Raw genomic sequence first — 57671 nt, forward strand, 5'->3', positions numbered from 1 at the left:
TTAGTTTACGCCAGATCCTGTCCAAAAGATGGGGAGTAGCTCACCCCCTTGGGTGGGGTCTCAAACTTACGGTCTATGTTAATGACTCGGAGAAGCGCTTCCATCATTGCACATGTTGTAAATCATTCGATAATTTCAATGGGTTGCGTTCTAGTTCACATGATTTAGGGGTGTGCACGGAGCTTGGCTCAGTCTCGACTCAAGCTTTTAACGTCACGCAACAATTCGAACGCAGGTTTGCCGAGAGCTACGGCAATACGGTGTACATTGTCCAAGGAAATATTCTGCTCGGATCGCTCAACTGCGCTCAGGTAAGTTCGGTTAAGTCCGGCCTCAAGCGCCAACCCTTCCTGCGATAGGCCGAGTTCAGCTCTGGCCAACCGAACATTCTTGGCGAATACGTCGCGTAGTGGGCTTCTCGGCGTTCTCTTCACAAGCGCCACGAACGCGTTCGAGTGTTTTAAATCTACCGGTTTTAAGATACATTCGTCCAGCCGTCCAAGCGGGCCACCGATGCTGGCATCGTGCCAAGTCGTTCCTGGTATGCGCGCGTCCTGGGACACCATGAGGAGCGTTTGATGTTCTTGTTATTCAACCTGTTAAAATTGATTGTGGGCTACGGTTACTACATCGCGATCGGTGTTGTTATCTACTATTGGTGGAAGGGTGAAGCTCCGATATGGTGGGTTCCCTTAATCTGGGTTGCCGGTTGGTTGACTGCTATGATTTTCGGTTGGTTGGACCGTATACTGGGCTACAGCTTGACCGGAGATTCCCGGGACTGAACTGGTCAACGCACAATTCCATGATGCTGATTCCAGAATTTTTTCGCGGAGGATTTTCCCGGTGCTCAGCTTGTAGAGCACGTCGACGCGCTTGCGCGATGCGGTCGAGGGCACCGAGACCATCCGTCTTGATGGGGCGAATCCGGCAAATTCTTGTATCCCCAATCACACATTTACTGTGAACGTTGTGAATGTTCTTCATACGTGCTACTTTAGGCACTCAAGAGAAACCCAGGTAAGTCATTCAATTTGTTAAGAGAACTGGTGCCGGTGATAGGACTTGAACCTACGACCCCATCATTACGAATGACGTGCTCTACCAGCTGAGCTACACCGGCGCCGGTCAGGCAATTAGCACCGGCCCAGGCCCCTTGCAAGCCGCGTTTCGCCTCTCGGGCACCCGAGGGAAGCCGTGACACACCGGGGCAGAGGCGATATTCCCCGGTCTCGTGGAAACAGGCTTTTGACCTTGGGTCACATCCGACATATGTAAGCCGCTCTTGTATCTCGGGCCCTTGGCCCTGCCCCTTGGCAAAGGACATCTCCGATGCTCGATCACCTCGACATGCGCAGCACGCTTGCCGAACATTATGATCTCGCCCCCTCGCTCGATCTCGCCGAAGACATGGCCGCGCTCTATGCGCCGATGAAGCCCTCGCTGACCCTGCCCGACTGGGCGATGTACGCGCCCTATGTGGCGGCGATCAACCGCTTGAAAAAAGAGCGGAATGCGGTGATCCTGGCGCATAACTACATGACGCCCGAGATCTTTCACGGCATTTCCGACGTGGTGGGTGATAGCCTGGCTCTGGCGGTCAAGGCCAAGGAGGTCGAGGCCGATGTGATCGTGCAATGCGGCGTGCATTTCATGGCCGAGACCTCGAAGATCCTGAACCCGTCCAAGACCGTCCTGATGCCCGACATGAACGCCGGCTGTTCGCTGGCCGAATCGATCACCGCAGACGGCATCGCCGAGATGCGGGCGAAATACCCCGGCGCGCCGGTGGTGAGCTATGTCAACACCACCGCCGAGGTCAAGGCGGCGTCGGACATCTGCTGCACCTCGGCCAATGCGCTGCAAATCGTCGAGGCGATGGAAAGCGACACCGTCATCATGACGCCCGACCAGTATCTGGCCCAGAACGTTGCGGCGCAGAGCTCGAAGAAGGTCGTCTACTGGCCCGGTTCCTGCGTGGTGCACGAGCTTTATACCGCCGATGAGCTGAACGCCTATCGCGATGCCAATCCCGGCACCAAGATCGTGGCCCACCCCGAATGCAAGCCCGACGTGGTGCAGGCCGCTGATTTCACCGGCTCGACCACCGGCATGGTCGACTGGGTGCGGCAGAACCGCCCCGAAAAGGTGATGCTGGTGACCGAATGTTCGATGGCTGCCAATGTGGCCGAGGAACTGCCCGAGGTCGAGCTGACCAAGCCCTGCAATGCCTGCCCCTACATGAAGATGATCACGCTGGAAAAGGTGCTCTGGTCGCTGCACACGATGACCGAGCCGGTCGCGGTTGATCCGGCCATCGCCGAAAACGCCCGTGTCGCGGTCGAGCGGATGATCGACCTGTCGCGCAAGCTGGGGCTCTGATCCGGGTGCAGGTGGTCGAGACCGGCCGCACTGTCATCATCGGCGCCGGGCTGGGCGCGCTTTACGCGGCGCTGAAACTGGCGCCGCACCCGGTGGTGATGATCTCGCCCGAGCCGCTGGGTGAAGGCGCAAGCTCGGCCTGGGCGCAGGGCGGCGTGGCGGCGGCGATGGACCCGGCTGACAGCCCCGAGGCCCATGCCGGCGATACCGTCAGCGCGGGCGCCGGGATTGTCGATGGCGCGGTGGCCGATCAGGTTGCGCGCGCGGCGCGCGAGCATATCCTAGATTTGACCGAGCTTGGCGCGCCTTTCGACCGTACGGCGGCGGGCGGGTACGTGCTTTCGCGCGAGGCGGCGCATTCCTTTGCTCGGGTGGTGCGGGTCAAGGGCGACCAGGCCGGGGCCGAGATCATGAAGGCGCTGGTGGCGCAGGTGCGGGCGACGCCCTCGGTGCAGGTGATCGAAGGCGTGCTGGCCACCGGGCTCGAGGTCGCCGACGGCCGGGTCACCGGTGTCACGCTGGCGCGCGCCTGCGATCAGGGCTCGGCGCCGCTGACCCTTCGCGGATCGGCGGTCCTGCTGGCCGGGGGCGGCTCGGGCGGGCTCTATGCGCTGACCACCAACCCGCGCCGCATCCGAGGCCAGGTGATCGGCATGGCGGTCCGCGCCGGCGCGGTGATCGCCGACCCTGAGTTCGTCCAGTTCCATCCCACGGCCATCGCCTCGGGCGAGGATCCGGCACCGCTGGCCACCGAGGCGCTGCGCGGCGAAGGCGCGGTGCTGATCAACCGCGACGGGTCACGCTTCATGGTCGCGGCCCATCCCGACGCCGAGCTGGCCCCCCGCGATGTCGTCGCGCGCGCCGTCTATGCCCAGACCCAGGCCGGGCTGGCGCCGGCGCTCGACACGCGCGAGGCCCTGGGCGCACGCATCCTGACACTGTTTCCGGGAGTGGCCGAGGCCTGCCTGCGGGCCGGCATCGACCCGGCGACCCAGCCGATCCCGGTGGCGGCGGCGGCGCATTACCACATGGGTGGCATCGACACCGACGCCGAGGGCCGGGCCAGTCTCGGCAATCTCTGGGCCTGCGGCGAGGCGGCCTCGACCGGGCTGCATGGCGCCAACCGGCTGGCCTCGAACGGGCTGCTCGAGGCGCTGGTCTATGCCCGCAACTGCGCGCTGGGCATCGCCGCGACGCTGGCCCCCGACACGGACCCCGCCCCGGAGGTGACGCTGACCTTCGAGAAGGGCGGGCAAGCGCCCGATGAGCGCGCGGTGGCACGGCTGCGGGCGGCGATGACGAGCCATGTCGGCGTGATCCGTACCGCCGGCGGGCTGCGCCGCGCCCTGACCGAAATCGCCCGGCTGGAGGCCACGTTCGGCACCAGCCCGACATTCAGAAACATGACCGCCACCGCGACGCTGATCGCTGCGGCCGCGCTGTTGCGCGAGGAAAGCCGCGGCGCGCATTTCCGCGAGGATTTTCCGGCCGCCGCCCCGGACGCGCGGCGCAGCCGGATCACCCTGACCGAGGCGCTGGCCCTGCGGCGCAAGGTGGCAGAAGAGGAAATCGCATGACCGCCCATACATCCCTTCCCGATCTGGTGCTGGAACCGATGCTGCGCATGGCGCTGGCCGAGGATCTGGGCAGCTACGGCGATATCACCACCCGCACCGTGATCCCCGCCGGCACCAGCTACACCGCCCGGCTGACCGCGCGCGAGGCGGGGGTCGTTTCGGGCATGCAGGTGGCGGCGCTGGCCTTTCGGCTGGTCGATCCCGCGCTGGCGCCGGTGACCCGCCTGGCGGATGGCAGCCCCTGCGTGCCGGGCGACGTGCTGATGGAGATCGCGGGCGACGCCGCCGCGATCCTGACCGCCGAGCGCGTGGCGCTGAACTTTGCCGGGCGGCTTTCGGGCATCGCCAGCCTGACCGCGGCCTTTGTGGCAGAGACCGCCGGCACCGCGACCCGCATCACCTGCACCCGCAAGACCACGCCTGGACTGCGCATCGTCGAGAAACTGGCCGTGTTGCATGGCGGCGGCTTCAATCACCGCTTCTCGCTGTCGGATGCGATCCTGATCAAGGACAATCACATCGCCGCCGCCGGTGGCGTGCGCCCGGTGCTCGAGGCCTGCAAGGCGCGGGCCAGCCACATGATGCGCGTCGAGATCGAGGTCGATACGCTGGACCAGCTTGCGGAGGTGCTCGAGACCGGCGGCGCCGATGTCGTGCTGCTCGACAATATGGACAGCGCGACCCTGCGCGAAGCCGTGGCGCTGGTGTCGGGGCGGCTGGTGACCGAGGCCTCCGGCAACATGCGGCTCGACCGGATCGCCGAAGTGGCGGCGACCGGAGTGGATTACATCTCTTCCGGCGCGCTCACCCATTCGGCGCAGACCCTGGACCTCGGCCTCGACTTCTGAACCGGCGCCGGACCCGGGACTTGCCCGTCCCGGCCCCTCTCGGCCAGCCAGGGGGCCCCGGATCACGTCCGGGGCGCGGGGTGCGATGGTGCCGCGCGGCTTTGTCCGGTTGAAACGCGGGCGGGGCTGGTCTATGCGACCAGTGATCGAAGTATTTGGCGATACCCCGGTTGCGTCCAGGCGAGGGCCTGGCTTTCCTGCCGACCGGCACACGCCAGAGCCGCAAGCGTTTCCACTGTCAGAAAAAAGGCAATACATCATGGCCGAAACAAAGTCCCCCGAGATACTGTATACCATTGTAGACGAAGCGCCGGAGCTGGCCAGCGCCTCCTTCCTGCCGATCATCCGCAAGTTCGCCTCGGCGGCCGGGATCACGGTTGGCACCAAGGATATTTCGCTGGCAGGCCGGATCATCGCGACCTTCCCGGAGAACCTGACCGAGGCGCAGCGCCAGTCCGACGATCTGGCCGAATTGGGCGAGCTGGTGAAACAGCCCGGCGCCAATGTCATCAAGCTGCCCAACATCTCGGCCTCGGTGCCGCAGCTGGTGGCGGCGGTGAAGGAATTGCAGGCGCAGGGTTATGCGCTGCCGGATTATCCCGAGGATCCGCAGACCGACGCCGAGAAGGACGTGCGCGCGCGTTACGACGGGATCAAGGGCTCGGCGGTGAACCCGGTGCTGCGCGAGGGCAACTCCGACCGGCGCGCCGCCAAGGCAGTCAAGAACGACGCTCAGAAGAACCCGCACCGCATGGGCAAATGGTCGGCCGACAGCAAGACCAAGGTGTCGTCGATGGACGGCAATGATTTCCGCTCGAACGAGGTCTCGACCACGCTGACCGCTGCGCAGGCCGGCACGGCAAAAATCGAATTCGTCGGCAAGGACGGCAGCACCAAGGTGCTGAAGGACGGCTGGCCGCTGGAGGCGGGCGCGGTCGTCGATGCGAGCTTCATGTCGGCCCGGGCGCTTTCGGATTTCCTGGCCAAGCAGATCGAAGAGACCAAGGCCGACGGCACGCTGTTCTCGCTGCACCTGAAGGCGACGATGATGAAGGTCTCGGACCCGATCATCTTTGGCCACGCGGTCAGGGCCTGGCTGGCCCCGGTGTTCGAGAAGCACGGCGATGCGCTGAAGGCGGCGGGTGTGAACCCCAACTCCGGTCTGGGTGACCTGCTCGAGCGGGTCAAGGACAAGCCCGAGATCCTGGCGGCGATCGAAGAGGTGCGCGAGCAACGCCCGCCGATGTACATGGTGAACTCGGACAAGGGCATCACCAACCTGCACGTGCCGTCCGACGTGATCATCGACGCCTCGATGCCGGCGCTGATCCGTGCCGGTGGCAAGGGCTGGGGCCCTGATGGCAACGAGGGCGACAGCAACTGCGTCATCCCCGACAACTCCTATGCTCCGGTCTATGACGAGAGCATCAAGTTCTTCAAGGAAAACGGCGCGCTCGACCCGGCGACCGCAGGCTCGGTGCAGAACGTCGGCCTGATGGCGCAGAAGGCCGAGGAATACGGCTCGCATCCCACCACCTTCGAGGCCGAAGCCGAGGGCACGATGCGCATCGTGCTGGAGAACGGTGATGTGCTGCATTCCCATGACGTCGAGGCCGGCGACATCTGGCGCGCCTGCACCACCAAGAAGGCGCCGATCGAGAACTGGGTGCAACTGGCGATGGACCGCCAGCGGCTCACCGGGGCGCAGGCGATCTTCTGGCTCGACGAGACCCGGGCGCATGATGCCGAGCTGATCAAATACGTGACCCCGATCCTTGAAGCCAAGGGCGTTGCCGACAAGTTCGAGATCCTGGCGCCGCGCGAAGCGACCCGCGCCTCGCTCGAGACCATCACCGCCGGCAAGGACAGCATCGCCATCACCGGCAACGTGCTGCGCGACTATCTGACCGACCTGTTCCCGATCCTCGAGCTCGGCACCTCGGCCAAGATGTTGTCGATCGTCAAGCTGATGAACGGCGGCGGGTTGTTCGAAACCGGTGCCGGCGGCTCAGCGCCGAAGCACGTACAGCAGCTGGTCGAGGAAAACCACCTGCGCTGGGATTCGATGGGTGAGTTCTGCGCCCTGGGCGAAAGCCTGAAGTTCCTCGCCGACAGCCAGGGCAACGACAAGGCCGGTGTTCTGGGCGAAGCCGCCGAGGAAGCCACGCAGGGCATTCTCGACAATGACCGCTCGCCCTCGCGCAAGGTGGGCCAGCCGGACAACCGCGACAGCCACTACTGGTTCGCCCGTTACTGGGCCGAAGCTTTGGCGGCGCAGACCAAGGACGCCGAGCTGGCGGTGCATTTCAAGCCGCTGGCCGAAGAGCTGGGCGCCAAGGAAGCCGAGATCACCGGCGAACTGGCCGCGGCGCAGGGCCAGGCGGCGGAAATCGGCGGCTACTACAAGCCGAGCGACGAGCAGAAAGCCGAGGTGATGCGCCCGAGCAAGACGCTGAACGCGATCATCGGCTGATCAGGGCTCGAAATCCACGAAAGCCGTCCGGGGGGACCCGGGCGGCTTTTTCATGGCGGCGGCACCCGCGCGCGAACGGCCCCGAAGGCGCCCGACGATCGCCATTCCGCAGACCGGCACTCGCGCGGCCTGTGCCGACGTCTTTCAAAAGGCGAGATTTTCGATCGACCTTCGCGGCACCCGTCCCGGGCCTGACCCGGGACCTCGCCGCCCGCCATGAGGCCCCTGATCAGGTCCGGGGCGCGACCTCACGCCACACAAGCCAGCTCGCGCAGCCCGGCCAGCGCGCAGATCGCCTTGAGCACCTCGTCCGGTCCCCGGTCATGGCGCAGCGCGGTAAAGAGAAATGGCCGCCCCTGGCGCATCCGTGTCGCATCCCGCTCCATCACCTCGAGCGAGGCGCCGACATGCGGCGCCAGGTCGGTCTTGTTGATGATCAGCAGGTCCGACTTGGTGATCGCCGGCCCGCCCTTGCGCGGAATCTCCTCGCCGGCGGCGACGTCGATCACGTAGATGGTGAAATCGGCAAGCTCAGGCGAGAAGGTGGCAGAAAGGTTGTCGCCGCCCGATTCCACCAGCACCACTTCGAGATCCGCGTGGCGCTGGCGCATCTCGGCGATGGCGGCGAGGTTGATCGAGGCATCCTCGCGGATTGCGGTATGCGGGCAGCCGCCGGTCTCCACCCCCATCACCCGGTCGCCCGGCAGCACCTGCATGCGCATCAGCGCCTCGGCGTCCTCCTGGGTGTAGATGTCATTGGTGATCACCCCGATCGAATAGCCGGGATGCATCAGCCCTGCCAGTTTGGCGGTCAGCGTGGTCTTGCCGGCGCCGACGGGGCCGCCGATGCCGATGCGGAGGGGTCCGTTCATCCGGGTCATGAGCGAAAGATCCTTGGTTGCAGGGTTTCATGCGCCATCGCCGCCACATCCGACAGGAAGGCATTGGAATAGAGGTCGTCCGCCGTGGCCTCGGCGGTCTCGCCGGCGATCCGGGCGCAGAGCGGGGTGAGCGCGGCCAGCGCCGCCTGGCCCTCGGTCTGGCCCAGCGGCACCAGCCGGATCGCCGCCGAGGCCAGATTGGCGGCAAAGGCGTGCAGATACATGGCGCCGGTCTGCTCCAGCGGCAGACCGGCCAGCCGCGCGGCGCGGCCGAGCGCCACCGGCAGCATCAGGTCGGGCAGGTCATGGCCCCAGACATCGCGCAGCGTCTTGCAGAAGGCCGCGCCTTGCAGGTCTGCTTCCATCAGCCGCTCGGCCGAGGCGGCAAAGGCCCGCGCCGTGGCGTCGACCTGATCGAGCGTGGCCGCATCCTCGGCCTGCCAGCCGAGCGAGACCAGCACCGCGTCAGCCCGGCCGCTGCCGTCCTCGAGCAGCGCCGCCAGCCAGTCGCGCAGGCTGTCGCCGGAGTTTACCCAGCCGCGGGAAATCGCGCTCTCCAGCCCGTGCGAATAGGCGAAGGCGCCCAGCGGGAAGGCGGGCGAGAGCCAGTGTTGCAGGGTCAGAAGGTCAATGGGCATGGGCCGTATGCCCGTGTTCATGCGCATGGGTGCGGCCATGGCCATAGGCGCCGCCTTCCGGGGTGAAAGGCTCGGTGACTTCGGTCAGCGTGGCGCCGAGATGTTCGAGCATATGCCCGATCACCGGGTCGCGCTGGATCAGCAGTCGGCTGTCGTCGATCTGGCAGGGGGTGTGGCGGTTGCCGATATGCCAGGCCAGCCGGGTGAGATCGGGGCCGGTGACGGCATAGAGGTCTTCCGCGGCGGCGATGACCTCGATCCGGATGCCGTCGGGCAGCGCAAAGGCCTGGCCGTGATCGACCGAGGTCGTGTGTTCGAGATCGACGAGAAAGCGCAGGCCGGCCTCCGAGACCAGCACCTTGCGGCGCAGGAACCGGTCGTCATAGGAGAGCTGCACGCGGTCGGTGCAGATGTCGACGTGGGGGATCAGGGTCTGGGTAACGGGGAGGGACATGGTCTAATCCGGTTATAAGGGAAGAAGAGGAACGCGCCGCGCGTGGGGGCAGGCCGGCCGGGAGTGCATCCCGGAAGGCCTCAGAACAGAAAATACCTTTGCGCCATCGGCAGCACCTCGGCCGGCTGGCAGGTCAGCAGCTCGCCGTCGGCGCGCACCTCGTAGGTTTCGGGATGCACCTCGACCTGAGGTGTGGCGGTGTTGAGTTTCAGGTCCGACTTGCCGATCTTGCGGGTGTTTTCCACCGCCACGGTCTGCTTCGCCAGGCCCCAGGTGTCGCGGATGCCTTCGGCCTGGGCGGCGGCCGAGACGAAGGTCACCGCGGAGTTCTCGACCGAACGGCCATAGGCGCCCCACATCGGCCGCGAATAGACCGGCTGCGGCGTCGGGATCGAAGCATTGGGATCGCCCATCTGCGCACAGGCAATGGTGCCGCCGAGCAGGACCATCTCGGGCTTCACCCCGAAGAACGCCGGGTTCCAGAGCACCAGGTCGGCGCGTTTGCCGACCTCGATCGAGCCGATCTCGTGCGACAGCCCATGCGCGATGGCCGGGTTGATGGTGTATTTGGCGATATAGCGGCGGACGCGGAAATTGTCGTTGTCGCCGGTCTCCTCGGAGAGCCGCCCGCGCTGTTTCTTCATCTTGTCGGCGGTCTGCCAGGTGCGGATCAGCACCTCGCCCACCCGGCCCATGGCCTGGCTGTCCGACGCGATGATCGAAAACGCGCCCATGTCGTGCAGGATGTCCTCGGCGGCGATGGTTTCGCGCCGGATGCGGCTCTCGGCAAAGGCCACATCCTCGGGGATCGACTTGTCGAGGTGGTGACAGACCATGAGCATGTCGAGATGTTCTTCGAGCGTGTTCACGGTAAACGGCCGCGTCGGGTTGGTCGAAGACGGCAGAACGTGCTCTTCGCCGCAGATCTTGATGATATCGGGGGCGTGGCCGCCGCCCGCGCCCTCGGTGTGAAAGGCGTGGATGGTGCGGCCTTTCATGGCCTTTACCGTGTGCTCGACAAAGCCGCTCTCGTTGAGCGTATCGGTGTGGATCATCACCTGCACGTCCATGTCATCGGCCACGCTCAGGCAGCAGTCGATGGCGCCGGGGGTGGTGCCCCAATCCTCGTGCAGTTTCAGCGCGCAGGCGCCGCCCTTGACCTGTTCGACCAGCGCTTCGGGCAGTGAGGCATTGCCCTTGCCGGCAAAGGCCAGGTTCATCGGAAAGGCGTCCGCCGCCTGCAACATCCGCCCCATATGCCAGGGGCCGGGGGTGCAGGTGGTGGCCAGCGTTCCATGCGCCGGGCCGGTGCCGCCGCCCAGCATGGTGGTCAGGCCGGAATGCAGCGCATCCTCGATCTGCTGCGGGCAGATGAAATGAATGTGGCTGTCGAAACCGCCGGCGGTCAGGATGCGGCCTTCGCCGGCGATTACCTCGGTGCCGGGCCCGACGATGATGGTCACGCCGGGCTGGGTGTCGGGGTTGCCGGCCTTGCCGATGGCGGCGATCCGGCCGTCTTTCAGGCCGACATCGGCTTTCACGATGCCGGTGTGATCCACGATCAGCGCATTGGTGATGACGGTATCCACCGCACCGCCGGCCTGCGTGACCTGGGCTTGGCCCATGCCATCACGGATCACCTTGCCGCCGCCGAACTTGACCTCTTCACCGTAGGCGAGGGCGTTCCGACCCTCGCCCCCGGTGAGCGCGGCCCCGGCCTGCTCGGCGGTGAGGTCGCGTTCGACTTCGATGATCAGGTCGGTATCGGCCAGCCGCAGGCGGTCGCCGACGGTGGGGCCGAACATGGCGGCGTAATCGGAGCGTTTGATCGTGGCGGGCATCTCAGAGGTCTCCCATCACATGTTGATTGAAACCAAAGATCCGCCGCGCCCCGGAAATCGGGATCAGGCTGACCTCGCGCCGCTGGCCCGGTTCGAACCGGACGGCGGTGCCGGCGGCAATGTCCAGACGTCGCCCGCGCGCGGCGTCACGGTCGAACTCCAGCGCGGGATTGGCCTCGGCAAAGTGGTAGTGCGAGCCGACCTGCACCGGGCGGTCGCCGGTATTGGCGACCATCAGGGTGAGCGCTTCGGCGCCCGGGTTGAGCGTCAGCGTGCCGGCGGCGGGAATGAGCTCGCCCGGGATCATTTGCGCAGCACCATCAGCGCGGCGGCGACGGCGATGAGGCCCAGCGCCATTGCAACGGTCAGCCAGTTGCCGGAGTCATGCGGATGCAGATGGGCGCCGGAATGGGCGAGGGCCGGGGCAGTCGAAAGGGTTAGGGTGAAAAGCGGGGCGAGCAGGCGGGTCATGGGGAATTCTCCTGTTGGGGCGGTGGGTTGCAAACCCACCCTACGGGTCAGCGGATCGGGTTGTGGACGGTGACAAGCTTGGTGCCGTCGGGAAAGGTGGCCTCGACCTGGACCTCGTGGATCATCTCCGGCACGCCTTCCATGCAATGGTCGCGGGTGATCACCTGCGCGCCCGCCTCCATCATGTCGGCGACAGACCGGCCGTCGCGCGCGCCTTCGACCACCGCGTCGGTGATCAGGGCAATCGCCTCGGGGTGGTTCAGCTTGACGCCTCGGTCGAGCCGCTTGCGGGCGATCTCGGCCGCCATGGCGACCAGAAGCTTGTCCTTTTCGCGGGGGGTCAGGTTCATGAGGTCACAATCTCCAGGAAACAGGCAGGGTATCGCCCGACAGACGGTCCAGCACCGGCAGCAGATGCTGCCGCAGCACATGGCTGTCAGGGCATAGAAGACGCAGCACCAGCACATCCGGCGCCAGCAGGCTGGCGCCGCCGCAGGTGGCAAGCTGGGCGCGGACGGCGGCCAGATGCGCCTCGGCGTCTGGCGCGACATAGACCAGCGAGGCCATCGCCCCGGCGCCATCGCCGATCGGGCGCCGGGCCAATTGCCGGCTGATGTCGCCCTCGAGCCGCACCGCATCGCAATAAAGCGGCCGGCCCGCCCGGCGCAGGGTGATCCGGTCGTGAAACCGGGCGTCGGTCAGGGTTTCGCCCATGGCGGCGCGCCCGAAGACCACCGGTTCGACCATCAAGAGCCGTGCATCGGCGGCCAGATCGACGCTCAACCGCCGCCGCAGCGCGCAGCCGTCATAAAGAATGAGTTCCTGCGGCAGCCAATGCAATGTCGCACCGGCAGCCACCTGAAGCGTGCTGTCGACCCGGCCGAATTCGCCGTCGCGGCTGCGATAGGCGCGCTCGGCCGCCTGCGTCGTCAGCCCCAGCGCCGCGCCCGGCCCGGCGCTGGCAGTCAGCGACAGCCGGTCGCCACCGGTCACGCCGCCGGCGGTGTTGATGCAGATCGCCTGCAACATTGCGCCCGCCCGCGGAAACAGCGCCTTCATCGCGCCGGCCTGGCGCAACCCGTCGATCACGCTGCGCCCGCCATGGCGTTTCGCCGACAGCACGATCTGCCCGCGCGCCCGGGGCTGGGCGTCAAGCGGCTGAAACGCTTGGGGTATCGGGGGATGCAGGGTGATGGGCTTGCTCCGCTTGGATGACGTGATCTGCTGCGGATTGAGCATATGGGCGCCGCCAATGGCCAGATTCGCGGCAGTTTGGAAGCAAGTGCCGGGCCATTTCGCCCAATTTTTAGACAAAAGTGGTTAACAGCGCCCGGAAATGAGGCAATTGCCGAGGAACGGCCTGAAATCCCCCCGGCAGAATTGATCCATTCGCCGCAATGCAGAACTCATGTCCTTGCTCACGCAACGGTGACATCCCGCTAGGGCAACCGGCGCAGGGCGTGTGACGGCCAAGAGAACTGGCATTCGTAGCGGCCGCCACACTTTCGCAACATGAACGTTGCAGGGCTTTCTGTAGGCCGCCGCGCCCGCTGGCGCAATGGCCCCACAGCCGCTCTGCGGGGAGAGACAAGATATGACCCGTATCAGCAAGACATTCACCTCTATCGCCGCACTTGGCATGTTCGCCGCCGCGCCCGCGCTGGCGCAACAGGACTGCCCGATCAAGGTCGGCGTGCTGCACTCGCTCAGCGGCACCATGGCTATTTCCGAAACCACGCTGAAAGACACCGTCGAAATGCTGGTCGAACAGCAGAACGACGCCGGCGGCCTGCTGGGCTGCGAGCTTGAAGCGGTCGTCGTCGATCCGGCCTCGGACTGGCCGCTGTTTGCCGAAAAGGCGCGCGAGCTGCTGAGCGTGCATGAGGTCGACGTGATCTTCGGCAACTGGACCTCGGTCAGCCGCAAATCCGTCCTGCCGGTGATCGAAGAGCTGAACGGCCTACTGTTCTACCCGGTGCAATACGAAGGCGAGGAAAGCTCCAAGAACGTCTTCTACACCGGCGCCGCCCCCAACCAGCAGGCGATCCCGGCCACCGATTACTTCCTCGAAGAGCTCGGCGTCGAGAAATTCGCCCTGCTCGGCACCGATTACGTCTATCCCCGCACGACCAACAACATCCTGGAATCCTACCTGAAATCCAAGGGCATCCCCGAGGAGGACATCTTCGTCAACTACACCCCCTTCGGCCATTCGGACTGGGCCACCATCGTGGCGGATGTCGTGGCGCTGGGCGCCGACGGCAAGCAGGTCGGCGTGATCTCGACGATCAACGGCGACGCCAACATCGGCTTCTACAAGGAACTGGCCGCCGCCGGCGTCTCCGCCGACGACATCCCCGTCGTCGCCTTCTCGGTGGGTGAGGAAGAGCTCTCGGGCCTCGACACCTCCAACCTCGTCGGCCACCTCGCCGCCTGGAACTACTTCCAGTCCGCTGAAACCGAGGCCAATGCCGCCTTCATCGACACCTGGAAGGCCCGCATGGGCGCGGAGCGTGTGACCAATGACCCGATGGAGGCCCATTACATCGGCTTCAACATGTGGGTGAACGCGGTCACCGATGCCGAAACCACCGAGGTCGATGCCGTCCGTACCGCGATGTACGGTCAGGAATTCCCGAACCTGACCGGCGGCACCGCGGTCATGCTGCCCAACCATCACCTGGCCAAGCCGGTGCTGATCGGCGAGATCACCGAGGACGGACAATTCGACATCGTCAGCCAGACCGAGGAAGTCCCGGGCGACGCCTGGACCGATTTCCTGCCGGAATCGGCGGTGCTGAAGTCCGATTGGAAAGACCTCGGCTGCGGCATGTACAACACCGAGACCTCGACCTGCGTCCAGATCAAGTCGAACTACTGATCTGACCTCCCGAGGGGCGCGGCCATCGTGCCGCGCCCCCGCTCTCCTCGACAGAACAGGCCCCTGAATATGCACCGCGTTCTTTTCGCGTGCCTGACCCTGCTGTGCCTGCCCCTGATGGCAGCGGCGCAGGACCAGGCCCCGAACTCCTCACAATCGTCCACCACCGACGCCGCCCTGCAAGCGATCCTGCAAGAGCATGCGCCACTTGTCGCCAAACCGTCGCGCCGAACCATTGGCACGGTGCTCGATGCGCTCACGGCCTCCGGCCTGCCGCAGGTGCCGGTCTTCCTGAACCGCTACGCCGAAAAGGAGGTCTTTCAGCGCGAGGCGGATGGGGTGTTCTTCTATGCCGAGGAAACCGGTGACGCCTATGCCCTGACCGACATCGACAGCGGTGACGTCCTGGCCGAGGTGGACGGCGACGGCCTGAAGAACATCAAGCCCAACGGCGGTGTCCGGCGCGAGATCGGCGCGGCATTGGTGCAGTTCCAGCTCTCCGATCCCGACATCACCCGCCGCCGCGACGCGCTCGACGCGATCTCGCGCAATCCCGATCCCTCGCAGCTCGCCGCGCTGACCGCCTCGATCGAGGGCGAGACCGACGCCGGCCTGCGCAGCCGCAAGGCGCGGCTCGCCACCTATCTCACCGCCCGTTTCGGCGACACTTCCGAAGCCCGGATCACGGCCATCCGCGCCCTGTCCGACGACCTGAGCGTCGAAGGCCGCGCGGTGCTCAACCAGATCCTCGCCACGCGTTTCGCCGCGGCGCAATCCCTGCCCGGCGACAGCAATATCGCCCGCGTGCTGACCCCGGGCGAGGGCATCGACCGCGACACCGCCTATGCCGCCCTGGTCGATGCCGATCTCGCCCCGCCGCTGGTTGATGCCGGCGCGGTCCGCGCCGCGCTCGAAGCCAACATCACCGGAGGCCGGGTCGGCGGCATCCCGCTCGGCCAGCTCGGCACTGCCGAGGCCCGCGCCAGGGCCTATGCCGCTCTGGCCGCCGAAGGCACGGTGCCGCAACAGGTCACCGAAGCGGACATCGACGCCGCCCTCGCGGCGCATGTCTTCTTCGACAGCTACGAAGAGACCGACCCGGCGATCACCGGGGCCGCCGAGGACACGCTGGCCGCCGTGCGCACCCGCGTCGGCGTCGGCCAGACCATCGATCTGACAATGGACGCGGTGTCGCTGGCCTCGATCTACTTCCTCGCCGCCATCGGCCTCGCCATCACCTTCGGCGTCATGGGGGTGATCAACATGGCGCATGGCGAATTCATCATGATGGGCGCCTATACCGGCTATGTGGTCCAGCTCTTCGTGCCCGATTACACCCTGTCGCTGGTGGTCGCCCTGCCGCTGGCCTTCGCCGTCACCTTCGCCGCCGGCGTCGCGATGGAGCGGCTGGTGATCCGCTGGCTCTACCACCGCCCGCTCGAGACGCTGCTCGCCACCTTCGGCATCTCTATCGCCCTGCAACAGCTGGCCAAGAACATCTTCGGCACCCAGGCCCGCCCGCTGACCTCGCCGGGCTGGCTCGATGGCGCCTGGGTGCTCAACGACGTGGTGCAGATCGCCTATATCCGCATCGCGATCTTCGTGCTGGCGCTGCTGTTCCTCGGTCTGCTGCTCTTCATCCTCAAGAAGACCCGCCTCGGGCTGGAAGTGCGCGCCGTGACGCAGAACCCGCGCATGGCGTCGTCGATGGGCATCAATCCCGACCGGATCAACATGCTGACCTTCGGCCTCGGCTCGGGCATCGCCGGCATCGCCGGCGTCGCCATCGGCCTTTACGCCAAGGTCACCTCGGAAATGGGCGCCGATTACATCGTGCAGAGCTTCATGACCGTGGTCGTGGGCGGCGTCGGCAATGTCTGGGGCACGCTCGCCGGCGCCACGCTGATCGGCTTCCTGCAAAAGGGCATCGAGTTCTTCAACCCGTCGAACACGCTCGCCGCCCAGACCTACATGATCCTCTTCATCATCCTCTTCATCCAGTTCCGTCCCAAGGGCATCGTCGCCCTCAAGGGCCGCGCCGCAGGAGACTGACCATGACCCATCCAGTCCTTCCTCTTGCCGAAAATACCGCGGGGGAGTCCGCTGCAAGCGGACGGGGGCAGAGCCCCCGCCCCCGGCGACGCCAGAGGCGGCGCAACATGAAAGGCGCAGCCCAATGACCCGATCCTTCCTCTTCCGCAACCCGTCGGTGATGTGGTTCCTCGCCGCATTGGCGCTTTTCACCCTCGGGGTCACCGCGCTCAGCGAGGCCACCGGCGTGGGCTTTGTCTCCACCAGCTTCGTCAAGACCCTGGGCAAGACCCTCTGTCTCGCGCTCATCGCCATCGCCATGGACGTGGTCTGGGGCTATTGCGGCATCCTCTCGCTTGGCCATTTCGCCTTCTTCGGCATCGGCGGCTATGCCATCGGCATGTGGCTGATGTATGCCCGCACCGAGGGCATCGTGCTCGAAAGCCTGCAAGCCGGCGCCCTGCCGCCGACGCCCCAGGAGATTTCCGACGCTATCGCCGGCCAGATCTTCGGCGTGGTCGGCGCCTCGGAACTGCCGGGCCTGTGGAGTTTCGCGCATTCCCTGCCGCTGCAACTCATCGCCGTCATCCTCGTCCCCGGCCTCCTGGCGCTGGTCTTCGGCTGGCTCGCCTTCCGCAGCCGCGTCACCGGCGTCTACCTGTCGATCCTGACCCAGGCGATGACCCTGGCGCTGTCGCTCTACCTCTTTCAGAACGACACCGGGCTCAGGGGCAACAACGGCCTCTCCGGCCTGCAAAACATCCCCGGCTTCGAGGACACGCCGCAGGCGATGATCTCGATGGCCTTCTTCTGGGGCTCGGCGCTGGCGCTGGGGCTGGGCTACCTGCTCTTTGCCGTCGTGGTCGACGGCAAGATGGGCAGCGTGATCCGCGCGATCCGCGACAACGAGGCGCGGGTCCGCTTTCTCGGCTACCATGTCGAGAGCTACAAGCTCTTTGTCTTTACCCTGACCGCCATTGTCGCGGGCATTGCCGGCGCGCTGTATTACCCGCAGGCCGGCATCATCAACCCGGCCGAGATCGCGCCCATCGCCTCGATCTACCTCGCGGTCTGGGTGGCGATCGGCGGCCGCGGCCGGCTATACGGCGCGGTGATCGGCGCCGCCTTCGTCTCGCTGCTGTCGAGCTGGTTCACCGGCGGCGGCGCGCCGGCCATTCCGCTGGGCTTCTACACCATCCAGTGGACCGACTGGTGGCTGGTGTTGCTGGGCCTGTCGTTCGTCGCCGTCACCCTGTTCTTCCCCAAGGGCATCGGCGGCCTCTTCGATTACATCACCATCCGCCATCCGATCCCCGACCGTGTGGGCGATTACGGACCCGACGGCGGCGCACGACGCAAGGAGGAGGGCAAGCCATGACAACGCTGCTCGAAATGTCAGGGGTCTCGGTCAGCTTCGACGGCTTCAAGGCGATCAACAACCTGAGCTTCCAGATCGGCGAGCCGGAGCTGCGCGCCATCATCGGCCCGAACGGTGCCGGCAAGACCACCTTCATGGACATCATCACCGGCAAGACCCGGCCGGACGAGGGCCGCGTGCTCTTCGGCGAAAAGTCCGTCTCGCTTCTGAAGATGAGCGAAAGCCAGATCGCGCGGGCCGGGGTGGGGCGCAAGTTCCAGAAACCCACGGTGTTTGAGGCTCAGACCGTGCGCGAGAACCTCGCCATGGCGCTGGCCAACAAGCGTGGCCCCTTCGACGTGCTGTTCTATCGCAAATCGAAACGCGGCGCCGAACGGATCGAGGAGATCGCCGAGCTGATCGGGCTGACCGAGGAGCTGACCCGGCTCTCGGGCGAGCTCAGCCACGGCCAGAAGCAATGGCTCGAGATCGGCATGCTGCTGGCGCAGGATCCGCGCCTGCTTCTGGTGGATGAACCGGCGGCGGGGATGACCCCGGCGGAACGCGAAAAGACCACGACGATGCTGGTCGAGGCGGCCCGGAAACACGCGGTGGTGGTGGTCGAGCACGACATGGAATTTGTCCGCCGCCTGAACTGCAAGGTTACGGTGCTGAACGAAGGCTCGGTGCTGGCCGAAGGTTCGCTCGACCACGTGACCAACAACAAGGAGGTCATCGATGTCTATCTCGGACGGTAAGCCGATGCTGGAAACCCGCGACCTGACGTTGAAATACGGCCACAGCCAGATCCTGCACGGCATCTCGATGCAGGCGCGGGCCGGCGAGGTGACCTGTGTCATGGGCACCAATGGCGTCGGCAAGACCAGCCTGCTCAAGGCGATCTCCGGCAGCCATCCCCGCGCCGGCGGCGACCTGTCGATCGACGGCGAGGTGATCCCGCCGGCGCCGGCGCATGTGCTGGCGCAGAAAGGCGTGGGGTATGTGCCGCAGGGCCGCGACATCTTTCCGCTGATGACGGTGATGGAGAACCTCGAAACCGGGTATGCCTGCCTGCCCCGCTCCGAGCATTTTGTGCCCGACGAGATCTTCGAGCTTTTCCCGGTGCTCAAGCAGATGCGCGCCCGCCGGGGCGGCGATCTCTCGGGGGGTCAGCAGCAGCAGCTGGCGATTGCCCGCGCGCTGATCACCAAGCCCAAGCTGCTCTTGCTCGACGAACCGACCGAGGGCATCCAGCCCAACATCATCCAGCAAATCGGCGAGGTGATCAAATACCTGCGCGGCAAGGGCGAGATGGCGATTGTGCTGGTCGAGCAGTTCTTTGACTTCGCCTATGGTCTCGGCGATCATTTCGTGGTGCTGAAACGCGGCGAGGTGGTGCTCGAGCGGGACCGCGCCAGCGCCGAGCGCGAAGTGCTGCTGGAGCATGTCTCGGTCTGAGCCGGCCCGCGCAATCGTGAGACAGCCTGTCAAATTCTCGCCATAACATTCACAAGAATGGTGGGACGGGATTCGGAGGTATGTTTCATGTTGAGAACGGTCTGGATGGCCCTGTGTCTGGGGCTCGGATTTGCCGGCGCGGCTCCAGCGCAGGAGGAGCGCTCGGTCAGGGCCTATGTCTGGGGCAATTCGCTGATCAATCATCCCACCGCATCGGAGGGCACCGCCGTGCCCTGGTGGCTGGCGCGGATGGCCGGGGCAGCGGGGCGCGAGCTGGCGCTCAGTGGGCAATATGCCTTTGGCGGGCAATTCCCCGACAAGCTGCCGCCGCTGCCGGAATGGGGGTTTCCGGGGGTCACGCCCAGCTATGAGCCCGGCCGCGCATTTGGCGATGCGCGGATTGATACCCTGTTGATAAATCCCGAGAACTTTATCCAGTACAAGGGCCCGTCAGAGCCGTATGACGGCGATCACAGCGACGGCCGCAGCCCGGTCAGCGGCACTGTGGCGCTTGCCGCCTGGGTGGTCGATCAGGGGTTGTCGCCGACGGTCTTTCTTTATGAAGGATGGGCCGAGATGGAGCGTTTCCCGCCCACCCGGCGCGCCTATCGCCGCTATCAGGCCTTTACCACCGGCGATTACCACGACTGGTATCTCGATTATCACGCCGCCGTGGCCGCGGCACTGCCCGCGCTCGATGTGCGGCTGATCCCGGTCGGGCCGATCCTGACCGGTCTCTTGACCGAGGGCCCGTTGCAGGAGCTGCGCCCGACCGATCTCTATACTGACAACGCCCCGCATGGCACGCCGGCAACCTATCTGATCGCCGCCATGATCACCTATGCCGCGCTCTACAACGCGCCGCCGCCGGTCCTCGAGCTGCCCGAGGACGTGCATCCGGTGCTGGCAGAGAGCTATGGCGCCGCGGCGGATTACATCTGGCAGGAAATGCAGGGATTTGCCGCGCCGCGCCGGGCCGCTGCCCTCGATGCCCCGCCGCAGGACGTGCCGGCCACGGCGCAAGTGGCGCCGCAGCCGCAGTTCGCCCCGGCCTCGACCGGTGTCGGACTGGCCAACCCGTCGATGGCCGTGGGGCTGAACGGCATTGCCGACTGGTCCACACAACAGCCCTTCATCGACGTGATGAAGACCGCGCGGCACTGGGTCGGGCATCTGCCGGGGCAATGGGGCGGTGTCTCGGCCGAGGATATGGCGGCGCAGGGGGCGTTGGATGCGCATGGCTGGCTGACCCGGATGCCGGCGGGTGTCGACCGGGTCGAGGCCTTTCTGCTGACCGATATGCCGCCCGAGGCGGTCTCGCTGAAAGGCCGCTACCGGGTGACATGGGAGGGCAGCGGCGAAGTCACCGTCGTCGGGCGCGCCCGGGTGCAGCAGAAGGAGGCGCGCGCGCTCTGGTTTCTTTATGAACCGGGGGAGGGGACCGTGGCGGTCCAGATCAGATCGACCGATCCGAACGGCACCGGCGACTACATCCGCAACATCCGCGTGATCCGCGAGGCGCATCTGCCGCTGGATGAGGCCGGAGTGGTGTTCAACCCGGATTTCATCGACCGCATCAAGGATCTCCGCGCCCTGCGCTTCATGGACTGGATGTTCACCAACGGCTCGCCCAAGGTGGCCTGGCAGGACCGTGCGCGGATTGGCGATTATTCCTATTTCCATCGCGGCGTGCCGGTCGAACGTCTGGTGGCGCTGGCCAATCTGGTGGGCGCCGATCCCTGGTTCACCATGCCGCATATGGCCGATGACGGCTATCTCCGGGCCTATGCCACGGCGGTGCGCGGCGGGCTCGATCCACGGCTCAAGGCCCATGTCGAATATTCCAACGAGCTCTGGAACCGGTACTTTCCCCAGGCGGCCTGGGCCGACGAACAGGCCCGCGCCCGCTGGGGCGAAGCGGCCGGCGACGATGGCTGGATGCAGTTTGCCGGGATGCGGGCGGCGCAGGTGGCGGATATCTGGACCGGGGTTTTCGGCGCCGAAGCTGCCGCGCGGCTGGTCAACGTGATCGGGGTGCACACCGGCTGGCCGGGACTCGAGGTGCCGCAGCTTGCCGCGCCGCTCTGGCAGGCGGAGGGCAATGCCGCCCCGGCCGGGCGGTTTCAGGCCTATGCGGTCTCGGGCTATTTCGGCCATATGATCGGCAGCGAGGAGGAGGGCCACGAGATCAGGGCGCTGCTCGACGATGCCGCGGCGCGGGCGCGCGCGGCGGGCGAGGCCGAAGGGCTGCGCCGGGTTGCCCTGCGCGAATATGCGCGGGCGCGGCAGTTCGAGGGCACCATTGCGCCGGTGATCGACCGGCTGCGCGCCGGATCGCTGAAAGAGCTGACCGAGGAGCTCTGGCCCTATCACGCCCGGGTCGCGGCAGAACAGGACATGCGGCTGGTGATGTACGAGGGCGGCACCCATATCCTCGGTCACGGCCCCTGGCAGGAGGATGAGACCCTGACCGCCTATTTCCACCGGCTCAACTATTCGCCCGAGATGGGTGCGCTCTATGCCGATCTGCTCGTCGCCTGGCGCGATGTCGGCGGCACGCTGTTCAATGCCTTTGTCGATATCGGCAAGCCGTCGAAATTCGGCAGCTGGGGCAACCTGCGCCACCTCGACGACAGCACCCCGCGCTGGGATGCGCTGATGGCCTTCAACCAGACCGCCCCCGGCTGGTGGGAACAACGCGCGCCGGGCACCTTCTTGCAGGGCGTGACGCGGCGGGGCACCGAGGCGGCCGACCGGCTGGAGGGCACCAGCGAAGAGGATGTGCTGATCGGGCGGGCCGGGGATGACGTGCTGGTAAGCGCCGGGCGGGGCGATTTCCTGCATGGCGGGCCCGGGCGCGACGTGGCCGAGCTGCCGGGGGCCTATGGCAGCTATGGTTTCGACCGTCAGGGGCCGCTCCTGCGGGCTTGGCATAGCGAGGGTGTGGTTCACCTGCGCGATATCGAGGTGCTGCGCTTCGAGGATGTGGAGGTGGCGACCGACCTGTTGCAATAGGCCGCCACCCGCAGTCTTCTAGAGAAACCAGTCGCGGGCGTTGCGATAGCAGACATCGCGCACCAATTCGTCCATCGCGTCCTGATCATCGGGCACATGGCCCTCGACCTGCCAGCGGCCGACGATGCGGCAGAACAGCCGGCGGAAATATTCGTGACGCGGGAAGGACAGGAACGAGCGGCTGTCGGTCAGCATCCCGAGGAAGGTCGAAATCAGCCCCATCTGCGCCAGGGTGCGCATCTGGTCCTCCATGCCATCGAGCTGGTCGTTGAACCACCAGGCGGTGCCGGCCTGGATCTTGCCGGGGATCGAACCGTCCTGGAAGTTGCCGGCAGTGGTGACAATGGCGGCATTGCGGGTGGTGTCGAGCCCGTAGAGCACGGAGCGCGGCAGCGTGCCGTCGCGGTCGAGCCGGTCGAGCAGGGTGTTGAGCGGTTCGGCCAGGCTGATGTCGCGCGGGCTGTCGGCGCCGACGTCGGGGCCAAGGCTCTCGCGCAGACGGGTGCGGTTGGAGCGCAGGGCGTTGACATGCAACTGCATCACCAGATCGCGCTTGGCATAGGCCCGGCCAAGCGCCACCAGCAGCGCCGCCCGCCAGGCGGCGGCATCCTCACCCGAGACCGCGCGCCCGGTGCGCCCGGCATCCAGCGCCGCGTCAAGCACCGCCGCCGGCACCTCCGGCCCGGCGTCGAGCCGGTCGATGCCGTGGTCGGCGGCGCGGCAGCCATGCGCCACGAAATGATCGAGCCGTTTTTCCAGCGCGCCGATCAGGTCGTCGAAGCTGGCAATCGGGTGGGTCATCTCTTCCAGCCGTGCGATCCAGGCGGCAAAGCCCGGCGCGTCGATCTTCATCGCAGGATCGGGGCGGAAGGTCGGCACCACGCGCCAGGGCGCGTCCTTGAGCGCGGCGTGATGTTCGAGACTGTCGAGCGGATCGTCGGTGGTGCCCACCAGTTCGACCTTCATCTGGCTGAGCAGCCCCCGCGCGCCGTAGCCCGGCTCTGCCAGCCGCTCCTTGGTGGCGTCCCAGACCCGGTCGGCCGTCTCGGTGCTCAGCACGGTGCCGTCGAGCCCGAAGTAGCGCCAGAGCTCGAGATGCGACCAATGGTGCACCGGGTTGGCGACCAGCTTGGGCATGACACGGGCGAAGGCATTGAACTTGTCGCGGGGGTCGGCGTCGCCGGTGATCAGCCGTTCCTCGACCCCGGCCCAGCGCATCAGCCGCCATTTGTAGTGATCATGGCCAAGCCAGAGCGTGCCAAGCTCGTCCCAGCGCTGGTCCTTGGCGATCTCGGCCGGGGGCAGGTGGTTGTGGTAGTCGATGATCGGCAGGTCGCGGGCCACCTCGTGGAACAGGTGCCGCGCCTCGGCGGTGTCGAGCAAGAAATCGTCGTTCAGGAAACGGGTCACAGGGCCTCCTTCAGGGCGCCGATGATGCCCTGGCTGGTGATGGCGTCAAACGCAGTTTGCACGGCGGGGGTCAATGTTTCCGACAGGTCGGTCGGCCCATCGAGGCCGAGCACGTCAGCGACCGGATCGGCGCCGGCAGCAGCGGCGCGCAGGGCGTCCTGGCGCGGGTCGGCCACCGGGGGCAGATCGCGCAGCGCGGCGATCCAGCTGGCGATCGCCAGCGCGGTGAGCGGCCAGGGCCGCCCGGCGGCGGCGTTCCGGCTGGCCGGTGCGAACAGCCGCTGCGGCATCTTCTGGCTGGTGTCCTGGGCGATCTGGTCGAGCCGGTGGCGCAGCCGCGTGTTGGCGAACCGCGCGATCAGCGCCTCGGCATAGCCGGGCAGATCGACGCCCTCGGGCATGTCGAGCGTCGCGGCCTGTTCGTCGAGCATCAGTTTCAGCGCCGCCTGTCGCAGCACCGCGTCGGCGGTGGCCTCTGCCACGGTCTCATGGCCCGCCAGCCGCCCGGCGTGGGCGAGGAAACTATGCGCGCCATTCAGCATGCGCAGCTTCATTTCCTCGTAGGGCGTGACATCCTCCACCAGCTCGGCCCCGCCTTCGGCAAAGGGCGGGCGGGCGCCGGCGAAATGATCCTCGAGCACCCATTGCAGGAACGGCTCGGTGACGATGCCGTTGGCGTCCTCGCCGCCCGCCGCCTGTTCGATCAGCGCCCGACCCGCGTCATCCAGCGCCGGGGTGATGCGGTCGACCATGGAGTTCGGGAAGGCGGCATTGGCCTCGATCCAACCGGGCAGTTCGGCGTCGATCTCTGCGGCGTAGTCCAGCACCACCTGGCGCAGGATATCGCCATTGCCCGGCATGTTGTCGCAAGAGACCAGGGTGATTGGCCCGGCGCCGCCGGTGCGGCGGCGACGCAGCCCCTCGGCCAGGACACCGATGGCGGTGCTGGGTGCGCTATCCCCGGAAAGGTCGGCCTTGATGTCGTCGCGGCTGGTGTCCAGCCGGCCGCCGGCCTGGCAATAGCCCTTTTCGGTCACCGTCAGCAGCACCACCTCGAGCCCGCCCGAGGCGATCAGATCGAGCAGCGCCTCCGGCCCGTCGCGGCGCGGATGCAGGCTGGCGATCACGCAGCCGATCCTGCGCACCCGGGCGCTTTCGCCATCGGCGGCGGCGACATGATAGCGGCCCTCGGCCCGGTCCAGCGCCGAGAGCGCCTCGGCCCCCGAATGCAGCCGCGCGGCCACCACGCCCCAATCGCCGCCCGTGGCGTCGAGCCCCCGGTCGAGCACCCACATCGGATGCGCCCGGCCAAAGGCGCCGAAGCCGAGATGCAGGATGCGCGGTTTCAGCGCCGCGCGGTCATATGCGGGCGCCTCGTGGGTGATCTCCAGATCGGTCATAGCTCTACCTCGTCATGCGATGCGATGTCCCGGCCCCCGGCACGCAAGCCACGGGTTTCGCCGGCGGGCAGGATCACCCGCGCGCTCGGCAGGATCGGCGCGGCGCTGCCCGCCTGCTGCCAGTCGAGGGTGACATGACTGTCGGTGCTCGCAAGGGTGAATCTCAGCAGGCTGTGTTCGGGGGCTTCGCTGATGCCATCGTCCTCGTAAAACAGCGATACCTCGCTGGCCTCGCCCGGGGCGGGGAACAGCAGCAAGTCGCGCGCCTGATCGGCGGAGGGATCGGCGCGCATCGCGCCCGCAGAGACCGGCAACACCGCACCGGCGCGGACAAACAGCGGCATGCTGCCCAGGTCGACCGGCAGCTCGAGCCGGGTGCCGGGGGCGTGATAGGCGCCGCTGTGGAAATCCCACCAGCCGGTGGCGTTCCGGGGGAGCTGCACCACCCGCGTCTCGGCGCCCGCGTCCATCACATTGGCGACCAGCAGATCGCGGCCGAGCATGAATTCGTCACGCTCCTGCCAGCAGGCCGGATCCTCCGGGAAATCGAGGAACAGCGGCCGCAGCATCGGTTCATCGGCGTCCGCCGCTTGCCACAGGCAGGTGTAGAGATAAGGCAGCAGCCGGTAGCGCAGCGCCAGGGCCGCCCGAATCTGCGGCAGCACCTCGGGGTACATCCAGGGCTCGTTGACGGTGCCGTCGTCGTTCCAGGAATGGATGGTGAAGCGCGGATGGAAGATGCCGTTCTGCACCCAGCGGACAAAGAGTTCGGGTCCGGGCTTGGGGCCGGAAAAGCCGCCGACGTCATGGCCGATGTTGTAGAACCCCGAGAGGCTCATCCCGAGACCGGTGCGGGTATTGAAACGGATGGTCTTCCAGTCGGTGCGATTGTCGCCCGACCAGGTCTGGGCATGGCGTTGGAGCCCCGGCGCGCCGGAGCGCGAGATCAGGTAGGGCCGCTTGCCCGGCGCATGTCTGCGCTGCGCCTCTTCCGAGGCGCGGCTCATCAGGATCGGCATCAGCGGCCGGATCAGCCCGACATCGACCGGATCGCCAAAGCCGGCGCAGCGGGCGTGGTGATCCCAGATCTCGTATTCGTTGTTGTCGTTCCAGGTCGAGCCGATGCCATGATCGAGCAGTTGCGTCGTCACGCCCTCCTGCCACCACGCCACCGCATCCGGGTTGGTGAAATCGAGGTGCGCGCCTTCGTCGTCCCAGAAGATCGAGCGTTCGGGTTTGTCGTGGTCCTCGCTGTCGCGGATGAAGAGCCCGGCCCCGGCCACCTCGTCATAACGCGGGTGGTCCTGCAACAGGCAGGGCTTGATATTGGCGATCAGGTGTACACCGGCCTCGGCAAAGCGCGTGGTCATGCCGGCGATGTCGGGCACCTTGTCATGATTCCAGTTGAAGACATAGCGTTTCGGGCCAATCGAGGTGTAGCCCGAGGACATCTGGAAGCTGTCGCAGGGAATGTCGTGCTCGGCAATATGGGCGAGAAAACCCTCGAGCTGCGCCTGCGCGTCGGGCGCGTCGGTATAGCTCATGGTCGAGCCGGAATAGCCCAGCGTCCAGCGCGGTGGAAAGGCGGTGCCGCCGGTCAGCCGGGTCTGGCCCTTGACCAGATCGAGCAGTTGCGGCGCCCAGCGGACATAGTAATCGAGATCGCCATCCTCGGCCCGGTAGGCGCGATACGGCAGGTGGTAATTGTCGAGCTCGTTGCCGATGTCGAACCAGCAGGAGGCCAGGTTGTCGTAAAAGATCGACCAGGCCCCGGCGCGCTCGGTCTGGGTCAGCGTAAAGGGCACATGCTTGTAGAGCGGATCGGTCTTTTCGGCGTCATAGCCCATGGCATCGAGATTGCGCATCTCGAAACGGCGGCCGCTGCGTTCCAGATCGCCGGTCTTTTCGCCAAGGCCATAAACCCGGTCCTCGGGATAGCGCCGCAGGAAATGTTCGTGCCGGTGATCGCGGGTGTCGAGTAGGGTGCCGCCGGTGGGGCGTTCCTCGACAAAGGGCACCCATTCACCGTCGATCCGTGCCGCCCAGGCCAGGTGCAGCGGCTGCGAGACCGTGAGGCGCAGCACATCGGTCTCGATCACCAGCGTCTCGCCGTCGGTGATCTTTGCCGCGGGGCAGGCAAAACCCGTGAGCTCGTCGCGGCTGCGCCCCTGCCAGGGCATCTCGCCCCCCGGCGCGACGCACCAGGTCCGGTCGAGCCGCCAGGTGCCGTCCTTCTTCAGCGACACCCGGATCAGGTCATGCTCCAGCACCCGGATCGACAGCAGGTGCCGGCCCTCGACCAAAAGATCGGCCCCGGCGGCGTGGCGGGTGTGAAGGGTCCAGTCGCGAAGCGTTTTCATAGGCCGTATCCCAGAAGCAGGCGGGGCAGGAAGAGGCTGATCTCGGGGACATAGGTGACCACGAGCAGCAGCGAGACAAGCACCGCATAGAGCGGCAGCAGCGGTTTGATCACCTTGGCGATCGAGGTGCCGCCGACCGAACAGCCGACAAACAGCGCCGATCCGACCGGCGGGGTGCAGATGCCGATGCAGAGGTTGAAGGTCATGACGATGCCGAAATGCACCGGATCCATGCCCAGATCGCCCACCACCGGCAGGAAGATCGGCGTAAAGATCAGAAGCGCCGGTGTCATGTCCATGAAGGTGCCGATCAGCAGCAGGGTGATGTTGATCGCCAGCAGGATCATCAGCGGGTTGTCGGACAGATTGAGCAGCACATCGGAGATAGTGTTGGGGATCATGCCAAAGGCCATGGCCCGGCTCATCGCGATCGAAGCGCCGATCATCAGCAGCACCACCGAGGTGGTGACGGCGCTCTCGATGATGATGCGCGGCAGGTCGCGCAGCGAAATCTCGCGATACCAGACCAGCGCCAGCACCAGCGCATAGATCACCGCCGCGGCCGAGGCCTCGGTTGCGGTGAAGACGCCCGAGATGATGCCGCCCATGATGACGACGATCAGCCCAAGCGGCAGCACCGCGTCGCGCGCTGCCACCCAGAATTCGTTCAGCGAGGGGCGGGGCGAGACCGGGTAGCCGCGCCGCTTGGCGATGATGCCGGCGACGATCATGATGCCGAGGCCCATCAGCAGGCCGGGCAGGTAGCCGGCGACAAACAGCGCCGCGATCGAGGTGCCGCCGGTGATCAGCGAATAGACGATCAGCGTCGCCGAGGGCGGGATCAACAGGCCGGTCGGGCAGGAGGCGATATTGACCGCTGCCGAGAAGCTGCGGTCATAGCCTTCGCGGTCTTGCAGCGGCGCCATCACCCCGCCGACCGCCGCCGCCGAGGCCACGGCAGAGCCGGAAATCGAGCCGAACATCATGTTGGCCAGCACGTTGCAATGCGCCAGCGCGCCGGGCAGCCGGCCGGCCAGCACCTTGGCGAAATTGATCAGCCGCATGGCGATGCCGCCATGGTTCATGATGTTGCCGGCGAGGATGAAGAAGGGGATGGCCAGCAGCGTGAAGCTGTCGAGCCCCGAGGCCATCTGCTGGGCGACAATAAAGACCGATTGCTCGACCCCCATGAACAGCAGGAAGGTCAGCGTCGCCGCGGAGCCGATGGCAAAGGCAATGGGCACGCCCATGGCCATGAAGATGACGAAGGAGCCGAAGAGGACCCAGATCGCGTAGCTCATATCTATTTCCTCATTCGATCGGCAGGTCGGAGTCGGACTCGACCACAGGCATCCGCCCGCGGGCGACCTCGGCAAAAAACAGGGCGCAGTAGTAGAGAATCACCGCCCCGGCGAAAGGGATGGCGCCGTAGATCCAGCCCATCGAGATGCGCAGCGCCGGGGTGACCTGGCCAGAGGCCAGGGTCCGCGACACCAGCGAATAGCCGCCCCAGATCATCACCACGGCGGCGAAGCTTGCCACCACCAGCAGGATCGCCGCCTCGGAGGCCAGCTTGCGGCGGCCGCTGAGCGTGCTGGTCAGCAGGTCGATGGCCAGGTGGCGGCGGGCGCCAAAGGTATAGGCGCCGCCGATCAGCGCCAGCCACATGAAGAGAAAGCGCGCGATCTCGTCGGTCAGAGTGCTCGGCGTGCCGAGCACGTAGCGGCTCAGCACCTGCCAGGTGACACAGGCGACCAGCACCGTGAAGATCGCGATGATGACCCAGCGCAACAGGCTGTCGATTGCGGACTTCATGGAGCGCGCCTCCGGCTTGGGCGGGGTGGTCTTGCGTGGGGGATCATCTCGTCTCCTCCTCAGGCTGAGAATGTGCCGCATACTCGCAGCCTCGATAAATGTGGTCAACCAATTTCAGAAATGGGTTGACTACTTCCTGCAATAAACCGCATCATCCGTCCAGATTGGTCAACCAGGATAAGGGGCCAATCGCTGAAATTCTTCCGGGAGGACTTCCATGAAAGTCGCAGCTACCTTTACCGCCGCCGCCATTGCCGCGGTCGCCACATCGGCCGGCGCCGAGACGTTCCGTCTCAACCACAACAACCCGCCGGATCATCCGACGCATCTGTCGATGCAGTTCATGGCGGATCGCGTCGAAGAGCTGACCGATGGCGGCATCAAGATCCAGATCTTCCCCAACGCCCAGCTTGGCACCCAGCGCGAATCGGTGGAGCTGGTGCAGAACTGCGCGCTCGAGATGGCCCGCTCCAACGCCTCCGAGCTCGAAGCCTTCGAGGAAAGCTATTCGGCAATGAACCTGCCCTATATCTTCGCCTCCGAAGCGCATTTCAACGAGGTGATCTCGGGTGAAATCGGCCAGGACATCCTTGCCGCATCGGTCGACAACGGCTTTCGCGGCGTGGCCTTCCTGACCGAAGGCGCACGGTCGTTCTATGGCCAGAAGCCGATCCTGTCGCCGGCCGATCTGACCGGCGTCAAGGTGCGCGTGCAGCCTTCGCCGTCGGCCATCCGCATGGTCGAGCTGCTCGGCGGCAACCCCACACCGATCTCCTGGGGCGAGCTCTACAGCGCGCTGCAACAGGGTGTCGTCGACGCCGCCGAGAACAACCCCACGGCACTGACGTCGGCCCGTCACGGCGAAGTGGCGTCGCATTTCTCGCTCGACGAGCACACCATCATCCCCTCGGTGGTGGTGATGTCGAACTGCGCCTGGGACGGCATGAGCGCCGAAGAGCAGGAAGCCTTCATGACCGCCGCGGCGGAAATGCAGGAGCGCCACGGCGTGGAGTGGAAAAAAGCCTCTGACGCCGCCATCGAACAGGCCCAGGCCGAGCTGGACGTCACCGTCCACGAGGTCGACAAGACCCCCTTCGTCGAGGCGGTCCAGCCGATGTACGAAGAGGTTGCCGCGCAATCCGACACGGTCGCCGATCTGATCGAGCGCATCCAGTCCTCGGCTTCCGGCTCCTGAGGCGGCCATGCTCGAACGGTCAGATATCGCCGAGAACGCGCTTCAGTGTCTGCATGACGAGGACTACGACCGTCCTTTCAACACGCAGAACCTGAACGCGGATACCCTGATCTTCTCCGGCGGCCGGCAGGGCCGGTCGCTGGACGGAGAGTGGTATTTCTGCGTCGATCTCCTGGATACCGGGCTGCGGCAGAAATGGTTCGCCATGACGCCCGCCCGCCCCGAAGACCGTATCGAGCCCTGGGATTACGATCCCCACGACGGCGAGACGGTGCCGGTGCCCTCGAACTGGCAGATGCTGAAGGAGAAATGGTATTTCTTCGAAGGCTCGGCCTGGTACACCCGGCCCGTCACCGTCGACGCCCTGGACGAAGGACGGCGCCGCTTCCTGCGGATCGGCGCCGCCCAGTATGATTGCAAGGTCTTCGTCAACGGCCAGTTCCTCGGCAACCACTACGGCGGCTCCACGCCGTTCTGTGTCGAGCTGACCGAGGCGCTGGAGCCGGGCGAAAACTGGATCATGCTCTGCGTCAACAATACCCGCACCCGCGACCGGGTGCCGATGCGCAACACCGACTGGTTCAACTATGGCGGCGTCTACCGCGAGGTGACGCTCTACGAGACGCCGGCGACGGTGATCCGCGAGCTGTTCCTGCGACTCGAGGGCGGCGCGGTAAAAGCCTTGGTCGTTGCTGATGGCCCGGCCGAGAGCGCGCGGCTGGAGATCCCCGAACTGGGCGTCAAAACCGACATTCCGCTGACCGAGGGTCGTGGCGAGGTGACGCTGGAGGCGCAGCCCGCGCTCTGGTCGCCCGACAGCCCGAAGCTCTATGACGTGACCTGCGCCGCCGGCGGCGATGTGGTGACCGACCGGGTCGGTTTCCGCACTGTCGAACGGCGCGGAACCGAGATTTTCCTGAACGGCAAACCGCTGTTCCTGCGCGGCATTTCCGTGCATGAGGACGACGAACAATCCGGCAAGGTCACCAGCGAGGCCGACATCCGCCGCCGCTTCGAACATGCCCGCGAACTGGGCTGCAACTTCCTGCGGTTGGCGCATTACCCGCATCACGAACGCGCCGCAGAGATCGCCGACGAGCTGGGCCTGCTGCTCTGGGAGGAAATCCCGGTCTACTGGGCGATCGATTTCGCCAATCCGGCCACCCGCCGCGATGCCACCAACCAGCTCACCGAACTGGTGCGCCGCGACCGCAACCGCGCCAGCGTGATCATCTGGTCGATCGGCAACGAGAACCCCGACACCGATGCCCGGCTCGACTTCATGCAGGGTCTGGCCGCGACCGCCCGGGCCGAAGATCCGACCCGGCTGATCGCCGCCGCCTGCCTGATCAACCACGCCAAGCTCAAGATCGAGGACCGTCTGGCCGGCGCGCTCGATATCATCGGGATCAACGAATATTACGGCTGGTATGACGAAAACTTCGACGAACTGGCGATCATCGGCCGCAATTCCGCCCCCGACCGGCCGGTGGTGATTTCGGAAACCGGAGCCGATGGCGACCATGAGAAAGGGCCCGAGCGCGGGCTGTTTTCCACCGCCTATCAGTCTGAAGTCTATGAAAAACAGATCGCGACACTGTCGGATCTTGATTACATCAAGGGAATTTCGCCCTGGATCCTCTATGATTTCCGTGTCGAACGGCGTCAGAATGTCTTTCAGCGTGGTTGGAACCGCAAGGGTCTGATCGCCGCCGACAAGCAGACCAGAAAGCCGGCCTTCGGCCTTCTGGCGGCGCATTACGCGGAGCGGGCATCGAAGGAGGAGTGATGGGCGAACGCAGGCAATATCGGGATGTGGCGCGGGACATACAGGACATCATCCGCAGCGAGGCGCTGGCCGCCGGCGACCGGTTGCCGCCGGAACGCGGGCTGTCGGACCGGCTTGGCGTGTCGCGCTCGCTGGTGCGCGAGGCGCTGATCCTGCTCGAGATCGAGGGCGTGGTCGAGGTGCGCAAGGGCTCGGGGATCTACATCTCCGACACGCCACTGGGCACCGGGGCACAGGTGCGCGACGATATCGGCCCGTTCGAGCTGTTGCAGGCGCGGCAGCTCATCGAATCCGAGGTCGCCGGCTTTGCCGCCCGCATGGTCACCAAGAACGACATCCTGCGCCTGCGCGAGGCGCTGGCCCGTGAACGTGCCGACATGGCCGACGGCGATCCCGGCTATGACGGCGACCGCGAATTCCACCGGCTGATCGCCGAGGCGACGCAGAATTCGGTGCTGGTCGACGTGGTCGAGGAGCTCTGGCGCAAGCGCGAGCAGAGCCCGATGTGGGCGCGGCTGCACGATCGCATCTTCGAGACCGAATACCGCCGCGCCTGGCTGGACGATCACGAGGCTATCCTCGCCGCGCTTCAGGCCCGCAACCCGGAACAGGCGCGCGCCGCCATGTGTCAGCATCTCGGCAATGTCCGCGAAACGCTGATGGCGCTGTCGGACGTCGAGGATCCCTCGTTCGACGGCTATCTTTTCGAGCCGGTCGCCCAGACCGGATAACCCCAAAGCCCCCGAGAGGCCTCTATGATCGAATCCTGGCGCTGGTTTGGCCCCGATGATCCCGTGACCCTATCCGATGTCCGCCAGGCGGGCGCCACCGGCATTGTCACCGCCCTGCACGGCGTGCCGGCCGACACCCCCTGGCGCCGCGAGGATATTGCGACCCGGCAAGAGATGATCCGCGATGCCGGCCTGGAATGGGTCGTGGTCGAGAGCATTCCGGTCCACGAGAGCATCAAGACCGGCGCGCCGGGCTGGGAAGCCATGGCCGACGTCTGGGCCGAGAGCCTGCGCGCCGTCGCCGCCGAAGGCATCACCACGGTCTGCTACAATTTCATGCCGGTGCTGGACTGGACCCGCACCGCGCTCGACCATGCGCTGGCCGATGGCGCGCAATGCCTGCGGTATGACGCGGTGGATGCGGCGATCTTCGACATCTTCCTGCTCAAGCGCGACGGCGCCCGCGCCGATCACCGCGCGGACATCGCCGAAGAGGCCGAAACGCGCTATGACGGCATGGACGGGGCCGCCTGTCAGCGGCTGACCGAGACGATCATCGCCGGGCTGCCGGGGGCCGAGGAAAGCTGGACGCTCGACGGCTTCCGCAATCGCATCGCCGATTACCGCGAGATCGATGCCGCGCGGCTGCGCGCCAACCTGCTGGCCTTTCTCGATCGGGTGCTGCCGGTGGCGCGCGAGGCCGGCGTCAAGCTGGCCATCCATCCCGACGATCCGCCCTTCGCGCTGTTCGGCCTGCCGCGGGTGGTCTCCTGCGCCGAGGACCTGGCGGCGATCCTCGATCACGCGCCGGTGGTGGAAAACGGGCTGACCTTCTGCACCGGTTCGCTGGGCGTGCGCGCCGACAACGATCTGCCGGCGATGTTCGATCGGTTCCGCGACCGCATCCACTTCCTGCACCTTCGTTCGACCGAGCGCGAGGCCGATGGCGTCAGCTTTCACGAAGCCGCGCATCTGGCCGGCGATGCCGGTCTGGTCGAAATCGTGCGGCGGGCGCTGCGTCTCGAGGCCGACAGCGGCCGGCACGTGCCGATGCGCCCGGACCACGGCCATATGATCGGCTGGGATCAGTCACGCGGCATGCGCGCCGGCTATCCCTATATCGGCCGGCTGCGCGGCCTGGCCGAGCTGCGCGGTGCCGCCGCGGCCCTGGCCGCGACCGACCGCACCTGACGCACCCCGGCCGGCGGGAGGCCCCGGCCCCGCTGGGCCGTCAATATTCGATGGCGTCCAGAAATCTTTGCTGCGCGGTGTTGAGATGCTCTTCGAGCAGCCGCGCGGCCCGGTCGGCGTCCTTGTCGCGGATCGCATGCAGGATCTCGAGGTGTTCGGCAAAGGCCTCGCCGTGGCTGAGATAGCGCGGCGGCAATTGCAGTCGCACCAGCATCTGCTTGGTTTCAAGGTTCCTGAAAATCTCGTCGATCAGGCTGCTGCCCAGGGCCCCTAGAAAGGTCTGGTGCAGATCCCAGTCGAGCTTGGTGCGCCGGCGGACCAGCGCCTGGCGCTGTTCGGCGGTCTCGGTCGAGGCTTCCATGATCTCCAGCGTTCTGCGGCGCAATGCGTCGACTTCCTGGGGGTCGTGGTCGCTTGCGTATGCGCGCACCGCCGGCATCTCGACCAGTTTGCGCAACTGATAGATCTCGCGCACCTCGGTGGCGTCGATCTCGCGCAGAACGACGCCTTTCTTGGCAATCAGCTCGACAATCCCCTCGCCCTCGAGCCGCTTCAGCGCCTCGCGCACCGCCGTGATGGTCGAGCCGGTGGCATCGCAGATCTCGCGCTGGGTGACCAGCCGGCCGGGTTTGAACGTGCCCTGCATCAGGCATTTCACAAACCGCTCATAGGCGCCCGAGCGCTGGACCTGGGAGGATTGCGCGGCCTCTTCCACAGTCGGGTCGTTCACGTCACTGGGCACAGGTGATCTCCTGAAAATGGGGCGGTCGGGCAAGGCGAGGGACGGCAGGGGCCCGGGTGATTATCGCCGGCCACCCGCCCCCTCATTACGCCCAAGCCCCCGGTCTTTTCAACCTGCGCACCTGGCGGCCGGTCGGCGGGGAGAGTGGGGGCGGTCATGCGGCCTCGGTCCTTTCATGGCGGTGAGATCAGCATTGACTCGGCCAGTCGACTCTGTCAAATCTTTTGTAAGATCTCAGTTAAGCTCCCAATAAGGAGCGCAGCAACCCAGCTTGGAGACCCGCATGTCGCGCACCGTCGTTCCGGCCCCGAGAGCCGCCCGCACCGCCGCCAGGTTGGTGGCCCCCTGATGGTGCGGGGGCCCGAGACATTCCGGGGCTATCCGCGCCCCAGCGGCCGGCCGGGGATCCGCAATCACCTGCTGGTTCTGAACGCCACCGGGCTGACCGATGCGGCGGCGCGGCGGATTGCAGGGGCGTTGCCGGGCACGGTCTTTGCCGGAACGATGTTCGGCATGGGCATGGTCGACCGGGACGCCGAGCTTCACCTTGCCGCGCTGTCGGGTCTGGCGGTGCATCCCAATTGCGGCGCGGTGCTTCTGATCGGCGCCGACCGCACCCGGCTTGACCAGTTGATCGCGGTGCTGGACCGCGACGGACGGCCGTATGCGGCGCTGGGTCTCGACGAGGTCGGACATGACGCGCATCTGCTGAGCCAGCGCAGTCTGGCCCTCGGCGCGGGGCTGTTGCGGCGCCTGTCGGCGCAGCAGCCGCAGGACTGCCCGCTCATCGATCTGTCGCTGGCCTTCGAATGCGGCCTGTCCGACCCGTCTTCCGGGCTGGCGGCCAATCCGCTGCTCGGCCGGGTGGCCGATTGGCTGGTCGATGCCGGCGGCAGCGTGATGCTGGGCGAAAGCATCGAATGGCTCGGCACCGAAGAGGAGCTGGCGCGCCGCGCGGCGACGCCCGAACTCGGCCGCGCGCTGAAACAGGCGGTGCGACGGCGCCTCGATCTGGCGCATGCCGCCGGGCTCGACCTGCTCGGCACCAATCCCAATGCCGCCAATATCAAGGCCGGGCTGAGCACCATCGAGGAAAAGGCCAGCGGCGCGGTGCAAAAGGCCGGCACGCGGCCGATCCGGTCGCTGCTGGCCTATGCCGAGACGCCCGCCACCCCGGGGCTGCATTTCATGGACGCGCCGAGCTATTCGCCCGAGTCGCTGACCGGATTTGTCGCCGCCGGGGCGCAGATGATCCTGTTCACCACCGGGCTCGGCAACAGCTATTGCAGCGCGCTGGCGCCGACCCTGAAGCTGAGCGCCAATGCCGCAACCGCCGGGGCGCTGGGCCGCCAGATCGACTTTGACGCATCGGGCCTGCTCGCCGGGCGGACGATGGACGACATGGCCGCCCGGCTGATCGAAGAAATCGCCGCCACTGCCGCCGGCCAGCTCACCTATGGCGAGATCATGGGCGAGGGCGGCGAGGCCATCAGCCGGTTCGGAGAAGCGATATGACCCCGATTGCCCATACGGTCGGCGCCGATGACATGGTCGCCTATCTGCTCGCCGATGTCGCGGCCGGGGCCGAGATCTCGCTGCAAGGCGCGGCAACCGGCGCGGTGACGGCCCAAGACGCGATTTCAGTGTTTCACAAGATTGCCCTGCGCCCGATCCGGGCCGGCGAAACCATCTGGCGCGGCGGCTGGCCCATCGGCCGGGCGACGGCCGACATCGCGGCGGGGGCACATGTGCACACCCACAACCTCGTCAGCGCCCATGCCACGATTTCGAAGGAAAGCAATTGACAGACACATCGCCCCGTACCCTGAAAAAAGGGCGTATTTTTAAGCAGAAGCTGGCCGAGGGCCGGGCCGTTTCCGGCGCATGGTCGACGCTTGGCTCGCCCGAGGTCGCCTGTCTCATGGCGCGAGCCGGGCTGGATTACCTGCTGGTCGATCTCGAGCACGGGCGCGGCGGGATCGATGGTCTGGCGGCACAGGTGCAGGCGCTGGCCGGCTTCGACACAGCGGTCATGGTGCGGCTGCCAGATCACGACACCGGCAGCGTCAAGCGCTGTCTCGATGCCGGGGCGAACTGCCTTCTGGTGCCGCAGGTCGACAATGCCGAAATGGCGGCGCGGGTGCTGGAGGCGGCGCTGTTTCCCGGCGCGGGGCGGCGCGGTGTGGCGGTCGGCGCGATCCAGGCCGCCGATTGGGGATATGCGGCCGACAGCTATTACACCCATGCCAATGACGCCCTGACGGTGCTGATGCAGATTGAATCGCCCGAGGCGGTGGCCAACCTCGATGCGATCCTCGCGCTGTCCCGGCTCGATGGCCTCTTTGTCGGGCCGAACGATCTCTCGGCCACCATGGGGCTGTTCCGCCAGTTCGAGGCGCCGGCATTCCGCGAGGCCTTTGACAAGGTCTTCGACAGCACCTTGGCCGCAGGCAAGGTGTTTGGCGCGCTGCCCGCCCCCGGCCTGGCGCTCGAGGCGCTGGTGCAACGCGGGGCGCAGGTGGTGCCGGGCGGCTCGGATCAGACGATGTTGCGCGGCGGGGCACAGACGCTGGTCGCCGGGCTCAAGGCGGCGGGAGGGGCGGCATGACGCCGGTACAGCCGCCCGTCCTGCCGGCGCCGGCCAATTGGTCGGGCACGGCGGATTTCGAGGCCCGCGATCCGGCGCTGGGGCTGGTGGTCGGCCGCTACGCCTTTGCCTCGCCCGGGGATGTGACGCAGGTGCTCGAGATTGCGGGCAAGGGCTTTGCCGCATGGTCGGCGCTGACCGTCAACCAGCGTTGCGATCTGCTGGGCGACTGGCTGTCGCGGATCGAGGCCGAAACCCCGGTGCTGGCCGGCGAGATGACCGATGAACAGGGCAAGCCCCTGGCCGAAGCGACGGCCGAGATCGGCAAATCGCTGCGCGAGGCGCGGCAGATGCTGGGCTTTGCCCGCAGCCATGGCGGCCAGACGTTGCCCGGGCGCGCGCCGGGCTGGAGCAACACCATCCTGCGCCGCCCGCGTGGCGTGGTGCTGGCGATCACGCCATGGAATTTCCCGGTGCTGACCCCGCTGCGCAAGCTGGTGCCGGCGCTGGCCGCAGGCAATGCGGTGGTGCTGAAACCCTCAGAATACACCCCGGCGGCGGCAATGCGACTGGTGCGCGCGGCCGAGGGCCTCTTGCCGCAGGGCGCGCTCTGTCTCGTCAATGGCGCCGGCGAGGTGGCGTCGGGGCTTGTCGCGGCACAGGTCGACGCGATCTCCTTCACCGGCTCGGTTGCCACCGGGCGCAAGATCGGCGCGGTCGCCGGCGGCAATCTGGTGCCGGTCTCGCTCGAGCTGGGCGGCAAGAATGCGGCCATCGTCGACCGGGTGGCCGATCTGGAACCCGCGCTCGATGCAATCATCGGCGCGGCCTTTCAATGTTCGGGCCAGCGTTGCACCGCGATCAGCCGGGTTATCGCCCAGACCGAGGTCTATGACGCGGTGCGCGACGGGCTTATCGCGCGGATGCAGCGGCTGATCGCGGGGCCGGGACGCGATGCCAAAACGACGCTGGGGCCGATCACCACGCAGGCGCAGCTTGACCGGATCACGCATCTTGTCCGTGCCGCCGAACTCGAAGGCGCGACGGTGCTCACCGGCGGGCGGCGGCTGGCGCCGGACAGCGCGCCCGAGGGGCTGTTTTTCGAGCCGACGCTGCTGGCCAGCGACGATCCCGCCAACCCGGCGGTGCAGGACGAAATCTTTGGCCCCGTGCTGACCCTGTCGCGCTATCACGGCGACGATGCGGCGCTGCGCCTTGCCAATGCCACCGAATTTGGGCTGACCGGCGCGATCTTCACCGACCGGCTCGATTTTGCCCGGCGCGCGATGAATGAGCTGCAATCGGGCATGATCCACGTCAACCACGGCACCGCGCCGGATGACAACATGCCCTTTGTCGGCATCCGCGCATCCGGCCTCGGCACCGGCTCGGTCGGCCCCTCCACCCTCGATTTCTACACGACCGAACACGCCGCCTATCAGGCCGGCTGAAGGAGATTTTCATGAAGTTCACCAATATCGAAATCCGGGCCTGCCGCCACGAACCGGATCAGGCCTACAGCCTGAAGGACGGCAAGCCGATCGACTTCGAATTCCTCGCCATGAAATTCGACACCGACGCCGGGATCAGCGTCGAGACCTTCGGCTTTGCCGGCCGCAGCGCGCTGGCCATGGGGGCGGTCTCGGCCGAGCTGTTGCGGCCGTTTTTCATCGGTCGCGACCCGGATTACCGCGAAAAGCACTGGCACGATTATCGCCGCTTCAACCGGGCCTGGAACTTCACCCCGGCCTATGCCTATGCGCCTTACGACATCGCCTGCCATCTGGCGCAGGCGCAGGCGGCGGAGCTGCCGCTGTACAAGCATCTGGGCGCGGTGCGCGATGCGGTGCCGATCTATGGCTCTTCGCTGACCCTGCCCACGGCGCAGGCCTATGCCGATGAGGCGAAGGCGTTGCAGGCGCGCGGCTGGGCGGCCTACAAGCTGCACCCGCCGGCGGATATCGACATTGCCTTCGAGGCGCACCGGCTCTGCCGCGAGGCGGTGGGCCCGGAATTCCGGCTGATGTCCGACCCGGTCAACAACTTCAATTTCCAGCAGAATCTGCACTTCGGCAAGATGCTGGAAGAGCTGAATTACTACTGGCTCGAAGAACCGATGTTCGACGAATGCCACGGCTCCATGCGCGAGCTGACGCGGGCGCTGCGCATTCCCATCGTCGGCGGCGAGACCGCCGAGAACCACCCCGCAGGCGTGGCCGAGCTGGTGGCCAGCCGCGCGGTCGACATCGTGCGCGGCGACGCCTCGTGGTCGGGCGGGATCACCGGGCTGATGAAGACGGCGCATCTGGCCGAGGCGCATGGAATGAACTGCGAGATCCACACCGCGATCTATCACCCGCTGGAGCTGGTGAACCTGCATTGCGCCGCCGCGATCCGCAACAACGAGTTCTTCGAGGTGCTGGTGCCGGAAGAGCTCTTTGCCATCGGGTTGAAAGATCCGATCGACGTGCGCGACGGCCACGCGCATCTGCCGCAGGGCCCGGGCCTCGGCATCGCGCTGGATTGGGATTTCATCGACAACGCGACGCTGAAGGTGCTGTGATGTCGGATATCGTCCAGCCCGCCCAGGCCGCACAGGCCGTCAACGAAGAGCGCCGCCGCCGCTGGCGGCAGGCCGCGATCTATGCCGCGCTGGCCCTGGTCACCTTTGTCATGGTGTTTCCGATCCTCTGGATGGTCTCGGTTTCGCTCAAACCGACCACGGAGACCTTTTCGCTGCCGCCGCGGCTCCTGCCCGAGACCTTCCATTGGGACGGCTATGCCAAGGTGCTGACCGATCCCAAGTTTCGCAGCTTCCTGATCAACAGCTATGTGGTGGGCCTCGCCGTCACCGCGCTGTCGCTGGTGATCGGCACGCTCGCGGCCTTCGGCTTCTCGCGCTACCGCTTTTTCGGCGACCGGGTGGCCAAGCTCTTTGTGATCACCACCCAGATGGTGCCGACGATCACACTGCTGATCCCCTATTTCGGCGTGATCGTCTTTCTCGGGCTCTATGACACCCTCTGGGGTCTGATCCTGACCTATCTGACCTTCGCGCTGCCCTATTCCATCGTCATGATGAACGGCTATCTCGACACCATCCCCAAGGATTTCGACGAGGCCGCCACCATCGACGGCTGCACGCCGCTGGGCGTGCTGGTGCGGGTGCTGCTGCCGGTGGCACTGCCGGGGATCATCTCGACCGCCGTCTACACCTTCCTGCTGGCCTGGAACGAGTTCCTGTTTGCCCTGGCGCTGACCCGGTCGATGGACATGCGCACCGTGCCGGTGGGGATTTCGATGATGGTCGGCGAGTTCGGCCTGAAGTGGGACGAGATGATGGCGTTTTCGGTGATCGGCTCTTTGCCGGTGCTGATCCTGTTTATGCTCGTTCAGAGATTTGTCGTCGGCGGATTGTCCGCAGGGGGCGTCAAGGGGTGAGGAGCCCGCACACCGGGGCGGCAAGCCCCGGACCACAACAAGGAGGAGACTACCATGATCAAGACCCGTTTCACTGCCCTGGCGCTCGCCGCCGCGACGGCGCTGACGCCGCTGGCGGCGCAGGCCGCCGAGATCGAATGGCTGCAATGGTTCGCGGCCGAGAACACCGACGGCTTCTATGACGAGCTGGTCGCCGACTTCGAAGCCAAGCACCCGGATATCACCGTCAAGCTGGTCACCCAGCCCTTTGGCAAGGTGCGCGAGAGCATCGTGACCGACAATGCCATCGGCGTCGGCTCGGACGTGCTGGGGCTCAACATGCCCTGGACCAAGGAATTCCTCGACATCGGCATTCTCGAGCCGCTCGACGAGTATCTGGCCCGCGACGACAACAGCTTTGCCACATCCGATCTGGTCGAGGCGCCGCTGGGCAAGATCGACGGCCACACCTGGATGGTGCCGCTCAATGCCTTTCCTTTCGTGATGCATGTGAACATGGGGCTGGTGCGCCAGGCCGGGTTCGACGCGCCGCCCGCCACCTGGGAGGAACTGGCCGAACAGGCCGGCGCGATCTCGGCGCTGGAGGATGGCATCTCGGGCATCGGCATGCCGTTTTCCTCGCAGCCGCCGTCGAACGGCCCGATCCTGACCTTCCTGCCGCTGCTCTATGCCCATGGCGGCAGGATCATGGCTGACACCACGCCGAACTTCGACAACCCCGAGGTGGTGGCGACGCTGCAATTCCTCAAGGACATGAACGATGCCGGTGCCATCGCGCCGGGCGCGGCCTCGCGCACCGGCGGCGTCGATCTGGAGGAGTTCATCGCCGGGCGCACCGGGTTCATGATTTCCCCGGGGGTGCATTCCAGCTCGATCACCAGCCGCAATCCCGAGCTGGAGTACACGCTGGTGCGGGTGCCCACGAACGGGGAGACCGCCTATCGCGTGCATGGCTGGGAAATCGGCATTGCCGCCGACAGCCCCAACAAGGACGCGGCCTGGACCTTCGTCAACTACCTGCTTTCGCCCGAGGTCAATGCCCGTGCCGCCAAGGCCGCCAATGCGCTGCCCGGCAATCTCGCCGCGCTTGATGCGGTGCGCGAGGGCGCGGATGAGACGCTGCTCAAACAGATGGAAATCCTGTCGGGCGATACCCCGGTCGAGGAGATGCGCCAGTCGCCCAAGGCGGCGGCCAGCTGGTCGGTCATGACCGAGGAAATCCAGGCCATGCTGCGCGGCGACCAAAGCCCGGAAGAGGCCGCCGCCGCCGTTCAGGCGCGCTGGCTCGACCTCGCCGGATAAGACGCAAGGGCCGGGCGCATCCCCGCGCCCGACCCACCACGCGAAAAGGACGTTCAAGTGACCACAATGCTTCGCCAGATGACCACCCGGGGCACGCCCTACCTGTTCCTTCTGCCGGGGCTGGTGATCCTCGGCGCGCTGCTGTCGGTGCCGCTCTACAAGGTGGTGGAATATTCGCTTTACGACAATGTCATCGTCGAGCGGAACCCCACCTTTGTCGGCCTCGCCAATTACACCAACCTGATGACAGATCCCGGCTATTGGAGCGCCGGGTTCAACACCGTGGTCTTCACCGTCGGTTCGGTGCTGGGCCATATGGTCGTGGGCATCGGGCTGGCGCTCCTGGTCAATGCCGATATCGCACCGCGCGCCCGCACGTTCTTTCGCTCGATGCTGATCCTGCCGTGGATCTTCACCGCCGTCGTCGTGGCGTTGAACTGGCAATTGCTGCTCAACCCCTTCGGCCTGATCAACTACATGTTGCAATGGATGGGGCTCACGTCCGAGCCGCTCGACTGGTTGGGTGATCCCGATCTGGCGATGTGGTCGCTGCTGCTGATCTCGACCTGGCGCGGCTATCCCTTCATCATGGTCAGCTTCCTGTCGGGGCTGCAAACCGTCCCGCGTGAGCTTTACGAAGCCGCCGAGATCGACGGCGCAGGCTTCTGGCACAAATTCTGGCATGTCACCCTGCCGCAGCTCAAACCGGTGATCTTCGGTGTCGCACTGCTGGACCTGATCTGGACCTTCCAGCTCTTTCCGCTGGTCTGGCTGTCCACCGGCGGCGGCCCCGGCCGGGCGACCGAGGTGCTCTCGACCCTGACCTTCCGCCTCGCCTTTGTCGATTTCCAGTTCAGCCAGGCGGCCACCGTCGCCGTATCCATCCTCATCATCTCGGCGGCCTTCACGCTGCTTTACCTGCGCAACGAAGCGCGCCGTCTGTAAGACCCGGAGACCCCATGTCACGCATTGAAATCCGAAACCTCGTGAAGATGTACGGCGCCCATCAGGCGCTGCACGGGATCGACATCTCGATCCAGCCGGGCGAGTTCTGTGTCCTTGTCGGCCCCTCGGGCTGCGGCAAATCCACCACCCTGCGTATGGTGGCGGGGCTGGAAACCATCTCGGGCGGCGAGATTGCCATCGGTGAGCGCGTCGTCAACGGGCTGCGCCCGAAGGAACGCGGCATTGCCATGGTGTTCCAGAACTACGCGCTCTACCCGGCCAAGACCGTCTACAACAACATGGCGTTTTCGCTGCAACTTTCGCGGATGCCCAAGCCCGAGATCGACCGGCGCGTGCGCGAGGTGGCCGATATTCTCGAGCTGACGCCGCTGCTCGAGCGCAAGCCCGGCGCCCTCTCGGGCGGCCAGCGCCAGCGCGTCGCCATGGGTCGCGCCATCGTGCGCGACCCGGAGGTGTTTCTCTTTGACGAACCCCTGTCGAACCTCGACGCCAAGCTGCGCGGCCAGATGCGGGCCGAGATCAAGCGGCTGCACCAGCGGCTCCAGAACACCATCATCTATGTCACCCATGATCAGGTGGAGGCGATGACCCTAGCCGACCGCATCGTCATCATGCGCGACGGCAAGATCGAACAGCAGGGCACGCCGGATGCCATTTTCCACGATCCCGACACCGTCTTTGTCGCCGGGTTCATGGGCAGCCCGCCGATGAACCTGGTTGATTGCATGGTGACGCCGACCGGGTTGAAACTGGGCGACAGCGAGATTGCCTGCGCCACGCCCGACGGGCTGCGCGCCGGCGCGCGGGTGATCTGCGGCATCCGCCCAGACGACGTCCGCCCCGCCGCCGACCAGCCCGGCCGCGCGACCGCGACGGTGCCGGTGGACCTGATCGAACAATTGGGCACCGAAAAGCTGGTGCATTTCCGCGCCGGCCAGCACAGCATGATCGGCAAGACCGGCGGCCGGGTCGATCTTGCCGAAGGCGCCCCCCATCCGCTCGCCTTCGACATGGCGCATGCCTATTTCTTCGATCCCGAAACCGAACGGCGCATTCGATGAGCCAGCCGGTCAAACCTCTGGGTCTCGGGTTCGGCCTGTTGGGCACCAGCAATGTCGCGCCGATCTCGGACGCCCAGGCCGAGGCGATGTTCGCCGCCGCCTGGGCGATGGGCCTGCGGCGCTTCGACACCGCGCCGCTGTATGGCGGCGGGCTGTCCGAGGCGCGGTTGGGGCGACTATTGCGGGGCGTGCCGCGCGGCGATTATCTGCTGTCGTCCAAGGTCGGGCGCTACCGCGATTATGCCGCCCGGGTCAGCAACCCCAAGGCCAACCCGGGCGATTGGCGCGACTATTCCCGCGACGCCACCCTGCGTTCGGTCGAGCAGAGCCTGACGCGGCTGGGCACCGACCGGCTCGACATCGCCTTTGTGCATGATTGCGACGATGACCCGGGCGCCGCACTGGACGGCGCGCTGCCGGCCCTGGCCGAGCTGAAAGCGCAGGGGGTGGTGGGCGCGCTGGGCGTCGGCAGCAATTTCGCCGCCACGCATCTCGCGCTCTCGCGCGAGGCCGAGCTTGACGTGCTGATGGTCGCCGGGCGGTTCACCCTGCTTGATCAATCCGCCGCGCCCGATCTTTTCCCGCTGTGCCGCCAGCGCGGCACCCAGGTCGAGCTGGCCTCGCCGTTCAATTCCGGCATTCTCGCCACTGGCCCCGACGATCCCGCCACGCGCTTCGACTATCAGCCCCCCGACGCCGCGACGCGGGCGAAAGTGCGCGCCATTCAAAAGGCTTGCGCGGCCCATGACGTCACGCTCAAACGCGCCGCGCTGCACTATAGCGCCGCCCATCCGGCGGTGACGCGGCTGGTGCTCGGGCTGACCGCGCCTGCGGGTTTGCGCTCCAACCTGGCCGATCTCTCCGCGCCCGTTCCCGCCGCCCTCTGGCCGGCCCTGGCCGCGCTCGGGATACCGGCCCCAACCGAACAGCCCTGACATGACCCAGCACATCATCGACGCCCATGTCCACATCTGGGACCGCAGCCGCGGCGAGACCTTCATTGCCGAAAAGCAATTCCCCAGCCTCACCGGCAAGGCTTTTCTACCCGCCGATCTTGCCCCCGTTCTGGCCGAGACCGGGGCCGAGAGCGCGGTGCTGGTTCACGGCCCCGCGACGGTCGAGCACGCGCTGCATTGCCTTGATCTTTGCCGCGCGCATGAAATGTTTCGCGCTGTTGTGGGCTGGGTCGATCTGCGCGATCCCGCTTGCCAGGCCCAACTTGCCCGGCAATCCGCCGATCCCGGCTTTCGCGGTGTGCGGCTCACACCGCTGCTGGATGCGGCACCCGAAGACTATCTGCGCAGCGCGGCCGCGCGCGGGGCCTGCGCCGCCTTGCAGGACAGCGGCGCGTTGATCGAGGTGCTGGCCCCGCCGCCCCTGTTTGGCGCGGTGGCGGCGCTGGCCCGGGCGCATCCGGCGCTACCGGTCGTGGTCGCCCATTTCGGCCTGCCCGACACGGACCCCGGCCGCTTTGACGGCTGGCATCGCGCCATGGCCGGGCTGGCCGAGCTGGACAATATCCACGTCAAGATTTCGGGCCTGCCGCTGACCGGCGAGCCGGCGCAGAACGATCCGATGACCCAGCGTCATGTCGCCGCGATGATCCGGCTTTTCGGGGCCGAGCGCCTGCTTTACGCCAGCAACTGGCCGGTCGCCACGGCCCTGGCCTCGCCGGGCTATTGGCGCCACCGGCTCGACACCGCTCTCGCCGAGCTGGATATCCCGGAGCGCGACCGACAAGCGCTCTACCACGACACCGCCGCGCGGCTGTACTGAGCGGGCCTTTCCGGCGGCCTGCGGCCCGACGAGCCCGGGATCAAAGACGACTTTCTGTTTGTCCTCCAGGAGGAGGAATTCCGCCCGCTGCGCATCCGGGGGCAGGAACTGCTGTCCGAGGAAACCATCCCGATGACCGCGCTGCTGTTTGTGGCGATGCTGCCGCTGCACGCCGAGGATCCGAGACGGCAATTTGCCCTGCTCGCCAATGCCTATCGGTTTTTCGACGAATATTCGGCCGGATACGGTGCCCCAAGACGTGAAAAGGCCCGCACCGGCTGATGCCGGGCGGGCCCTTGGCTGCTCTTTGGATGGCTCAGGCGACGCGGGCGAGCTTTGGCGCGCGTTGCTCTACCAGCGCGCCATGCAGCGCGGCAATGGCCGGCTTCAGCGCGTCACGCTCGAGGATGAACTGAACATCCACGTTGCGCGGGCCCTGGCTGGCGCCGATCGCTTCCAGATCGGCCGCGGCGATGGCCTGAAGGCCACGGGTCAGCACCGAGAGCCCCGACAGATCGCCGCCGATCACCGCTGCCATGGCGATGGCACGCGACGAAACGTCGGCGGAGGGGTAGTGCTTGGCCAGATCCCGCTCGACCCGGCGCAGCACCTTCATCGAGGTGTCCACGTAGTGGGTGATCGTATTGGCGTTCGACACTTTCGAGACGATCCGCACGTTGTGCCGGGTCAGCACCTCGAGGATGGTCGAATCGTAGCCCTTCACGCCGACCATGTCCTGTTCGAACACCTCCAGCGCAAAGAGATCGAGGCCGGTGACAATCTCGACCGCCGCCTCTTCCGCCGGCTGATCGTCGATCAGCGTGCCGGGGTCGGCCGGCTCGAAGGCATTGGTCACGCGCAGCGGCACCGCCGCCTGGCGCAGGGTCTTGGCGGCCTTCGGGTGGATCGCCTCCATCCCGAGGTTCGACAGCTGATCGGCCACGTCATAGTTGGTCCGGCCCAGCTTCTTGACGGCATCGGCGCCGACAAGCTTGGGATCGGCCGACGAGAGGTGGAATTCCTTGTGGATGATCGCTTCCCGGGCGCCGGTCAGCGCCGCCAGACGCGAGAATGTCACCTCGGAATAGCCGCGGTCGAATTCGCCCATCAGGCCCTCGGAACATTGCGCATAGCCGGTGACGATCGGCATCTCGGTCTCGAGATCCACACCCTTCATCGCGCCGGTGATGCGCTCTTCCAGGGTCAGGTCACCTTCGTCGCACCAACCGGAGAGGTCGATGAACCGTGCGTTCACCCCGGCCCGCTGCAACATCAGAGATGTGACAAAGGCCGAATGCGACTCGCCCAGGCCGGCCAGCAGCTCGCGGGTCTGCCCCATGTTCTGGGACAGGCGGAAGTGGCCGTAAGAACACAGCCGTTGCAGGTCGATCAGGCAGTTGCGGGCGCCCAGCAGACGGTCGTTCACAAAGGCATCGGCGCGCTCGATGTCGGCCGGATTGTCCAGCACGCGGGTATGCGCCATCTTCATCGCCTCGGCGACGCGATCCAGCCGGTCATGCCAGCCGTGATCGTTGTCGTCGCTGGCAAAGGCCGCATAGGCGCCGGGCTCGCCGGTCTTCTTGTGCTCGAGCAGCAGGTTGGTGATGCCGCCGAAGGCCGAGACCACGAAGATCCGGCGATAGAGGTCCGCCGGCTTGCGGTCGCCGACGATCAGCGTGTCGCGCAGCTCGTCGATGCGGTCCATGGACGTCCCGCCGATTTTTTCGACTGTATGGGACATGTCAAGCTACCTCGGCTGCCGCATAGGACCCGTCTTCGCGGTGTACTTCCGTCCCGGTGACGGGCGGATTGAAGACGCAGGCCATGACAAGCTCTTCTTCGGCGCGCAGCACGTGCCGGTCATGTTCATTCAGCGCATACATGACGCCGGGGGTAATCTCGTGGGTCTCGCCGGTGGCGAGATCGGTGATCGAGCCCTTGCCTTTCATGCAATAGACGCTTTCGAAGTGGTTCTTGTACTCGAAGGTGTGTTCCGAGCCGCCTTCGAGGAAGGTGATATGGAAGGAAAAGCCCATACCATCATCCGCCAGCAGCATCCGGACCGACGTCCATTGCGCGTCGGACACCACGCGATCCCGCTCGGAATCGACGATCTTGTTGAAGTCTCTCACGATCATGTCGGTTACTCCGCTGCGATTGCTGTTTTCTCGGAAATCACGGTCTCGGCCGCCGAAAGCAGGATCTCGAAGCCCTTCTCCAGCAGCGCGACCGGGGTGGTCAGCGGCGCAAGGATCTTGACCACCTGGTCCTCGCTGCCCGAGGTCTCGACCACGAGGCCGTTCTCATAGGCCTTGGCGCAGATCTCGCCGGCGAGCTCGCCCGAACCGACGTCGACGCCCTGCATCAGACCGCGGCCCTTCATCTTGGAGCCCTCGACCATATTTGCCAGCTCGGTCAGCTTGCCATGGATCAGCTCGGCCTTGTCGGCCAGCTCTTTCTGGAACGCATCATCGGCCCAGAATTTCTCGATCGCGACGCGCGCGGTGACAAAGGCGTGGGTGTTGCCGCGGAAGGTGCCGTTGTGCTCGGCCGGGCCGAACACGTCATGCTCGGGGCGCACCAGAAGCATCGCCATCGGCAGGCCGAAGCCCGAGAGCGATTTCGCCATGGTCACGATATCCGGCGTCACACCCATCTCTTCGAAGGAGAAGAAAGTGCCGCAGCGGCCGCAGCCGGCCTGGATGTCATCGATGATCAGAAGCGCGCCGTGGTCTTTGGCCAGCTTGGCGATGCGCTGCACCCATTCGGTGCTGGCGGCGTTCAATCCGCCTTCGCCCTGCACGGTCTCGAGGATGATCGCGGCGGGCGCGTCGACGCCGCCGGATTTGTCGCTCAGCATCGCCTCGAGGAAATCGGCGGTGTCGGTGGCACCGGCGAAATAGCCGTCATAGGGCATCCGCGTCACACCGGAGAGCGCCATGCCCGCGCCGCCACGGTGATAGCCGTTGCCGGTCGCGGCCAGCGCGCCATTGGTCACGCCGTGAAAGCCGTTGGTGAAGGCGATGACATTGGTGCGGCCGGTGACCTTGCGGGCGATCTTCATCGCCGCCTCGACGGCATTGGCGCCGGTCGGGCCGGTGAACATCACCCGGTGATCCATGCCGCGCGGCTCGAGAATGTGCCGGTCGAAGGCCTCGAGAAAGGCGGCCTTGGTGTCGGTGTGCAGGTCGAGACCATGGGCAATGCCGTCGGCGCTAATGTGATCGATCAGCGCGGCCTTCATGTCCGGGTCGTTGTGGCCGTAGTTCAGCGAGGAACAGCCGGCGAGAAAGTCGATGTAGCTCTGGCCGTCGTCCGCCGTCAGCTCGGAACCGCTCGCCTTGGTAAAGACGGCGGGCATGCTGCGGCAATAGGAGCGGGCGGCACTCTCGCGACGTTCAAAGATATCGCGGGTTTCTGTCATGTCCTTGGGCATGAGGTATCCTTTCGCACTTGGTGCGTTGAAAATTTCTGGAATCCGGGGATGAGTTCAGGCAGCGCGTGCCAGCATTTCGGGCGCCGGAAGGCTGATCGTCACCATATGCTCGGTGTCGTGATGCCCGTCGAAATGCGCATCGCGTTCGAAATGCGGCTCATCTGCCAGTTCGCCGCCGATTTCGCGGGCAAAGCTCCGAAAGAGCCCCCAGGATGCGGCGTTGTCCTTGGTGATCGTGGTCTTGAGATGGTCGGCGCCGTCGCAGGCGTCGCGCTGGATCAGTTCCAGCAGCATCTTCTTGCCGAGGCCGAGGCCACGCGCTTGTGCGCTGACCGCCACCTGCCAGACAAAGAATTCGTCCTTCGACGGGATCATGTGGCCGGAGATCCAGCCGACGATCTCCCCGTCAAGCTCCGCCACCACGCAGGTATCGCGGAAATGATCGGCCTGGATCAGGTTCGCATACATGGAATTTTCGTCGAGCGGCTTGCAACTTTTGACAAGCGCCCAGATGTCGGCTCCGTCCGTCGCATCGGGTTTGCGCAAACGGAGCTTACGCGTTCGGGGTTCGGTCATGTCTTTCGGCATCTGGCTTTACGCTCCCTGATCATTCGAGGCTTTAAATAGCGCCAGAGTGCCGAAACTTCAACATGCGAAGTAGATTTATCTCGCTTTCCGGCGCTAATAGCGGCATTTGAGGCAAGAATGCGCCATAATTGGAAAGACTATCGAAGCAGCTTGACTCAGGCTTTCTTCGCTCTGTGAACGAAAGAATGTAGATAGTTTGATGATTGAAGCGTCAACCCGCTTCATGCGACACTGGGCGCATGACTGAATTGCCCCCCATCCGTGTCGACGAGTGCCTCATTGCGCTGCGGCGAATCCTGCGCGCCACGACGCTGTATGAGCGCAATCTTGCCATGGCGGCGGGAATCACTCCGGCACAGCTTCGGGTGTTGCAGATCCTGCACGGTCAGCGCGACGGCAGCACCACGCCCAAGGTGCTGGCAACGCAAATGGGGGTGGTGCAGGCGACGGTGACCGCGCTGATCGACAAGCTCGAGGCCTCGCGCCTGGTATCGCGGCAGCGCAGCGAGACCGACCGCCGCCAGACCCATGTGGTGATCACCGACAAGGGCCGCAGCGTGGTCAAGGATGTGCCCGACGCGCTGCAACAGCGTTTTGTGGGCTCCTTCGAGCGGATGCAGGATTGGGAGCAGGCGCAGCTTCTGTCCTCGCTCGAGCGGGTGGCCGCCATGCTCGACGCCGAAGATATCGATGCCTCGCCGGTGCTGGCGGCGGGCGATTTCCACGCCACGCCAAAGCCGCAATAGCGGTCAGGTGTCGCGGAAGGCGCGATCGAAATAATGTTTGATCGGCCGGAGCACGTATTGAATGGCGATCTGGCTTTCGGTGGTCATGAACGCTTCCACCGGCATTCCGGGCACCAGATCGCGATCGCCGAGCTTGGCCATCTCATCCTCGCGCAGCTGCACCTTGACCTCGTAGTAGAAGGCCTTGCTCACCGGATCCGAGATCACATCGGCCGAGATCCGCGCCACTTCACCGACGATGATCGGGATTTCCCGCTCGCTGAACGCCTTGAACTTGATCGACGCCTGCTGCCCGACGCGCACCTCGTCGATGTCGGTGGCGTCGACCCTTATGCCGACCTGCACCGGTTCGCTGCTGGGCACGATCATCATCAGCGGCTTGGCCGCCACCACGACCGACCGGGTGCCGAACAGGGCTGACTGGTGGATGGTGCCGTCCACCGGCGCGCGGATCTCCAGCTTGCTCAACGTGTCGGTGAGCTGAAGCCGCTTTTCCAGGTAGCGCGTGCGCAGCGGCCGCAGCTTGCTCAGCGCCTCTTCGGCCTTTTCCTGTGCTTCCGGCACCACCGCCAACCGCTTGAGGTCGAGCTCGGAGATCTTGCCGCGCAGCTCCGCGATCTTGGCTTCGAGCCTGCCGATCTCGCCGCGCATGGCGACATCTTCCTTCTTGAGCTTGTAGACCTCCGAGGCCTTGATCAACTGGCGTTCGGCCAGGGCGTCGGCATTGGCGATCTCTTCCGCCAAGAGCGACAGCTCTTCGCGAGTGGCGGCCAACTGCGAGGACACCCCGGCAATCTCGGCGCGAATTTGCTGGGCCTGTTCTTCCAGCAGCCGCATGCCGGAGCTGACCGCCTCGAAATGGGCCGCCAGCTGTCGGCGCTGTCGCGCGACCAGCCGGCCGATATCCGCGTGCTCGGCCGCGGCTTCGGCCAGCAACGGGTGCAGGTCGAGCGCGTCGCGGTTGTCGAGCACCGCGTCGAGCCGGGCGATATTGGCCAGCGTCTCGAAGAGCTCGCCTTCGGTGACATTGAGATCGGAGCGCGGCTCGGTGCTGTCGAGCCGGACAAGCAGATCGCCGGCGCGCACCCGGTCGCCGTTGCGGGCAAAAATCTGATCGACGACGCCGCCCACCGGATGCTGTACGGCGGTCATGGTGGTCGAAACCTCGAGCACGCCTTTGCCGATCACCGCCCCCGATATCCGCGCCTGCGTCGACCAATAGCCCAGCCCCGCCAGCCCGAGGATCATTGTCAGCACCACGATGGTGAACGGGCGTCCGGTGGTCCAGGTCCTGCGGCGTCGGTCGGGGCTCTCGGTCATCGGCTCACCGTCTCGCGACCTTGGGGCGGGGCTCTTCGCTCACGGCGCCATCGTTGCGCACCACCGCGACCCGCGGCCGTTGCTGGCCCGCGGCGGCGGGCGCGTCTTCGGCCACCTTGCGGTTCTGGTTGGAGGACGAGGCGCTTTTCTGTTCGGTGAGCTTGCCATCCTTGAGCAGGAAGTGCCGGTCGGTATACCCCAGCCCCAGAGGGTCGCGCGCGGTCATCAGGATCAGCGTCCCCTCGTCCTTGAGCGCGGTAAGCGTCTGTTTCAGTTTTTTGGGAATGCGCACCAGCATATCGGAATCGAGCTGATCGATGATCAGGATTTCCGGGCTGTGATAGAGCGCGCGGGCGAGGCTGAGCTGATAGCGCTCAAAGGCCGAAAGACAGGTGCCGCGGGCATCGATCACGGTCTTGAAGCCATCGGGCAGCGAGCAGATCGCGGCGTGCATCCGCGCCCGACGCGCCGCCTCGCCGACCTTTTCCGGGTCGGGGCTGGCCTCGAAACCCGAGATGTTCTCTTCGATCGTGCCGGCCACAAAACCGGGCGACTCCGGCGCATAGCCGAAAACCCGCTGCGCCTCGGCGTCGGTGAGCCGTGACGTGTGCCGGCCATTGATCAGCACGGCGCCGGCGCTTTGCTGCCACATCCCGAGGATGGTCTCGAGCAGAACGGTCTTGCCCTGGCTCGACAGCCCGTTGATTTCGATCACTTCGCCCGCATTTGCGGTGAGCGAGATCGAGCGCAGGATCAGGTTGCCGGTGAGCGGCGAGCGGACCGAGAGGTTTTGCAGCACAAGCCGGTAGGGTGCGCCGGGCTGTTCGGCGTAATCGTCCTCGAGCTCTTCGGCGCGGTTGGCCAGGATGCGGGTCAGACGCTGCCAGTGCTGGCGGGCCTCGAACATCCGCGGGATCTGGACAAAGAACCGGTCGACCGGTCCGAGAATGCGGGTCACCAGGAAGGTGGCCGCCACCATCGCGCCCACGGTCAGTTCGCCCTGAAGGGTCAGCAGGGCACCCGTGGCCAGCACCGAGTAGCGCACCACCATGGTGGTGATGCGCGACATGGTTTCGAACCAGCTTGTCCAGTCGCGCAGCGCGATGGAATCGTCACGCGCCTGATTGCGCGCCTGTTGCCAGCGCGGATTGAACCCCACGCCCATATCCTGTGACCGCACGGTATCGCGCGAGGCGATGAGCACGTTCTTGAGCTGGTTGACCGCCCCGGAGGCGGCCCGCGACCGTTCCTGGCGGCCGCCCATGAAGATCGCCTGGAGCGCCGCCAGCAGCGCAATCACGCCGACCCCGGCCACACAGGCCCAGCCCAGCAGCGGGTGCAACACAAAGACCACGGCGACAAACATCGGCGCCCAGATGAAGTCGAAGATCGCGATCAGCGAGCCGGAGTGGAAAAAGCCACGCAGCCCGTCGACCTCGTCAAGCCCGACGGCGGGCTTGGGTTTGTTGTGCTGAAAGACATGGTTGCGGCCGGAATGGCGCAGCAGCGTCTGCTCCATCTTTTCTTGGAACTGCGCGCCAAACCGCGCCAGCAGGCGCTTGCGGGCGTAATCCAGCACGCCGAGCACCAGCAGCAGGCCCATGACCAGCGCCACCAGTGCCACCAGGGTTTCGACCGAACGCGAGGTGAGCACCCGGTCATAGATCAGGATCATGAACATCGGCCCCGCCAGGCGCAGGACATTGACCAGAAAACTGAGAAGAAAGGCCGAGGTCAGGATGAACCCGCCCTTGCGGACGGCGGCCCGCGCCGACCCTCGGAGTGCCTTGGCTGAATTCACGTTACTCTGTCCTTCCGTGGTTTCGAGAACCGGAACGGACCGCGTCAGACGACCCATGACGGACAGCGCCGGCGGCGCTGCCCCGGTGTAGCCGGAAAGAGCTACTTCTTCTTGTTCGGCTTCTTCACCTGATTGAGGTTGAAGCTGATAATGATGCGGTTGGCGTCGTTGCCTTCTTCCTTGGATTCATTCGTGTCGACCGAGTGATACAGCCAGCTCGGAAAAATGAGCATGCGGCCCGGCACCGGCGTGAAGCGGACCTTGGTCCAGCATTCCTTGGGCCGTTTCTTGTTCGGCTGAAACTTTGCCTGGTTCATCAAATGCATGGTTCTGGATTCAATGAACTCGATGTTACCACATTTTTCCGGCGCCTGGATATAGTAGACTCCGCTCCACAGGCAGCCGGGGTGGACATGCGCCTTGTTCACGCAGCCCGGCGGGTTGATGATCGACCACATGGTGCCGATCCTCATTTCGTGGGTGTCGGCATAGCCGAGGTTCTCCGACATCCGGGCGGTTGCCTGATTGATGCGCGAGACCATCTCGGCATAGTCGTCGGCTTTGTGCAGATCGTTGTGGCTGTGCCAGCCGCCCAGTGCGGGAATGTTCGAGCGGCTGATGCCTTTCTGGTCGCGGATACGTTCGTTGTAAATCTTTTCGATCAGGCTTTCGTTCAGCTTTTCGGGATTTTTCAAATCGATTTGAAATACCATAGTCGGAAAGTACATGCGTCGAGTGAAATTGAAGTCTTCGTTGGCCATTCCATCTCTCACTTGTTTTAAAATACATGGTCTTGCTAGGATGGCGGCCGCCACCGCCACCTGCGATCATACCAGCGAAGCGCCTTATTCCAATTGGTTATTTTCACGTGTCCAGCCTGCAACTTCTGATGGAGCATCGTTCCGACGACCGGGGCTGCCCGAAGCGGCTGTCGAGTGACGCTACGGCACTTCGCTCTCCTTTAGCGTGTGTGGTCGCGTGATGCGCGCTGCGTCCCCACCCTGCATGCGGGACTGGCTGGCGCTGCACGGCATGACAGCCCAGGGCTGCGCCCGGCTGCTGGCCACCGAACCGCCCCTCCCGGAGCCGGTCGCGCACAGCGATACGGCAGCGGAATGGCCGGACGGCCCGGCGCTCTGGGCACTGGTCGCCCGCGCCCTGACGCACCGCCTGCCAGAGCTCACCCCGGAGATCGAACGAACAGCCGGCGCCACCGTGCTGAACTTTGCTCCTGACCGCGCCCGGCACCCGAAGCCATTTGCGCTCTATATTACTGAAAAATCGTTGGTTTACGTGTCCTGCCCGCTCTCGCGTTCGGCTGCGGACCTCGCCATCGCAGCGCATGAATTCGGCCATGCCCTCCAGTTGCATTGCATCGCCGGAGCCGCACTGGCGCCGGTGCTGCGCGAAACCTGTGCCTTTCTGGCCGAAGAAATGGTGCCGCCGGGGCTGGCCGATCTCTCGCCCGGCCACGCTGGCGCCGCTGCCGATGCGCTGGCCGGCCACCGGGCGCGCAACCTCGGCGCGATGCGCCAGCGATTGCAAGCCTGTCTTGCGCGCCCCGGGGCGGCGTATGACTACAGTTGGAACTATCCGCCCGCCCGCATCCTCGCGTTGCTCCTTCTGCAAGAGGGGACGGGCGCGGTGCGACGGGCGGTTTTCCATGGCGAAAAGAGCCTCGCTGACCTGCGGCGCGATCTACACGTATAAGGCGATCATTCCGGGTGATCAAGGCACGTTCGCCCCTGCTGCGGCAGCGCCTGGAAGACGGTCGGGGCAGGGGCTGCGCGGCCTCGCCGGAAACCCCAGTTCCTTAAATTTCCGTTGACAGAATGCCGATTCGTGCCGAACATCTTGGGTAAATCTGCATTTCCTTGGGCCGTGGCGTCATTGAGCATCACTTTGGCCCGCATTGGGTTTTTTGTACTGCATTGATTAATATACCCAAATGCACATCGGTCATGCGCTTTTGATATACCTGCATTTCTGGATTTTTCAGGCTCGCTGAGCCGCTCCCACCAGAACTCCCGATTCAGAGCTGCCTGCCTGGCAGGCGCATTTCTTTCATTCTCGCAAGAGACCATTCCGACCAACGGAGACCTCCCATGACCGCCATCATCGCCACCCCCGCCGCCCTGACCACCGACCTCACCGAAGAGCTGGCCGCGCTGATCGACGCCGCGCTCGAGATCCGTGACCTCACCGCGCCCCTGAGCTTTGTCGATTTCTTCGATGGCGATGAAGGTGATGAGGAGAACGAAGGCAACGAGGGCGACGAAGACGACGAGGACAACGAAGGCGACGAGTTCGACGAGGGCGACGAGAACGACGAGGGCGACGAGGACAACGAAGGCAACGAGGGCGACGAACAGAACGAGCCCGACGGCGGCGACGAGGCCGACGAAGGCAACGAGGGCAACGAAGGCGACGAGGGCAACGAGGACAACGAAGGCAACGAGGCCGACGAAGGCAACGAGGGCGACGAAGGCGAAGAAGGCAACGAGGACGACGAAGGCAACGAGGGCGACGAAGGCAACGAAGCCGACGAGGGCGACGAAGGTAACGAAGGCGACGAGGGCAACGAGGACGACGAAGGCAACGAGGGCAACGAGCCCGACGGCAACAACGAAGGCAACGAGGGCGACGAGGGCAACGAAGGCGACGAGGGCAACGAGGACGACGAAGGCAACGAAACCAGCGCCAGCGGCGACGAGGGTGACGAGGCCGACGAGGACAACGAAGGCAACGAGGCCGACGAGGGCAACGAGGGCAACGAAGGTAACGAGGGCAACGAGGGCAACGAAGGCGACGAGGACGACGAGGGCAACGAAGGAGACGAGGCCAACGAAGGCAACGAAGGCGACGAGGGCAACGAAGGCAACGAAGGCGACGAAGGCAACGAGGACAACGAAGGCAACGAAGGCGACGAGGGCAACGAGTCCGAGGGCGACGAAGGCGACGAGGGCAACGAACAGGACGAGCGTGACGAAGGTGACGAGGCCGACGAGGGCGACGAGGGCGACGAGGCCGACGAAGACGACGAGGGCAATGAAGACAACGAAGGCAACGAGGGCGACGAGGACTTCAACGAGGGCGACGAGTCCAACGAGGGCGATGAAGGCGACGAAGCCGACGAAGACAACGAAGGCAACGAAGGTGACGAAGGCAACGAAGGCAACGAAGGCGACGAAGGCGACGAGCCCGGCGTAGACCCGCAGAATGAGGGTGACGAAGAAAACGAGGGCGACGAAGGCGACGAAGACGACGAAGGCGACGAGGGCGACGGCACCGATGCGCTCGACAACGAAGGCGACGAGGGCAACGAGGACGACGAAGGCGACGAGGCCGACGAAAACAACGAGGAGGACGAGTACGACTTCAACCGCGACGACGACGGCGACGAAGGCAACGAGGGCGACGAGGGCAACGAAGGCGTCCCCGGCAATGAAGACGACGAAGACGACGAGGGTGACGAAGGCGACGAGACCGACGAAGCCGATGAGGACGATGAAGGCGACGAAGGCAACGAGGGTGACGAGCTAGACGAAGACAACGAGGGCAACGAAGGCGACGAAGACGACGAGGACGATGAAGCCGACGAAGGTGACGAGGGCGACGAAGGCGACGAAGGCTCGGAAGGCGACGAGAACAACGAAGGTACCGAGGGCGACGAAAGCGACGAAGGCGACGAGGGCAACGAAGGCGAC

51 protein-coding genes and 1 tRNA gene (1 of these 52 running past the window's edge) are annotated in these 57671 nt (G+C 65.6%); 29 read left to right on the forward strand and 23 right to left on the reverse strand.

The features are described 5' to 3' along the window. Positions 1-188 precede the first annotated feature (188 nt). Together PVW49_RS15965 and PVW49_RS15970 are read right to left on the reverse strand one after the other, a co-directional pair. Positions 189-566 carry a helix-turn-helix transcriptional regulator gene (locus tag PVW49_RS15965; protein WP_338020392.1) on the reverse strand — a complete coding sequence of 126 codons (378 nt, stop codon included), beginning with the start codon at positions 564-566 and terminating at the stop codon, positions 189-191. A 481-nt stretch (positions 567-1047) separates the two neighbouring features. Then, positions 1048-1123, reverse strand: a tRNA-Thr gene (locus PVW49_RS15970). Positions 1124-1332: 209 nt separating this feature from the next. On the opposite strand from PVW49_RS15970, the gene nadA reads away from it, so the two are divergent. From nadA to PVW49_RS15990, 4 genes are all read left to right on the forward strand, one after another. Next, complete coding sequence (gene nadA / locus PVW49_RS15975) at positions 1333-2382, forward strand: quinolinate synthase NadA (RefSeq protein ID WP_274591025.1); 1050 nt, start codon at positions 1333-1335, stop codon at positions 2380-2382. Positions 2383-2387: 5 nt separating this feature from the next. Further along, positions 2388-3959 carry an L-aspartate oxidase gene (locus PVW49_RS15980; RefSeq protein ID WP_274591026.1) on the forward strand — a complete coding sequence of 524 codons (1572 nt, stop codon included), beginning with the start codon at positions 2388-2390 and terminating at the stop codon, positions 3957-3959. Further along, a complete protein-coding gene (gene nadC / locus PVW49_RS15985; RefSeq protein WP_274591027.1) occupies positions 3956-4807 on the forward strand; it encodes a carboxylating nicotinate-nucleotide diphosphorylase in 852 nt (283 codons plus the stop codon). Before PVW49_RS15980 ends, nadC begins: the two co-directional genes overlap by 4 nt. 259 nt (positions 4808-5066) lie before the next feature. Then, positions 5067-7280 (forward strand): NADP-dependent isocitrate dehydrogenase, encoded by a 2214-nt coding sequence (locus tag PVW49_RS15990; RefSeq protein ID WP_274591028.1) that lies wholly within the window; start codon positions 5067-5069, stop codon positions 7278-7280. Between the two features lie 248 nt (positions 7281-7528). Here PVW49_RS15990 and ureG read toward each other — a convergent pair whose 3' ends face one another. The 8 genes from ureG to PVW49_RS16030 all read right to left on the reverse strand — a co-directional run bounded on the left by ureG (position 7529) and on the right by PVW49_RS16030 (position 12804). After that, a complete protein-coding gene (ureG, locus tag PVW49_RS15995; RefSeq protein WP_274562072.1) occupies positions 7529-8161 on the reverse strand; it encodes an urease accessory protein UreG in 633 nt (210 codons plus the stop codon). Further along, positions 8158-8799 (reverse strand): urease accessory protein UreF, encoded by a 642-nt coding sequence (locus PVW49_RS16000; protein ID WP_274591029.1) that lies wholly within the window; start codon positions 8797-8799, stop codon positions 8158-8160. The genes ureG and PVW49_RS16000 overlap by 4 nt, the downstream gene beginning before the upstream one ends. Next, positions 8789-9253, reverse strand: coding sequence for an urease accessory protein UreE (locus tag PVW49_RS16005; RefSeq protein WP_274591030.1), 465 nt, complete (start codon positions 9251-9253; stop codon positions 8789-8791). Before PVW49_RS16005 ends, PVW49_RS16000 begins: the two co-directional genes overlap by 11 nt. An 80-nt stretch (positions 9254-9333) precedes the next feature. Next, entirely contained in the window at positions 9334-11094 is a 1761-nt protein-coding gene (gene ureC / locus PVW49_RS16010; RefSeq protein WP_074836571.1) for an urease subunit alpha, read from the reverse strand. 1 nt (position 11095) lies between these two features. Next, positions 11096-11401 carry an urease subunit beta gene (locus PVW49_RS16015; RefSeq protein ID WP_074836572.1) on the reverse strand — a complete coding sequence of 102 codons (306 nt, stop codon included), beginning with the start codon at positions 11399-11401 and terminating at the stop codon, positions 11096-11098. Further along, positions 11398-11565, reverse strand: a complete 168-nt coding sequence (locus tag PVW49_RS16020) for a hypothetical protein (protein WP_170850536.1) — start codon at positions 11563-11565, stop codon at positions 11398-11400. Before PVW49_RS16020 ends, PVW49_RS16015 begins: the two co-directional genes overlap by 4 nt. Before the next feature lie 47 nt (positions 11566-11612). Next, a complete protein-coding gene (locus PVW49_RS16025) occupies positions 11613-11915 on the reverse strand; it encodes an urease subunit gamma (RefSeq protein WP_048528939.1) in 303 nt (100 codons plus the stop codon). Between the two features lie 4 nt (positions 11916-11919). Beyond that, complete coding sequence (locus tag PVW49_RS16030) at positions 11920-12804, reverse strand: urease accessory protein UreD (protein WP_274591031.1); 885 nt, start codon at positions 12802-12804, stop codon at positions 11920-11922. A 355-nt stretch (positions 12805-13159) separates the two neighbouring features. Between PVW49_RS16030 and urtA the strand changes: the two genes are divergently transcribed. From urtA to PVW49_RS16060, 6 genes are all read left to right on the forward strand, one after another. Continuing rightward, entirely contained in the window at positions 13160-14446 is a 1287-nt protein-coding gene (gene urtA / locus PVW49_RS16035; protein WP_048528940.1) for an urea ABC transporter substrate-binding protein, read from the forward strand. Positions 14447-14515: 69 nt separating this feature from the next. Beyond that, the gene (gene urtB, locus PVW49_RS16040; RefSeq protein WP_274591032.1) at positions 14516-16498 is read left to right on the forward strand and encodes an urea ABC transporter permease subunit UrtB; all 1983 of its coding nucleotides are present in this window, start codon (positions 14516-14518) and stop codon (positions 16496-16498) included. A 124-nt stretch (positions 16499-16622) separates the two neighbouring features. Further along, entirely contained in the window at positions 16623-17855 is a 1233-nt protein-coding gene (gene urtC / locus PVW49_RS16045) for an urea ABC transporter permease subunit UrtC (RefSeq protein ID WP_074836574.1), read from the forward strand. Then, positions 17852-18592, forward strand: coding sequence for an urea ABC transporter ATP-binding protein UrtD (gene urtD, locus PVW49_RS16050; protein ID WP_048528944.1), 741 nt, complete (start codon positions 17852-17854; stop codon positions 18590-18592). Before urtC ends, urtD begins: the two co-directional genes overlap by 4 nt. 4 nt (positions 18593-18596) lie before the next feature. Beyond that, positions 18597-19292 (forward strand): urea ABC transporter ATP-binding subunit UrtE, encoded by a 696-nt coding sequence (urtE, locus tag PVW49_RS16055; protein ID WP_274562192.1) that lies wholly within the window; start codon positions 18597-18599, stop codon positions 19290-19292. Positions 19293-19379: 87 nt separating this feature from the next. Then, positions 19380-22307, forward strand: a complete 2928-nt coding sequence (locus PVW49_RS16060; protein ID WP_274562086.1) for a calcium-binding protein — start codon at positions 19380-19382, stop codon at positions 22305-22307. A gap of 18 nt (positions 22308-22325) precedes the next feature. On the opposite strand, the gene uxaC is transcribed toward PVW49_RS16060, so the two are convergent. Genes uxaC through PVW49_RS16085 form a run of 5 tightly spaced genes read right to left on the reverse strand, consistent with a single transcriptional unit; the run spans position 22326 to position 29292 of the window. Continuing rightward, complete coding sequence (gene uxaC / locus PVW49_RS16065) at positions 22326-23717, reverse strand: glucuronate isomerase (protein WP_274591033.1); 1392 nt, start codon at positions 23715-23717, stop codon at positions 22326-22328. Beyond that, positions 23714-25117, reverse strand: a complete 1404-nt coding sequence (locus tag PVW49_RS16070; RefSeq protein ID WP_274591034.1) for a mannitol dehydrogenase family protein — start codon at positions 25115-25117, stop codon at positions 23714-23716. Before PVW49_RS16070 ends, uxaC begins: the two co-directional genes overlap by 4 nt. Then, entirely contained in the window at positions 25114-27477 is a 2364-nt protein-coding gene (locus PVW49_RS16075) for a TIM-barrel domain-containing protein (protein WP_274591035.1), read from the reverse strand. The genes PVW49_RS16070 and PVW49_RS16075 overlap by 4 nt, the downstream gene beginning before the upstream one ends. Beyond that, positions 27474-28778 carry a TRAP transporter large permease gene (locus tag PVW49_RS16080; RefSeq protein ID WP_170850537.1) on the reverse strand — a complete coding sequence of 435 codons (1305 nt, stop codon included), beginning with the start codon at positions 28776-28778 and terminating at the stop codon, positions 27474-27476. The genes PVW49_RS16075 and PVW49_RS16080 overlap by 4 nt, the downstream gene beginning before the upstream one ends. Positions 28779-28788: 10 nt before the next feature. Next, complete coding sequence (locus PVW49_RS16085) at positions 28789-29292, reverse strand: TRAP transporter small permease (protein WP_048528952.1); 504 nt, start codon at positions 29290-29292, stop codon at positions 28789-28791. A gap of 217 nt (positions 29293-29509) precedes the next feature. On the opposite strand from PVW49_RS16085, the gene PVW49_RS16090 reads away from it, so the two are divergent. Genes PVW49_RS16090 through uxuA form a run of 4 tightly spaced genes read left to right on the forward strand, consistent with a single transcriptional unit; the run spans position 29510 to position 34198 of the window. After that, positions 29510-30487, forward strand: a complete 978-nt coding sequence (locus tag PVW49_RS16090; RefSeq protein WP_274591036.1) for a TRAP transporter substrate-binding protein — start codon at positions 29510-29512, stop codon at positions 30485-30487. Between the two features lie 7 nt (positions 30488-30494). Next, positions 30495-32276 carry a glycoside hydrolase family 2 protein gene (locus PVW49_RS16095; protein WP_274591037.1) on the forward strand — a complete coding sequence of 594 codons (1782 nt, stop codon included), beginning with the start codon at positions 30495-30497 and terminating at the stop codon, positions 32274-32276. Continuing rightward, positions 32276-33007 carry an FCD domain-containing protein gene (locus PVW49_RS16100; protein ID WP_048528956.1) on the forward strand — a complete coding sequence of 244 codons (732 nt, stop codon included), beginning with the start codon at positions 32276-32278 and terminating at the stop codon, positions 33005-33007. The genes PVW49_RS16095 and PVW49_RS16100 overlap by 1 nt, the downstream gene beginning before the upstream one ends. A 24-nt stretch (positions 33008-33031) precedes the next feature. Continuing rightward, entirely contained in the window at positions 33032-34198 is a 1167-nt protein-coding gene (uxuA, locus tag PVW49_RS16105) for a mannonate dehydratase (protein ID WP_274591038.1), read from the forward strand. Positions 34199-34238: 40 nt separating this feature from the next. Here uxuA and PVW49_RS16110 read toward each other — a convergent pair whose 3' ends face one another. Further along, a complete protein-coding gene (locus PVW49_RS16110) occupies positions 34239-34940 on the reverse strand; it encodes a GntR family transcriptional regulator (protein ID WP_139211321.1) in 702 nt (233 codons plus the stop codon). 348 nt (positions 34941-35288) lie between these two features. Between PVW49_RS16110 and PVW49_RS16115 the strand changes: the two genes are divergently transcribed. From PVW49_RS16115 to PVW49_RS16170, 12 genes are all read left to right on the forward strand, one after another. Continuing rightward, positions 35289-36455 (forward strand): UxaA family hydrolase, encoded by a 1167-nt coding sequence (locus tag PVW49_RS16115; protein WP_274591039.1) that lies wholly within the window; start codon positions 35289-35291, stop codon positions 36453-36455. Continuing rightward, entirely contained in the window at positions 36452-36745 is a 294-nt protein-coding gene (locus PVW49_RS16120) for a UxaA family hydrolase (RefSeq protein ID WP_274591040.1), read from the forward strand. Before PVW49_RS16115 ends, PVW49_RS16120 begins: the two co-directional genes overlap by 4 nt. After that, a complete protein-coding gene (locus PVW49_RS16125; protein WP_274591041.1) occupies positions 36742-37548 on the forward strand; it encodes an HpcH/HpaI aldolase family protein in 807 nt (268 codons plus the stop codon). Before PVW49_RS16120 ends, PVW49_RS16125 begins: the two co-directional genes overlap by 4 nt. Beyond that, positions 37545-38978, forward strand: a complete 1434-nt coding sequence (locus tag PVW49_RS16130) for an aldehyde dehydrogenase family protein (protein ID WP_274591042.1) — start codon at positions 37545-37547, stop codon at positions 38976-38978. Before PVW49_RS16125 ends, PVW49_RS16130 begins: the two co-directional genes overlap by 4 nt. 11 nt (positions 38979-38989) lie before the next feature. Next, the gene (locus PVW49_RS16135; protein ID WP_274562109.1) at positions 38990-40090 is read left to right on the forward strand and encodes an enolase C-terminal domain-like protein; all 1101 of its coding nucleotides are present in this window, start codon (positions 38990-38992) and stop codon (positions 40088-40090) included. Next, positions 40090-40968, forward strand: a complete 879-nt coding sequence (locus PVW49_RS16140) for a carbohydrate ABC transporter permease (protein WP_274562111.1) — start codon at positions 40090-40092, stop codon at positions 40966-40968. The genes PVW49_RS16135 and PVW49_RS16140 overlap by 1 nt, the downstream gene beginning before the upstream one ends. A 54-nt stretch (positions 40969-41022) precedes the next feature. Next, positions 41023-42270, forward strand: coding sequence for an ABC transporter substrate-binding protein (locus tag PVW49_RS16145; RefSeq protein ID WP_074836588.1), 1248 nt, complete (start codon positions 41023-41025; stop codon positions 42268-42270). 66 nt (positions 42271-42336) lie between these two features. Next, entirely contained in the window at positions 42337-43215 is an 879-nt protein-coding gene (locus PVW49_RS16150; protein ID WP_274591074.1) for a carbohydrate ABC transporter permease, read from the forward strand. A gap of 14 nt (positions 43216-43229) precedes the next feature. Next, positions 43230-44297, forward strand: coding sequence for an ABC transporter ATP-binding protein (locus PVW49_RS16155; RefSeq protein WP_274591043.1), 1068 nt, complete (start codon positions 43230-43232; stop codon positions 44295-44297). Beyond that, positions 44294-45232, forward strand: a complete 939-nt coding sequence (locus tag PVW49_RS16160) for an aldo/keto reductase (protein ID WP_274591044.1) — start codon at positions 44294-44296, stop codon at positions 45230-45232. The genes PVW49_RS16155 and PVW49_RS16160 overlap by 4 nt, the downstream gene beginning before the upstream one ends. Before the next feature lies 1 nt (position 45233). After that, the gene (locus PVW49_RS16165) at positions 45234-46073 is read left to right on the forward strand and encodes an amidohydrolase family protein (protein WP_274591045.1); all 840 of its coding nucleotides are present in this window, start codon (positions 45234-45236) and stop codon (positions 46071-46073) included. A 132-nt stretch (positions 46074-46205) separates the two neighbouring features. After that, a complete protein-coding gene (locus PVW49_RS16170) occupies positions 46206-46355 on the forward strand; it encodes a hypothetical protein (protein ID WP_158499000.1) in 150 nt (49 codons plus the stop codon). A gap of 34 nt (positions 46356-46389) precedes the next feature. On the opposite strand, the gene PVW49_RS16175 is transcribed toward PVW49_RS16170, so the two are convergent. From PVW49_RS16175 to ectA, 4 genes are read right to left on the reverse strand one after another with little or no spacing between them, the layout of a single operon-like run. Continuing rightward, positions 46390-47814 carry an aspartate kinase gene (locus PVW49_RS16175; protein WP_274591046.1) on the reverse strand — a complete coding sequence of 475 codons (1425 nt, stop codon included), beginning with the start codon at positions 47812-47814 and terminating at the stop codon, positions 46390-46392. A 1-nt stretch (position 47815) separates the two neighbouring features. Beyond that, a complete protein-coding gene (locus PVW49_RS16180; protein WP_048528982.1) occupies positions 47816-48211 on the reverse strand; it encodes an ectoine synthase in 396 nt (131 codons plus the stop codon). 5 nt (positions 48212-48216) lie between these two features. After that, on the reverse strand, positions 48217-49509 hold the full coding sequence (gene ectB / locus PVW49_RS16185) for a diaminobutyrate--2-oxoglutarate transaminase (RefSeq protein ID WP_048528984.1): 1293 nt from the start codon (positions 49507-49509) through the stop codon (positions 48217-48219). Positions 49510-49563: 54 nt separating this feature from the next. Continuing rightward, positions 49564-50097 (reverse strand): diaminobutyrate acetyltransferase, encoded by a 534-nt coding sequence (gene ectA, locus PVW49_RS16190; RefSeq protein ID WP_048528985.1) that lies wholly within the window; start codon positions 50095-50097, stop codon positions 49564-49566. A 239-nt stretch (positions 50098-50336) separates the two neighbouring features. Here ectA and PVW49_RS16195 point away from each other — a divergent pair, with 239 nt between their 5' ends. Next, complete coding sequence (locus tag PVW49_RS16195) at positions 50337-50843, forward strand: MarR family winged helix-turn-helix transcriptional regulator (protein ID WP_048528987.1); 507 nt, start codon at positions 50337-50339, stop codon at positions 50841-50843. Between the two features lie 3 nt (positions 50844-50846). Here the strand turns inward: PVW49_RS16195 and PVW49_RS16200 are convergent, their stop codons facing one another. From PVW49_RS16200 to PVW49_RS16210, 3 genes are all read right to left on the reverse strand, one after another. Further along, a complete protein-coding gene (locus PVW49_RS16200; RefSeq protein WP_274591047.1) occupies positions 50847-52163 on the reverse strand; it encodes an HlyD family type I secretion periplasmic adaptor subunit in 1317 nt (438 codons plus the stop codon). Positions 52164-52167: 4 nt separating this feature from the next. Continuing rightward, positions 52168-53964: a type I secretion system permease/ATPase gene (locus PVW49_RS16205; RefSeq protein ID WP_274591048.1), complete on the reverse strand. Its 1797-nt coding sequence runs from the start codon at positions 53962-53964 to the stop codon at positions 52168-52170. Positions 53965-54065: 101 nt separating this feature from the next. After that, entirely contained in the window at positions 54066-54725 is a 660-nt protein-coding gene (locus tag PVW49_RS16210; protein ID WP_274591049.1) for a TIGR02466 family protein, read from the reverse strand. Positions 54726-54969: 244 nt separating this feature from the next. Here PVW49_RS16210 and PVW49_RS16215 point away from each other — a divergent pair, with 244 nt between their 5' ends. Then, positions 54970-55674, forward strand: a complete 705-nt coding sequence (locus tag PVW49_RS16215; RefSeq protein WP_274591050.1) for a hypothetical protein — start codon at positions 54970-54972, stop codon at positions 55672-55674. A gap of 395 nt (positions 55675-56069) precedes the next feature. After that, on the forward strand, positions 56070-57671 hold the 5' portion of the coding sequence (locus PVW49_RS16220; protein ID WP_274591051.1) for a hypothetical protein. It continues 1518 nt past the right edge of the window; 1602 of the gene's 3120 nt are visible here — the first part of the coding sequence; it begins with the start codon at positions 56070-56072; the stop codon falls past the right edge of the window.

Source organism: Marinovum sp. PR37, assembly GCF_028807375.1.
GTDB lineage: Bacteria > Pseudomonadota > Alphaproteobacteria > Rhodobacterales > Rhodobacteraceae > Marinovum > Marinovum algicola.

Coding starts and splice junctions, on each gene's coding strand:
- PVW49_RS15965 (WP_338020392.1), bottom strand. CDS start 566: ATGGTGTCCCAGGACGCGCGCATACCAGGAACGACTTGGCACGATGCC.
- nadA (WP_274591025.1), top strand. CDS start 1,333: ATGCTCGATCACCTCGACATGCGCAGCACGCTTGCCGAACATTATGAT.
- nadC (WP_274591027.1), top strand. CDS start 3,956: ATGACCGCCCATACATCCCTTCCCGATCTGGTGCTGGAACCGATGCTG.
- PVW49_RS15990 (WP_274591028.1), top strand. CDS start 5,067: ATGGCCGAAACAAAGTCCCCCGAGATACTGTATACCATTGTAGACGAA.
- ureG (WP_274562072.1), bottom strand. CDS start 8,161: ATGACCCGGATGAACGGACCCCTCCGCATCGGCATCGGCGGCCCCGTC.
- PVW49_RS16000 (WP_274591029.1), bottom strand. CDS start 8,799: ATGCCCATTGACCTTCTGACCCTGCAACACTGGCTCTCGCCCGCCTTC.
- PVW49_RS16005 (WP_274591030.1), bottom strand. CDS start 9,253: ATGTCCCTCCCCGTTACCCAGACCCTGATCCCCCACGTCGACATCTGC.
- ureC (WP_074836571.1), bottom strand. CDS start 11,094: ATGCCCGCCACGATCAAACGCTCCGATTACGCCGCCATGTTCGGCCCC.
- PVW49_RS16015 (WP_074836572.1), bottom strand. CDS start 11,401: ATGATCCCGGGCGAGCTCATTCCCGCCGCCGGCACGCTGACGCTCAAC.
- PVW49_RS16020 (WP_170850536.1), bottom strand. CDS start 11,565: ATGACCCGCCTGCTCGCCCCGCTTTTCACCCTAACCCTTTCGACTGCC.
- PVW49_RS16025 (WP_048528939.1), bottom strand. CDS start 11,915: ATGAACCTGACCCCCCGCGAAAAGGACAAGCTTCTGGTCGCCATGGCG.
- PVW49_RS16030 (WP_274591031.1), bottom strand. CDS start 12,804: ATGCTCAATCCGCAGCAGATCACGTCATCCAAGCGGAGCAAGCCCATC.
- urtA (WP_048528940.1), top strand. CDS start 13,160: ATGACCCGTATCAGCAAGACATTCACCTCTATCGCCGCACTTGGCATG.
- urtB (WP_274591032.1), top strand. CDS start 14,516: ATGCACCGCGTTCTTTTCGCGTGCCTGACCCTGCTGTGCCTGCCCCTG.
- urtC (WP_074836574.1), top strand. CDS start 16,623: ATGACCCGATCCTTCCTCTTCCGCAACCCGTCGGTGATGTGGTTCCTC.
- urtD (WP_048528944.1), top strand. CDS start 17,852: ATGACAACGCTGCTCGAAATGTCAGGGGTCTCGGTCAGCTTCGACGGC.
- urtE (WP_274562192.1), top strand. CDS start 18,597: ATGCTGGAAACCCGCGACCTGACGTTGAAATACGGCCACAGCCAGATC.
- PVW49_RS16060 (WP_274562086.1), top strand. CDS start 19,380: ATGTTGAGAACGGTCTGGATGGCCCTGTGTCTGGGGCTCGGATTTGCC.
- PVW49_RS16070 (WP_274591034.1), bottom strand. CDS start 25,117: ATGACCGATCTGGAGATCACCCACGAGGCGCCCGCATATGACCGCGCG.
- PVW49_RS16075 (WP_274591035.1), bottom strand. CDS start 27,477: ATGAAAACGCTTCGCGACTGGACCCTTCACACCCGCCACGCCGCCGGG.
- PVW49_RS16080 (WP_170850537.1), bottom strand. CDS start 28,778: ATGAGCTACGCGATCTGGGTCCTCTTCGGCTCCTTCGTCATCTTCATG.
- PVW49_RS16085 (WP_048528952.1), bottom strand. CDS start 29,292: ATGAAGTCCGCAATCGACAGCCTGTTGCGCTGGGTCATCATCGCGATC.
- PVW49_RS16090 (WP_274591036.1), top strand. CDS start 29,510: ATGAAAGTCGCAGCTACCTTTACCGCCGCCGCCATTGCCGCGGTCGCC.
- PVW49_RS16095 (WP_274591037.1), top strand. CDS start 30,495: ATGCTCGAACGGTCAGATATCGCCGAGAACGCGCTTCAGTGTCTGCAT.
- PVW49_RS16100 (WP_048528956.1), top strand. CDS start 32,276: ATGGGCGAACGCAGGCAATATCGGGATGTGGCGCGGGACATACAGGAC.
- uxuA (WP_274591038.1), top strand. CDS start 33,032: ATGATCGAATCCTGGCGCTGGTTTGGCCCCGATGATCCCGTGACCCTA.
- PVW49_RS16115 (WP_274591039.1), top strand. CDS start 35,289: ATGGTGCGGGGGCCCGAGACATTCCGGGGCTATCCGCGCCCCAGCGGC.
- PVW49_RS16120 (WP_274591040.1), top strand. CDS start 36,452: ATGACCCCGATTGCCCATACGGTCGGCGCCGATGACATGGTCGCCTAT.
- PVW49_RS16130 (WP_274591042.1), top strand. CDS start 37,545: ATGACGCCGGTACAGCCGCCCGTCCTGCCGGCGCCGGCCAATTGGTCG.
- PVW49_RS16135 (WP_274562109.1), top strand. CDS start 38,990: ATGAAGTTCACCAATATCGAAATCCGGGCCTGCCGCCACGAACCGGAT.
- PVW49_RS16140 (WP_274562111.1), top strand. CDS start 40,090: ATGTCGGATATCGTCCAGCCCGCCCAGGCCGCACAGGCCGTCAACGAA.
- PVW49_RS16145 (WP_074836588.1), top strand. CDS start 41,023: ATGATCAAGACCCGTTTCACTGCCCTGGCGCTCGCCGCCGCGACGGCG.
- PVW49_RS16150 (WP_274591074.1), top strand. CDS start 42,337: ATGCTTCGCCAGATGACCACCCGGGGCACGCCCTACCTGTTCCTTCTG.
- PVW49_RS16155 (WP_274591043.1), top strand. CDS start 43,230: ATGTCACGCATTGAAATCCGAAACCTCGTGAAGATGTACGGCGCCCAT.
- PVW49_RS16160 (WP_274591044.1), top strand. CDS start 44,294: ATGAGCCAGCCGGTCAAACCTCTGGGTCTCGGGTTCGGCCTGTTGGGC.
- PVW49_RS16165 (WP_274591045.1), top strand. CDS start 45,234: ATGACCCAGCACATCATCGACGCCCATGTCCACATCTGGGACCGCAGC.
- PVW49_RS16170 (WP_158499000.1), top strand. CDS start 46,206: ATGACCGCGCTGCTGTTTGTGGCGATGCTGCCGCTGCACGCCGAGGAT.
- PVW49_RS16175 (WP_274591046.1), bottom strand. CDS start 47,814: ATGTCCCATACAGTCGAAAAAATCGGCGGGACGTCCATGGACCGCATC.
- PVW49_RS16180 (WP_048528982.1), bottom strand. CDS start 48,211: ATGATCGTGAGAGACTTCAACAAGATCGTCGATTCCGAGCGGGATCGC.
- ectB (WP_048528984.1), bottom strand. CDS start 49,509: ATGCCCAAGGACATGACAGAAACCCGCGATATCTTTGAACGTCGCGAG.
- ectA (WP_048528985.1), bottom strand. CDS start 50,097: ATGCCGAAAGACATGACCGAACCCCGAACGCGTAAGCTCCGTTTGCGC.
- PVW49_RS16195 (WP_048528987.1), top strand. CDS start 50,337: ATGACTGAATTGCCCCCCATCCGTGTCGACGAGTGCCTCATTGCGCTG.
- PVW49_RS16200 (WP_274591047.1), bottom strand. CDS start 52,163: ATGACCGAGAGCCCCGACCGACGCCGCAGGACCTGGACCACCGGACGC.
- PVW49_RS16210 (WP_274591049.1), bottom strand. CDS start 54,725: ATGGCCAACGAAGACTTCAATTTCACTCGACGCATGTACTTTCCGACT.
- PVW49_RS16215 (WP_274591050.1), top strand. CDS start 54,970: ATGCGGGACTGGCTGGCGCTGCACGGCATGACAGCCCAGGGCTGCGCC.